The 57,671-nt window shown below is 63.7% G+C and carries 50 protein-coding genes, 1 tRNA gene and 1 pseudogene (2 of these 52 only partly in view); 25 read left to right on the top strand and 27 right to left on the bottom strand.

Translation table 11 applies throughout. The annotated features are described in order from the left end of the window. Positions 1 to 2,106, top strand: partial view of a lysylphosphatidylglycerol synthase domain-containing protein gene (locus ACX12F_RS07090; protein ID WP_459368903.1) — the 3' portion only. 258 nt of this gene lie to the left of the window's left edge; only the last 2,106 of its 2,364 coding nucleotides appear in the window; its start codon lies off the left edge, out of view; it ends in the stop codon at positions 2,104 to 2,106. A 214-nt stretch (positions 2,107 to 2,320) separates the two neighbouring features. On the opposite strand, the gene ACX12F_RS07085 is transcribed toward ACX12F_RS07090, so the two are convergent. After that, complete coding sequence (locus ACX12F_RS07085) at positions 2,321 to 3,022, bottom strand: DUF305 domain-containing protein (protein ID WP_459368902.1); 702 nt, start codon at positions 3,020 to 3,022, stop codon at positions 2,321 to 2,323. A 48-nt stretch (positions 3,023 to 3,070) separates the two neighbouring features. Then, positions 3,071 to 3,466, bottom strand: a complete 396-nt coding sequence (locus ACX12F_RS07080) for a DUF6153 family protein (RefSeq protein ID WP_459368901.1) — start codon at positions 3,464 to 3,466, stop codon at positions 3,071 to 3,073. A gap of 206 nt (positions 3,467 to 3,672) precedes the next feature. Here ACX12F_RS07080 and ACX12F_RS07075 point away from each other — a divergent pair, with 206 nt between their 5' ends. From ACX12F_RS07075 to ACX12F_RS07055, 5 genes are all read left to right on the top strand, one after another. Further along, entirely contained in the window at positions 3,673 to 5,496 is a 1,824-nt protein-coding gene (locus tag ACX12F_RS07075; protein ID WP_459368900.1) for a fatty acyl-AMP ligase, read from the top strand. A 121-nt stretch (positions 5,497 to 5,617) separates the two neighbouring features. Further along, positions 5,618 to 6,034: a low affinity iron permease family protein gene (locus tag ACX12F_RS07070; protein ID WP_459368899.1), complete on the top strand. Its 417-nt coding sequence runs from the start codon at positions 5,618 to 5,620 to the stop codon at positions 6,032 to 6,034. Positions 6,035 to 6,110: 76 nt separating this feature from the next. Then, entirely contained in the window at positions 6,111 to 7,919 is a 1,809-nt protein-coding gene (locus tag ACX12F_RS07065; protein WP_459368898.1) for a sulfatase-like hydrolase/transferase, read from the top strand. Positions 7,920 to 7,988: 69 nt separating this feature from the next. Continuing rightward, entirely contained in the window at positions 7,989 to 9,617 is a 1,629-nt protein-coding gene (locus ACX12F_RS07060) for a peptide chain release factor 3 (protein ID WP_459368897.1), read from the top strand. Positions 9,618 to 9,700: 83 nt separating this feature from the next. Next, entirely contained in the window at positions 9,701 to 11,683 is a 1,983-nt protein-coding gene (locus ACX12F_RS07055) for an OPT family oligopeptide transporter (RefSeq protein WP_459368896.1), read from the top strand. Between the two features lie 149 nt (positions 11,684 to 11,832). On the opposite strand, the gene ACX12F_RS07050 is transcribed toward ACX12F_RS07055, so the two are convergent. Then, positions 11,833 to 12,993, bottom strand: coding sequence for a hypothetical protein (locus ACX12F_RS07050; protein ID WP_459368895.1), 1,161 nt, complete (start codon positions 12,991 to 12,993; stop codon positions 11,833 to 11,835). 202 nt (positions 12,994 to 13,195) lie between these two features. On the opposite strand from ACX12F_RS07050, the gene ACX12F_RS07045 reads away from it, so the two are divergent. Then, positions 13,196 to 13,561, top strand: coding sequence for a GreA/GreB family elongation factor (locus ACX12F_RS07045; RefSeq protein WP_459368894.1), 366 nt, complete (start codon positions 13,196 to 13,198; stop codon positions 13,559 to 13,561). A gap of 38 nt (positions 13,562 to 13,599) precedes the next feature. Here ACX12F_RS07045 and ACX12F_RS07040 read toward each other — a convergent pair whose 3' ends face one another. Then, complete coding sequence (locus ACX12F_RS07040) at positions 13,600 to 14,556, bottom strand: mechanosensitive ion channel family protein (RefSeq protein WP_459368893.1); 957 nt, start codon at positions 14,554 to 14,556, stop codon at positions 13,600 to 13,602. A 266-nt stretch (positions 14,557 to 14,822) separates the two neighbouring features. Between ACX12F_RS07040 and ACX12F_RS07035 the strand changes: the two genes are divergently transcribed. The 10 genes from ACX12F_RS07035 (at position 14,823) to ACX12F_RS06990 (ending at position 22,870) form a co-directional block, all read left to right on the top strand. Further along, entirely contained in the window at positions 14,823 to 15,143 is a 321-nt protein-coding gene (locus tag ACX12F_RS07035) for a WXG100 family type VII secretion target (protein WP_459368892.1), read from the top strand. A gap of 8 nt (positions 15,144 to 15,151) precedes the next feature. Continuing rightward, a complete protein-coding gene (locus ACX12F_RS07030) occupies positions 15,152 to 15,445 on the top strand; it encodes a WXG100 family type VII secretion target (protein WP_459368891.1) in 294 nt (97 codons plus the stop codon). Positions 15,446 to 15,900: 455 nt separating this feature from the next. Next, complete coding sequence (locus ACX12F_RS07025) at positions 15,901 to 17,133, top strand: WXG100-like domain-containing protein (protein ID WP_459368890.1); 1,233 nt, start codon at positions 15,901 to 15,903, stop codon at positions 17,131 to 17,133. Then, positions 17,130 to 17,741 carry a hypothetical protein gene (locus ACX12F_RS07020; protein ID WP_459368889.1) on the top strand — a complete coding sequence of 204 codons (612 nt, stop codon included), beginning with the start codon at positions 17,130 to 17,132 and terminating at the stop codon, positions 17,739 to 17,741. Before ACX12F_RS07025 ends, ACX12F_RS07020 begins: the two co-directional genes overlap by 4 nt. Before the next feature lie 123 nt (positions 17,742 to 17,864). Next, the gene (locus ACX12F_RS07015) at positions 17,865 to 18,422 is read left to right on the top strand and encodes a hypothetical protein (RefSeq protein ID WP_459368888.1); all 558 of its coding nucleotides are present in this window, start codon (positions 17,865 to 17,867) and stop codon (positions 18,420 to 18,422) included. Beyond that, entirely contained in the window at positions 18,419 to 19,243 is an 825-nt protein-coding gene (locus tag ACX12F_RS07010) for a hypothetical protein (protein WP_459368887.1), read from the top strand. Before ACX12F_RS07015 ends, ACX12F_RS07010 begins: the two co-directional genes overlap by 4 nt. A 16-nt stretch (positions 19,244 to 19,259) precedes the next feature. Further along, positions 19,260 to 19,835: a hypothetical protein gene (locus tag ACX12F_RS07005; protein ID WP_459368886.1), complete on the top strand. Its 576-nt coding sequence runs from the start codon at positions 19,260 to 19,262 to the stop codon at positions 19,833 to 19,835. A 124-nt stretch (positions 19,836 to 19,959) separates the two neighbouring features. Then, a complete protein-coding gene (locus ACX12F_RS07000) occupies positions 19,960 to 20,280 on the top strand; it encodes a hypothetical protein (RefSeq protein WP_459368885.1) in 321 nt (106 codons plus the stop codon). A 187-nt stretch (positions 20,281 to 20,467) separates the two neighbouring features. Then, positions 20,468 to 21,166 (top strand): SDR family oxidoreductase, encoded by a 699-nt coding sequence (locus ACX12F_RS06995; RefSeq protein ID WP_459368884.1) that lies wholly within the window; start codon positions 20,468 to 20,470, stop codon positions 21,164 to 21,166. Positions 21,167 to 21,490: 324 nt separating this feature from the next. Then, on the top strand, positions 21,491 to 22,870 hold the full coding sequence (locus ACX12F_RS06990; protein ID WP_459368883.1) for a hypothetical protein: 1,380 nt from the start codon (positions 21,491 to 21,493) through the stop codon (positions 22,868 to 22,870). Between the two features lie 504 nt (positions 22,871 to 23,374). On the opposite strand, the gene ACX12F_RS06985 is transcribed toward ACX12F_RS06990, so the two are convergent. The 7 genes from ACX12F_RS06985 to drmD all read right to left on the bottom strand — a co-directional run bounded on the left by ACX12F_RS06985 (position 23,375) and on the right by drmD (position 38,480). Further along, positions 23,375 to 23,593, bottom strand: coding sequence for a hypothetical protein (locus ACX12F_RS06985; RefSeq protein ID WP_459368882.1), 219 nt, complete (start codon positions 23,591 to 23,593; stop codon positions 23,375 to 23,377). Positions 23,594 to 23,710: 117 nt separating this feature from the next. Next, a complete protein-coding gene (locus ACX12F_RS06980) occupies positions 23,711 to 24,841 on the bottom strand; it encodes a DNA cytosine methyltransferase (RefSeq protein ID WP_459368881.1) in 1,131 nt (376 codons plus the stop codon). A gap of 26 nt (positions 24,842 to 24,867) precedes the next feature. Then, complete coding sequence (gene drmC, locus ACX12F_RS06975; protein WP_459368880.1) at positions 24,868 to 25,581, bottom strand: DISARM system phospholipase D-like protein DrmC; 714 nt, start codon at positions 25,579 to 25,581, stop codon at positions 24,868 to 24,870. Next, a complete protein-coding gene (drmB, locus tag ACX12F_RS06970) occupies positions 25,578 to 27,650 on the bottom strand; it encodes a DrmB family protein (protein WP_459368879.1) in 2,073 nt (690 codons plus the stop codon). The genes drmC and drmB overlap by 4 nt, the downstream gene beginning before the upstream one ends. Beyond that, positions 27,650 to 31,306: a DISARM system helicase DrmA gene (drmA, locus tag ACX12F_RS06965; RefSeq protein ID WP_459368878.1), complete on the bottom strand. Its 3,657-nt coding sequence runs from the start codon at positions 31,304 to 31,306 to the stop codon at positions 27,650 to 27,652. The genes drmB and drmA overlap by 1 nt, the downstream gene beginning before the upstream one ends. Next, on the bottom strand, positions 31,303 to 35,331 hold the full coding sequence (locus ACX12F_RS06960) for an Eco57I restriction-modification methylase domain-containing protein (RefSeq protein ID WP_459368877.1): 4,029 nt from the start codon (positions 35,329 to 35,331) through the stop codon (positions 31,303 to 31,305). The genes drmA and ACX12F_RS06960 overlap by 4 nt, the downstream gene beginning before the upstream one ends. After that, positions 35,328 to 38,480, bottom strand: coding sequence for a DISARM system SNF2-like helicase DrmD (drmD, locus tag ACX12F_RS06955; RefSeq protein WP_459368876.1), 3,153 nt, complete (start codon positions 38,478 to 38,480; stop codon positions 35,328 to 35,330). The genes ACX12F_RS06960 and drmD overlap by 4 nt, the downstream gene beginning before the upstream one ends. A 408-nt stretch (positions 38,481 to 38,888) precedes the next feature. Between drmD and ACX12F_RS06950 the strand changes: the two genes are divergently transcribed. After that, the gene (locus ACX12F_RS06950; protein ID WP_459368875.1) at positions 38,889 to 39,035 is read left to right on the top strand and encodes a hypothetical protein; all 147 of its coding nucleotides are present in this window, start codon (positions 38,889 to 38,891) and stop codon (positions 39,033 to 39,035) included. 63 nt (positions 39,036 to 39,098) lie between these two features. On the opposite strand, the gene ACX12F_RS06945 is transcribed toward ACX12F_RS06950, so the two are convergent. The 3 genes and pseudogenes from ACX12F_RS06945 to ACX12F_RS06935 form a co-directional block, all read right to left on the bottom strand. After that, positions 39,099 to 39,497: a very short patch repair endonuclease gene (locus ACX12F_RS06945; protein WP_459368874.1), complete on the bottom strand. Its 399-nt coding sequence runs from the start codon at positions 39,495 to 39,497 to the stop codon at positions 39,099 to 39,101. Positions 39,498 to 39,616: 119 nt separating this feature from the next. Next, positions 39,617 to 39,829: a hypothetical protein gene (locus ACX12F_RS06940; RefSeq protein ID WP_459368873.1), complete on the bottom strand. Its 213-nt coding sequence runs from the start codon at positions 39,827 to 39,829 to the stop codon at positions 39,617 to 39,619. Between the two features lie 169 nt (positions 39,830 to 39,998). Continuing rightward, positions 39,999 to 40,924: pseudogene (locus ACX12F_RS06935) on the bottom strand (DUF732 domain-containing protein). Positions 40,925 to 41,077: 153 nt separating this feature from the next. On the opposite strand from ACX12F_RS06935, the gene ACX12F_RS06930 reads away from it, so the two are divergent. Beyond that, positions 41,078 to 41,668 (top strand): DUF4352 domain-containing protein, encoded by a 591-nt coding sequence (locus ACX12F_RS06930; protein WP_459368872.1) that lies wholly within the window; start codon positions 41,078 to 41,080, stop codon positions 41,666 to 41,668. A 92-nt stretch (positions 41,669 to 41,760) separates the two neighbouring features. Next, positions 41,761 to 42,483, top strand: a complete 723-nt coding sequence (locus ACX12F_RS06925) for a potassium channel family protein (RefSeq protein ID WP_459368871.1) — start codon at positions 41,761 to 41,763, stop codon at positions 42,481 to 42,483. 23 nt (positions 42,484 to 42,506) lie between these two features. Here the strand turns inward: ACX12F_RS06925 and ACX12F_RS06920 are convergent, their stop codons facing one another. From ACX12F_RS06920 to ACX12F_RS06900, 5 genes are all read right to left on the bottom strand, one after another. Beyond that, positions 42,507 to 43,313 (bottom strand): transglutaminase-like domain-containing protein, encoded by an 807-nt coding sequence (locus tag ACX12F_RS06920; protein WP_459368870.1) that lies wholly within the window; start codon positions 43,311 to 43,313, stop codon positions 42,507 to 42,509. A gap of 31 nt (positions 43,314 to 43,344) precedes the next feature. Beyond that, positions 43,345 to 44,064, bottom strand: a complete 720-nt coding sequence (locus tag ACX12F_RS06915; RefSeq protein ID WP_459368869.1) for an N-formylglutamate amidohydrolase — start codon at positions 44,062 to 44,064, stop codon at positions 43,345 to 43,347. Positions 44,065 to 44,071: 7 nt separating this feature from the next. Continuing rightward, entirely contained in the window at positions 44,072 to 44,800 is a 729-nt protein-coding gene (locus ACX12F_RS06910; RefSeq protein ID WP_459368868.1) for a proteasome-type protease, read from the bottom strand. Between the two features lie 433 nt (positions 44,801 to 45,233). Continuing rightward, positions 45,234 to 46,652: an SDR family NAD(P)-dependent oxidoreductase gene (locus ACX12F_RS06905; RefSeq protein WP_459368867.1), complete on the bottom strand. Its 1,419-nt coding sequence runs from the start codon at positions 46,650 to 46,652 to the stop codon at positions 45,234 to 45,236. A gap of 87 nt (positions 46,653 to 46,739) precedes the next feature. Next, a complete protein-coding gene (locus ACX12F_RS06900) occupies positions 46,740 to 48,134 on the bottom strand; it encodes an IS110 family RNA-guided transposase (protein ID WP_138232793.1) in 1,395 nt (464 codons plus the stop codon). 260 nt (positions 48,135 to 48,394) lie between these two features. Between ACX12F_RS06900 and ACX12F_RS06895 the strand changes: the two genes are divergently transcribed. Beyond that, a complete protein-coding gene (locus ACX12F_RS06895) occupies positions 48,395 to 48,979 on the top strand; it encodes a TIGR03086 family metal-binding protein (RefSeq protein ID WP_459368866.1) in 585 nt (194 codons plus the stop codon). Between the two features lie 54 nt (positions 48,980 to 49,033). Here the strand turns inward: ACX12F_RS06895 and ACX12F_RS06890 are convergent, their stop codons facing one another. Further along, a complete protein-coding gene (locus ACX12F_RS06890) occupies positions 49,034 to 49,231 on the bottom strand; it encodes a hypothetical protein (protein ID WP_459368865.1) in 198 nt (65 codons plus the stop codon). 200 nt (positions 49,232 to 49,431) lie between these two features. On the opposite strand from ACX12F_RS06890, the gene ACX12F_RS06885 reads away from it, so the two are divergent. Then, a complete protein-coding gene (locus ACX12F_RS06885; protein ID WP_459368864.1) occupies positions 49,432 to 50,154 on the top strand; it encodes a potassium channel family protein in 723 nt (240 codons plus the stop codon). A gap of 3 nt (positions 50,155 to 50,157) precedes the next feature. Here ACX12F_RS06885 and ACX12F_RS06880 read toward each other — a convergent pair whose 3' ends face one another. From ACX12F_RS06880 to ACX12F_RS06865, 4 genes are all read right to left on the bottom strand, one after another. Beyond that, on the bottom strand, positions 50,158 to 50,751 hold the full coding sequence (locus tag ACX12F_RS06880; RefSeq protein ID WP_459370266.1) for a DsbA family protein: 594 nt from the start codon (positions 50,749 to 50,751) through the stop codon (positions 50,158 to 50,160). 96 nt (positions 50,752 to 50,847) lie between these two features. Continuing rightward, on the bottom strand, positions 50,848 to 52,332 hold the full coding sequence (locus tag ACX12F_RS06875; protein WP_459368863.1) for a SulP family inorganic anion transporter: 1,485 nt from the start codon (positions 52,330 to 52,332) through the stop codon (positions 50,848 to 50,850). A gap of 29 nt (positions 52,333 to 52,361) precedes the next feature. Beyond that, positions 52,362 to 52,649 carry a hypothetical protein gene (locus tag ACX12F_RS06870; protein WP_459368862.1) on the bottom strand — a complete coding sequence of 96 codons (288 nt, stop codon included), beginning with the start codon at positions 52,647 to 52,649 and terminating at the stop codon, positions 52,362 to 52,364. 107 nt (positions 52,650 to 52,756) lie between these two features. Then, positions 52,757 to 53,632, bottom strand: coding sequence for a formylglycine-generating enzyme family protein (locus ACX12F_RS06865; RefSeq protein WP_459368861.1), 876 nt, complete (start codon positions 53,630 to 53,632; stop codon positions 52,757 to 52,759). Between the two features lie 83 nt (positions 53,633 to 53,715). On the opposite strand from ACX12F_RS06865, the gene ACX12F_RS06860 reads away from it, so the two are divergent. Beyond that, positions 53,716 to 54,570, top strand: coding sequence for an NYN domain-containing protein (locus tag ACX12F_RS06860; RefSeq protein WP_459368860.1), 855 nt, complete (start codon positions 53,716 to 53,718; stop codon positions 54,568 to 54,570). Between the two features lie 28 nt (positions 54,571 to 54,598). Here the strand turns inward: ACX12F_RS06860 and ACX12F_RS06855 are convergent, their stop codons facing one another. From ACX12F_RS06855 to ACX12F_RS06845, 3 genes are all read right to left on the bottom strand, one after another. After that, entirely contained in the window at positions 54,599 to 55,090 is a 492-nt protein-coding gene (locus ACX12F_RS06855) for a DUF732 domain-containing protein (RefSeq protein WP_459368859.1), read from the bottom strand. 246 nt (positions 55,091 to 55,336) lie between these two features. Continuing rightward, a tRNA-Leu gene (locus ACX12F_RS06850) sits at positions 55,337 to 55,420 on the bottom strand. 50 nt (positions 55,421 to 55,470) lie between these two features. Next, positions 55,471 to 56,904 (bottom strand): hypothetical protein, encoded by a 1,434-nt coding sequence (locus ACX12F_RS06845; RefSeq protein WP_459368858.1) that lies wholly within the window; start codon positions 56,902 to 56,904, stop codon positions 55,471 to 55,473. 366 nt (positions 56,905 to 57,270) lie between these two features. Between ACX12F_RS06845 and ACX12F_RS06840 the strand changes: the two genes are divergently transcribed. Beyond that, complete coding sequence (locus ACX12F_RS06840) at positions 57,271 to 57,642, top strand: hypothetical protein (protein ID WP_459368857.1); 372 nt, start codon at positions 57,271 to 57,273, stop codon at positions 57,640 to 57,642. Continuing rightward, positions 57,639 to 57,671: the beginning of a DUF3817 domain-containing protein gene (locus tag ACX12F_RS06835; protein ID WP_459368856.1), read on the top strand. Its footprint extends 309 nt past the window's final position; the window shows 33 of its 342 coding nt (coding positions 1-33); the start codon lies at positions 57,639 to 57,641; the stop codon falls past the right edge of the window. Before ACX12F_RS06840 ends, ACX12F_RS06835 begins: the two co-directional genes overlap by 4 nt.

The raw sequence follows: 57,671 nt of genomic DNA, 5'->3' as shown, positions 1-57,671 counted from the left end.
CTGCTGAGCCTGCTGGTCACCCGGCAGTGGAAGCTGCTCGGTCCGTATGCCGCCGCCGGGCTGCTCGCGGTGCTGTCACTGTCCATCAACTCCAACGGCATCGCGGCCCCGAACTGGCATTTCGACCTGTCCGACAGGCTCAACACCGTCTTCTCCCAGTTCCTCGACGACCCCCGCTGGATCGCGCTGCTGGCTGCAGTGCTGACGGTCTCCGGCCCTTGGCAGCCGGCCCGGTTGCGCCGCTGGTGGTGGACGCTGCTGCTGGCGTTCGTGCCGATTCATCTGGTGGTCAGCGCCATCGTGCCGGCCCGGTCGCTGCTCGGCCTGGCCGTCGGCTGGTTCGTCGGCGCACTGGTGGTTCTGGTCAGCGGCACCCCGGCGCTGGAGGTTCCGCTGCCCGGCGCTGTGCAGGCCCTGGCCCGTCGCAAGTTCGAGGTGTCGGCGCTGACGGTCATCCGGCCGGCCGGCACGGGACCGCTGGTGCTCAGCGCCGATTCGGCCGACGGCGCGCGCGCAGTCGTCGAGCTGTACGGGCCGAACCAACGCGTCGGCGGCGCGATGAGTCAGCTCTGGCGCAAGATCACCCTCCGCAACGACGAGACCGCTCCCTTGCAGACCTCGATGCGCCGCGCCGTCGAACACCGCGCCCTCATGACCATCGCGGTCGGCGACCTCGGGCTGGCGAACACCCGGACCGTCGCGCTGTCCGCGCTCGATCGCGGCTGGACCCTGTACGCGCACACCCCCGCGAGTGGCGCTGCGCTGACCAACGAGACCCCGGTCGAGGCGGTCTGGCATGCCCTCGGGGCACTGCACGCGCACCAGATCTCCCACGGCGACCTCCGTACGTCGCAGATCACCGTCGACGACACCACCGTGTTGCTCGGCGGGTTGGGCAATTCCGAGTACGGCGCGTCTGATGTGCAACTGCAATCCGACGTGGCACAGCTGCTGGTGACGACAACGGATCTGTACGGCGCCGAGCCGGCGGTGGCGGCGGCCATCGAGCAGTTCGGCGAGGGCGCCGTGCTGACCGCGTCCCGCCGGCTGACCAAGTCGGCGATGCCGTTGCGGCTGCGCGAGTCGCTGCCCGATTCGCGTGCCGTGATCACCGCGGCCCGCGACGAGGTGAAGCACCAGACCGGCGCCGACCGCATCCAGACCGAGACCATCACCCGCTTCACCCGCAACCAGGTGATCCAGCTGGTCCTGCTCATCGCGCTGGTGTACGTCGCCTATCCGTTCATCAGCACGGTGCCGACGTTCTTCTCCGAACTGCGGTCCGCCAACTGGTGGTGGGCGCTGCTGGGCCTGGCCGTGTCGGCGCTGACGTACCCCGGCGCGGCCATGGCGCTGTGGGCCAGCACCTCGGAATCGGTGAACTTCCGGAAGTTGACCATCATGCAGGTGGCCAACACCTTCGCCGCGACGACGACGCCCGCCGGCGTCGGCGGCCTGGCCCTGAGTACCCGGTTCCTGCAGAAGGCGGGGCTCGGCGCGCTGCGCGCGACGGCCGCGGTGGCACTGCAGCAGTCAGTGCAGGTGCTCACGCACGTGGCGCTGCTGATCTTCTTCAGCGCGGCCGCGGGTGCCTCGGCCGATCTGTCGCACTTCGTCCCGTCGTCGACGATCCTCTACCTGATCGGCGGCGCGGCGCTCGGCGTGGTGGGCACGTTCATGCTGGTGCCGCGATGGCGGCACTGGCTGGGGACATCGGTACGACCGCGGCTGAAGGAAGTCTGGGCCGACCTCGTCGAACTCGGCCGCGAACCCCGGCGCCTCGGGTTGATCGTGTTGGGCTGCGCCGCAACGACTCTGGGCGCGGCGTTGGCGCTGTGGGCGAGCGTCGAGGCCTTCGGCGGGTCGACGTCGTTCGTGACCGTGTGTGTCGTGACGATGATCGGTGGCACGCTCGCCTCGGCCGCCCCGACGCCCGGTGGTGTCGGCGCTGTAGAGGCCGCGCTCATCGGTGGCCTGGCCGCGTTCGGGCTACCCGCCGCGGTCGCCGTGCCGTCGGTGCTGCTCTACCGGATGCTGACGTGCTGGCTGCCGGTGTTCATCGGCTGGCCCGTCATGCGCTGGCTGACCCAGAACGACATGATCTGAGTAGCGGCTCCGCATCTCGAGGCCCGAAGACGGTGTCACCCGCTTGCTGCGGCGTGTCGTCGTCGGCGTGTCGTTCTGTCTTGTGACACATGCGATCTGGAGCCGTCAACTTTCCCTGACGAGTCAGGGAAAGTTGACGCTTCCCAGCGAGGGTCGCCTACGGAGACCGGTGCCGAAGTTACAGATGTGACCGCCGGTATCGGCGGTCGTCGGCTTACATCTTGGCGAGCATGCCGTTCATCGTGTCGATCTCAGCCTGCTGTGTGGTGACGATCGACTCGGCCATCTTCTTGGCGTCGGCGTTGGTGCCGTTCTTCAGCTCATCGCCCGCCATGGTGATGGCGCCCTGATGATGCGCGACCATCATCTGCAGCCACATCTTGTCGAACGCCGCGCCGGACAGGCCCGTCAGGTCGGTCATCTGCTGCGGGGTCATCAGACCCGGCATCGAGTGGCTCATGGTGGCCGACGGCGCGGGCTTGCCGAAGCCGGCCAGCAGCGTCGTCATCTGCTGCATCTCCGGAGCCTGGGCCTTCTCAATGGCTGCGGCGAGATCCTTGACCTGCTGGTTCTGCGAGCGGGTCGGGACCAGCTTGGCCATCTCGACGGCCTGCGCGTGGTGCGGATACATCATCTGCAGGAAGGTCACGTCGGCATCGTTGAAGTTGGCGCCTGACATCCCGGGCATATTGGTGCCCGACATCCCGGGCATGTTGCCGCCCGACATCCCAGGCATGTTGCCGCCCGACATCCCAGGCATGTTGCCGCCCGACATCCCGGGCATGTTGCTGCCCGACATCGGCATGGACGAACTGGTCGGGGTCTGGGTCGAGTCGTGCTGACTCGGCGGGCTACAGGCGCCCAGTGCGATGACGGCAGCGGTTCCGGCGACAGCGATCGATGCGATTTTGAACATGGTTGAACTCCTTGAGAATTGGATGGGGTTGACGCGGGGCGCGGCCCATCAGATTCGGAGGAGGGACAGTTCCGCGAGGGTCAGCACTGTCCAAGGCGGGGCTCTTTGCCTGCGCCGCAACGCTCGGCGGATCCGGGCTTGCACGTTCTGCTGAGGCGTGACGCCCAGCCAGTACAGCAAAGCCAGACCTGCGATGGCCAGCAGTTCGGTCATGACGAAGACGCAGGCGTGAAAGCCGTTGTGTCCGTTGCAGTTGCAGGCATCCGACATGGACGTTTGCACCGCCGGGGCGCTGGCGTGGTGAAGAACAGCCGCCTGCGCGTGGTGCGACGGGGCGTGCGCCGACGTGACGACCAGCGAATGCATGCCAATGATGCCCGCGATCAAGACCAGCAGACCGACGACCCAGCCGATGGCATGAGGGCGCGTGCTGCCATGCGTCACGTCGGCCTCCGGTTCGGTATTCGTTATCGCCAACCATAGTACCCAAGGGGGGTATGTCTGCGGGAATAAATTTCGTAGCCGATGTCAGCGGGACCGCATCCCACCACCGATCGCCAGTGGCCCGCGTCACATCACCGCTCCCGCAGTGGTGACTTTCATAAGTTTCTGACTCGTCGGTTAGTTAGATCCGCTACTAGTGTCGACATATGGGTCGGGAAGCCTTGAGTCACAGCATTATTGGGGCAGCGGAATCGCTGGAACAATACGTTCAACCGGACGGCAAGATCGTCATACCTGACGGCATCACGCTGACGTCGTTCCTGGAGCGCAACCGCGCGGCGATGGGCGATCAGCCGTCGTATCGCTTCATCGACTACTCGCAGAATCCCGACGGCGAGATCGTCGAACTCAGCTGGAACGGGCTCTGGACTCAGGTCAATGCCGTCGCGGCCCGGCTGCAACAGGTCACTTCTCCCCGCGACCGCGTCGCGATCCTCGCGCCGCAGGGCGTCGACTACGTCGCGGCGTTCTTCGCCGCCGTCCACGCCGGCAACATCGCCGTCCCGCTGTTCGCGCCGGCCCTTGCCGGCCACACCGAACGCCTGGCGGCCGTGTTGTCAGATGCGAAACCGTCCGCGGTCCTCACCACCGCCGCTGCCGCCGAAGCGGTCCGCGCGTTCATCAAGACGCTGCCCGCCGCCGAGCGCCCGCGTGTCATCGCCGTCGACGCCGTGCCCGGCACCCTGGCCGAGATGCATGTCGACCCGGGGTCGCGTACCGACGACGTCGCCTATCTGCAGTACACCTCGGGCTCGACGCGCACCCCGGCCGGCGTGGAGATCACCCATCGCAACGTGTGCACCAACGTCATTCAGATGATCCTGGCCGGCGGGCTGGACACCGACATCCGCAGCGTGAGCTGGCTGCCGCTGTACCACGACATGGGCCTGATCATGATCATGTTCCCCGCACTGTGCGGCGGGCAGATCAGCCTCATGGACCCAATGGCGTTCGTCCGGCGGCCCTACCGCTGGATCAAGCGGCTGGCCGAGGAGGCCGCGCACGGCCGGACTTTTGCCGCGGCACCCAATTTCGCGTTCGAGTTGTGCGCGCAGCGCGGCCTGCCGCCGGCCGGTGAGCCCCTGGACCTGAGCAATGTGGTGACCCTGCTGAACGGGTCCGAGCCGGTGACGCTGCCGTCCATCGAGCAGTTCATGGCAGCGTTCACGCCGTACGGGCTGCCCGAGACGGTGGTCAAGCCGTCGTACGGCATGGCCGAGGCCACGCTATCGGTGGCCAGCATCGCCGCCGACGAAAAGCCGTGCGCCACATATCTGGACCGCGCGGAGCTCGCGGCGGGCCGGGCCGTCGTCGTGGGCCGGCATGCCGAGGGTGCGGTACCGCAGGTGTCGTGTGGGCGGGCCATCCCCGACCAGTGGGTGGCCATCGTGACCCCCGACGGCGACGAAGCGGCCGACGGCGTGGTCGGAGAAATTTGGTTGCATGGCAACAACATCGGCCGGGGCTACTTCGGCCGGCCGGACGAGTCGGAGCGGGTGTTCGGCAACAAGCTGCAAACTCGCCAGGCCGTCAGCCACGCCGACGGTGCCGAGGACAACGCATTGTGGTTGGCCACAGGGGATCTCGGCGTGTATGTGGGCGGCGAGCTGTTCGTGACCGGCCGGATCAAGGATCTGGTGATCGTCGACGGTCGCAATCACTACCCGCAGGACATCGAGGCGACGGTCAGCAGTGCGTCGCCGGCGGTGCGCTCCGGGTACGTGACAGCCTTTGCTGTGCCTGGGGATTCGGGTGAACAACTGGTCGTGGTGGCCGAGCGCGCGGTCGGTGCGGGCCGGGCGGCGTTGGAGCCCGTCGCCGAAGCCGTGCGGGCCGCGGTGTCGCGTCATCACCAGGTGCGCGTCGCCGACGTGCGGCTGGTTGCGGCGGGACGCATCCCGCGCACCACGTCGGGCAAGCTGGCACGCAACGCGTCGCGGACGGAGTACCTGGCCGGGCAGTTCGACTAGCAATTGCTCGCCGCCTCCCCTGCGGCACCGCCGTTTTGGGCTGTCCGGACGCAGTGTTCGGTTTCAGCGCACCGTTTGCCGGGTATGGCTACCGCCTCAGCTCTGTTCCCGGGAGGCCGCCATGACCGATACCGCCAACGCCGCGAATCACGGTGCGGAGTTGCCCAGTGATGTAACCCAAGAAGTGCCGTTCTTCGACCGGTTCGCGACACAGGTGTCGAAGTGGGCTTCCAAGGCGTGGTTCTTTGCCGCCTGCGTTGCCATCGTGGTGATCTGGGCACCGACGTTCCTCTTCGTGAACTTCGATACCTGGCAGCTGATCATCAACACGCTGACCACCATCATCACGTTCCTGCTCGTGGCGCTCCTGCAGAACACCGAGACCCGCTCGACCGACGCCCTACAGCAGAAACTCAACGCCATCGCGGATGGTCTCACCGACCTGATGCGCGAAATTGACGCCTCCGGCAAACTCGAGAAGGACCGGAAAGAATTGCTGGCGGCGGTGGGGCTCGAGGAGCACGAAAGCACCAGCTAATTCAGGAAAAAACCCGGCCGCAGAGGTTGTCTGCAGTTTCACTGCGCAGCCGCGTTCGTTGGTGTTTCATGGCGCTGTGGACCAGCGCCCCGACATCGTCATTCTGATGACCGACGAGGAACGTGCGGTCCCGCCGTACGAGTCCGACGACGTCCTCGCCTGGCGGCAACGCACCCTGACCGGGCGGCGCTGGTTCGACGAGAACGGCGTTCGTTTCACCCGGCACTACACCGGCTCGCTGGCGTGCGCGCCCAGCCGGCCGACGTTGTTCACCGGTCAGTACCCGGATCTGCACGGCGTCACGCAGACCGACGGTCTCGGTAAGCGGTACGACGACTCGCGGCTGCGCTGGCTGCGCCAGGGCGAGGTGCCGACGCTGGGCAACTGGTTGCGCGCCGCCGGCTACGACACGCACTACGACGGCAAGTGGCACATCTCGCACGCCGATCTTGAAGATCCCAAGACCGGCAAGCCGCTGGCCACCAATGACGCCGAGGGCGTCGTCGACCCCGCGGCGGTACAGGCGTATCTCGATGCCGATCCGCTGGGACCGTACGGCTTCTCCGGCTGGGTCGGACCGGAGCCGCACGGAGCGGCCATGTCCAACAGTGGTTTTCGCCGGGACCCGTTGGTCGCCGAACGCGTCGTCGCCTGGCTCGAAGACCGCTACGCACGGCGGCGCGCCGGGGACGCCGACGCGTTGCGGCCGTTCCTGCTGGTGGCCAGCTTCGTCAATCCCCATGACATCGTGCTGTTTCCGGCGTGGGTCCGCCGCAGCCCGCTGCTCGACTACCCCGTGCTCGAACCGCCCCACGTCCCCGCGCCGCCCACGGCCACCGAGGACCTGAGCGACAAGCCGGCCGCGCAGGCCGCCTTCCGCGAGGCGTACTACTCCGGTTACGGCCCGGCCGCGGTGATCGAACGCACCTACCGCCGCAACGCGCAGCAGTACCGCGACCTCTACTACCGGCTGCATGCCGAAGTCGACGGTCCGCTGGACCGGGTCCGCCGGGCCGTCACCGAGAACGGCTCCGAAAACGCCTTGCTGGTAAGGACTTCCGATCACGGCGATCTGCTCGGCGCGCACGGCGGGCTGCATCAGAAGTGGTTCAACCTGTATGACGAGGCGACGCGCGTCCCATTCGTCATCGCCCGGATCGGCGCAGACGCGACCACGTCCCGCGAAGTCGACGCCCCGACCTCGCACGTCGACCTGGTCCCGACGCTGCTCGGCGCCGCCGGGGTCGACGTCGCCGCCACGTCCGAGACGCTCGCCGCCTCGTTCACCGAAGTACATCCCCTGCCCGGCCGCGACCTCATGCCGGTGGTGAATGGCGCTCCGGCCGAGAAGGATCGGCCGATCTACATCATGACGCGGGACAACATCCTCGAGGGCGACACCGGGGCGTCGGGCGCGGCGCAGGCGATCGGCGCCAACACGAATCCGCCTGCGCTGCTGCGGATCAAGGTGCCCGCGAACGTCGCCGCCAACTTCGAGGGACTGGTGTCGCGCGTCACCAACGCAGAGGCCGCCGGGGGCACCGGCCACTTGTGGAAGCTGGTGCGCACGTTCGACGATCCGGCGACGTGGACCGAACCGGGCGTGCGCCATTTGGCGGCGAACAGCCGCGGCGGCGACACCTACCGCACCGACCCGCTCGACGACCAGTGGGAGCTCTACGACCTGACCGCCGACCCCATCGAGGCGTCCAACCGCTGGGCCGATCCCAGCCTGCACGAACTGCGCCGGCATCTGCGGACGCAGCTCAAACTGGTCCGGACCGCGTCCGTCCCGGAGCGCAACGAGCCGTGGCCGTACGTCAGCCGGCGGCCGCCGGAGCCCGGCAGCGCCGTCCGCCGGCTGCTGTGCCGGTTCCGCCCGTAGGCAAAACCTGCTGGTCACGCCCTCGCGATTACAGGTTTTACCTGGTCGGCCCATAGCATGTCTGGTGCCATGACCGACACCGCCCCCGCCACCAGTTCCGCCTCAGCTACCGGCTCGACCAGCCGGGTGGCCACCGAAGCCGCCCGTCGCCGCACGTTTGCCGTCATCAGCCACCCTGACGCCGGTAAATCGACGCTGACCGAGGCGCTGGCGCTGCACGCACGGGTGATCACCGAGGCGGGCGCCATCCACGGCAAGGCGGGCCGCAAGTCCACGGTGTCGGACTGGATGGAGATGGAGAAGGCCCGCGGCATCTCGATCACGTCGACGGCGCTGCAGTTCCCGTACCGCGACTGCGTCATCAACCTGCTGGACACCCCCGGCCACGCCGACTTCTCGGAGGACACCTACCGGGTGCTGACGGCCGTCGACTGCGCCGTGATGCTCATCGATGCCGCGAAAGGCCTTGAGCCGCAGACGCTGAAGCTGTTCCAGGTGTGTAAGCACCGCGGCATCCCGATCATCACGGTGATCAACAAGTGGGACCGCCCCGGCCGGCACGCGCTGGAGCTGATGGATGAGATCCACGAGCGCATCGGGCTGCGGACGACGCCACTGACCTGGCCGGTCGGCATCGCCGGCGACTTCAAGGGTGTGATGGACCGCCGCAAGGGCCACTACATCCGCTTCACCCGCACCGCCGGTGGCGCCACCGCCGCGCCCGAGGAACACATCCCCGCCGACAAGGCGCACGACGCCGCCGAAGGCGACTGGGACACCGCCGTCGAAGAGTCCGAACTGCTGTCGATGGACGGCTCGGACTACGACCGCGAGACCTTCCTGTCCGGCGAGTCCTCGCCGGTGCTGTTCACCTCGGCAGCGCTGAACTTCGGTGTAAACCAGCTGCTCGACGTGCTGGTCGACCTGGCGCCCTCGCCCGGCGCGATCGTCGACGTCACCGGCCAGCCGCGCCCGGTGGATTCGCCGTTCAGCGCGTTCGTGTTCAAGGTTCAGGCCGGCATGGACAGCTCGCACCGCGACCGGATCGCGTACGCGCGGGTGTGCTCGGGCACGTTCGAGCGCGGCGATGTGTTGACGCACGCCGGGACCGGCAAGCCGTTCGTGACCAAGTACGCGCAGTCGGTGTTCGGGCAGCAGCGCTCGACGTTGGACGACGCCTGGCCCGGTGACGTGATCGGTCTGGCCAACGCCGCGGCGCTGCGTCCCGGTGACACGCTGTATCGCGATGTGCCCGTGGAGTTTCCGCCGATTCCGAGCTTCTCGCCCGAGTACTTCTCGGTGGTCCGCGGCAAGGATCCGAGCAAGCACAAGCAGTTCCGCAAGGGCATCGAGCAGCTGGACCAGGAGGGCGTCGTCCAGGTGCTGCGCTCGGACAAGCGTGGCGAACAGGCGCCGGTGTTCGCGGCCGTCGGTCCCATGCAGTTCGAGGTGGCCGCGCACCGGATGGCGACCGAGATCGGTGCGGCCATCACGCTGGAATCGCTGCCATATCAGGTGGCGCGGGTCGTCGACCCCGAAGACGCCGAGTTCATGAGCAAGCAGGTGTCCTGCGAGGTACTGACCCGCACCGACGGCGTCCTGCTGGTGCTGTTCTCGACGCCGTGGCGGCTCGAAGGGTTCCAGCGGGACAACCCGAACGTGAAGTTGCGGTCGCTGGTGGCTGCGGCCGAAAGCTAGTCGGCACGTCCTCCTCGAAGGTGCGCGCACCTTGGCGCTCAGCGCTTACGGTGTAGAGCACCCGCCAGAGAGAGGACGAAGAGTTGGCCGTCGCAACCCCTGCCACCACAACCCTGCGCGAACTGACCGTCCGCGGCATCCTGCTCGGTGGCGCCATCACGCTGGTGTTCACCGCGGCCAACGTCTATCTCGGGCTCAAGGTCGGCCTGACGTTCGCCACCGCCATCCCGGCTGCCGTGATCTCGATGGCGGTGCTGCGCAGCTTCGCCAACCATTCGATCGTCGAGAACAACATCGTGCAGACGGTGGCCTCAGCGGCGGGCACGCTGTCGGCCATCATCTTCGTGCTGCCCGGGTTGATCATGATCGGCTGGTGGACCGGCTTCCCCTACTGGACTACCGTCGCCGTCTGCGCGGTCGGCGGCACGCTCGGCGTCATGTACTCCATCCCCCTGCGTCGAGCACTTGTCACCGGAACGGAACTCCCCTACCCCGAAGGCGTCGCTGCGGCTGAGGTACTGAAGGTCGGTGACGGCACCGAGGGGGCCGAGGCCAACCGCACCGGGCTTCGGGTGATCACGTTCGGCTCGGTCGTGTCGGCCGGGTTCGGGTTGCTGGCCAACCTCAAGGTGCTCGCCAATTCGGTTACCGCATATACCCGTATCGGTGCCGGCGGGACGATGTTCAGTGCCGGTCTGTCGATGGCGATGATCGGCGTCGGGCACCTGATCGGCATGACCGTCGGTATCGCGATGCTGGTCGGGCTCGTCATCTCGTTCGGGGTGCTGCTGCCGATCCGCACCAACGGCGCTCTCACGGGCAGTGAGCCGATCGGCGACATCATCGACGGCATCTTCGTGCACGAAGTGCGGTTCGTCGGAGCCGGAGCCATTGCCGTCGCGGCGATCTGGACGCTGCTCAAGATTCTGCGCCCCATCGTCAAAGGCATGACGGACGCACTGGCGTCAGCTCGTGACCGGCGGCAGGGCCAGGTCGTCGACCTCACCGAGCGCGACATCCCCTTCCCCATGGTCGTCGGCACCGTCGTGGTGATGCTTCTTCCGATCGCCGTACTGCTGTGGGATTTCAGCCGCGGCACTGTGCTGCAAGGGCATTCGGCCGGGATCATCGCGGCCAGTCTGGTGTTCATCTTCGTCATCGGCCTGGTCATTGCGTCGGTGTGCGGGTACATGGCGGGCTTGATCGGTTCGTCGAACAGTCCGATCTCCGGCGTCGGCATCCTGACGGTGCTCATCGCGGCAGTGCTGCTCAAGGTGGTGTTCGGGCGTGCCGACGCCGGCCAGTCCACCGCCCTCGTCGCTTTCACGCTGTTCGCCGCGGCCATCACGTTCGGTGTCGCGACCATCTCCAACGACAATCTGCAGGACCTCAAGACCGGCCAACTGGTTGGCGCCACGCCATGGAAACAGCAGGTGGCGTTGGTGATTGGCGTGGCGTTCGGGTCGGCGATCATTCCGCCGGTACTCAACCTGATGCAGCGGGCGTTCGGATTTCTGGGTGCTCCCGGTGCGGGTGATCATGCCTTGGCCGCTCCGCAGGCCGCACTGATTTCGTCGTTGGCCAAGGGAGTGTTCGGCGGATCACTGAACTGGGGACTGATCGGGCTTGGTGCGGTGATCGGGGTTGTCGCCATCGCGGTCGACGAGACCCTCACCCGCACCTCCCGATTCGCGCTGCCGCCGCTGGCCGTCGGGATGGGCATGTACCTGCCGATGAGCCTGACGCTGATCATTCCGGTGGGCGCGCTGCTGGGCTGGCTCTACAACCGCTGGGCGGACCGGACCGGCGGAGATATCGAGCGCAAGAAGCGGATTGGCGTGCTGTTGGCGACGGGCATGATCGTCGGCGAGAGTTTGTACGGCGTGGTGTTCGCCGGGTTTGTCGCCGGAACAGGGAGTGATGAACCGTTCGCGGTGCTCTCCGGTTTCAACGGGTCAGCTCCCGAAGTGATCGGCGTCGTGGCCTTCGCCGCGGTGCTGGCGTGGATGTACAAGCGGACGCAGACGATTGCGGGGAGTGAGCCGGTCATGGATGCTGAGCACTGATTGCTTGAGCGTTCCGTCCGCGCGCCGGTGATTTCGTGGTGCCTGCGCACGCTGCGGCGACGGGCCGCCTCTCCTGACATGTTCGATTTGGAGCCGTCAAGGATCCTTGACGGCTCCAAATCGTGTGTGCCGCAGGAGAGGAACGATTTCTAGCCGGCCTCGTCGTATCCCCAAAACTCTCGCGCCTCGCTCAGAAGTTCGCGCCTGTAGCTCGGCCGCAACTCGTCGATGACGGCAAGGGTTCGCGAAGTCAGCTCGTCGCCAATCGCACTCTGCGCGTGCGCATATGGGATGAACGCACGTAGCAGGTCGGGCACATTCAGCGCGACCTCCAACGGAATGTCATCGCCGTCGTCGTAAAAGTAAGCCGGGTTGCGCATTACGTCTCGGACGCGTTTTTCACTCCACCGCAGCGGGTCCTCTGTGCCAGTCTCGAAAAGTTCGAGCAGTTGATCCCGATACATGGGTCCTGCGAACGGACCAGACAAGCTGCTGGCAATGAAGGCATCACAAAGCTGTTCGGCAACTTGCCAATCCATAGCAGGGGGCCGATGTTCACCGCCTTCGGGCAGCTGGCCTACCAGCCACCGAACCAAAGGTTCGTAGAGCGGCCAATCATAGCCTTCGTATGCGAACGTCGGTCTGGCGAACGCATCTTCAATCCACCTTCGGGCGTCAGCCGACGACATCGCGACTACCTCGAGCTCGTCATCGGATTCGGCCATCAACGCGACAGCCTCATCGATCGGACCTGGAGCCGCGGCCGCGGCGACAATTCCCCCGAATCTGTTGTGGTCAATCAGCACCACGATGGTCAGCTCATGCCCACCATCGAGTCGCGCACCAAGGAAGAGTTCGTCGGTATCTCCGAACACGTCGGTTCTGCGGACCGCACGGTAGACGTCAATCCGGGATAGCTCGGCAATCCATCGCGGCAGACGCTCGCGGCGCTCTGCCAACTCCTCCCTGCATCGCAGCTGCAGTTCGGGCTCGTCAAGGAGCAGTTCCGCGATCACCGCGATCACCGCCGTCGTCTCCCGATTCCTCACACCGATCAAGGCATTCAGAGTTTGATCCAGAGGCAAGGGATCGCGGCGTTCGGATTTGAGAAACGCCAGCTTGTCGGGCTTCGACAGGTGAATTAAATCGCTGGCCAACCGGAGTAGGCCGAGCGGATGGCCACAGGACATGGCGCGCCGTATGAACTCCGTGGCCCGTCTGGCGGCCGCGCCGCCGGCGTTGCGCTTCTTTGCTCGCCGCACATCGCGTCGAGCCTGTTTGAGGCTCCGTAAACGTCGTTTGTCGGTCATGTCGCGGACGCTACGCCCGGGCTACGACAAGTCCGCCGCAGCCGTTTTTCGCCCTCCCGCTGACACCCGGACGTACATCGCGTGACATCACGGCAAACAAGCCCGCGTGCGTCAGCCACCGTCCGCGTCGCGGCGGATAGTGACAATTGTGGACGCTGTAATTCACCCGAACACCGCGTCAAGGGTTTCACCCCCACACCCGGTGTCATCGAATGCCGCTGAACAACACGGTGCGGTCATCGCAGACCGGCACCCGCGAGAAACCTCATCCACCAACACAATCGATGCGCGCGACGGGCTGATCCTCGACGGTCAGGCCGTGCCGGGCGCATGGGTCACCGTGTCGTTCAACGGCGACCCGGACGACATCGACGTCTTCCGACTCGTCCTGCCCGCCGACGCCAAGCCGCTCGGTGACACCTGCTCCGTGGAGTGCCCGCTGGGAAAGGCGCTCGTCGCCGCTCACGTCGGCGAAACCCGGAGATACATGACAGAATCCGGGCGGAGCATGGCGATCACGGTCCTGGCCGTCGACAGCGTGAATCCGCAGGAGACCGCCGGGCGCTGACCGCTCCCCGACCAATGATGTTCGGGGAGCCCAGGGCACTACTCCGTGGCCCGACCACCCACCACGGCGTGGAAACGCCCCTGCGGGTACGGCAGCGCGATGTCGTGTTCGTCGTAGGCGCGCAGAATCTCGCGGCGGAGCCGGCGCTGCACCGCGCCTTGGGTGTTCGGCTTGGTTTTGACCGTCATCCGCAGGATGAGCAGATCAGGCGAGAGTTCCTGGATGCCAAGCATTTCCGGCTCGCCCAGCACGTTGTCGGAGATCGCCGGATCAGTGATGGCGGACTCGGCCGCCTCGAGGGCCACCTGCTCGGCCCGGTCGAGGTCCGCGGTCAGCGCGACCGGAACCTCAACGTGCGCAACGGCGTAATCCTGGCTCATGTTGCCGACGCGCTTGATCTCGCCGTTGCGGACATACCAGAGGGTGCCGTCGCCGTCGCGCACCGTGGTGATGCGCAGGCCGACGCTCTGTACCTCGCCGGTCACGTCGCCGAGGTCGACGCTGTCGCCGACGCCGTACTGATCCTCGAGCAGCATGAAGATGCCGCTGACGAAGTCGCGCACCAGGTTTTGCGCGCCGAAGCCGATCGCGAGGCCGACCACACCGGCCGACGCGATGAACGGCGCGATGTTCACGCCCAGCACGCTCAGGATCGCGAGGACGAGCCACACCAGCAGCAGGATCGACACCGTCGACTTCAGCACCGACCCGATGGTCTGGGCACGCTGGCGGCGCCGCTCGGCGGCCTTGCGGGCGTTCGACGATGCCGCCCGGTCGCGCAGGTAGCGCAGCAACGGCGGACGGTTGGCCTGCGACTCCTCATCAACGGCCATGGTCTTGCCGGCCCGCCCGGTCGTGGCGCGGTCGATCACGCGGTGCAGGGCCAACCGTGCGATGAGCGCGACCACGCCGTACGACACGATCCGGATCGGCACCTCGATCAGCCAGTGCCGGTTCGTATCCGTCCATTCGAAAGCCAGTTGGTAGACATGCACGGTTTCGACCCTACGAGAGGCCGTGGAATCCCCTGGCCACGGCGATTCCTGGCTGCGTCCTGGACCAGCGGGTTTAAGTCATCGAGAGATCCAGTCGCTGGATGTCACTGCTCGTTGCACAGCTCACATCGGCCGCAGGACAATCCTGTCAGCAATCTGATAGCATCCTGTCTAAAACCTGTGAGCGACAAGGAAATTCGCGTCGCCCACCCACCGCCACCCTCGGTAGGCTTCAACCGTCAGCCAATACGCGTTGGGGGTATCGCATGGCCGCAGGGGGAATTCTGGGCGTCTCCCCAGAAGAGCTACGACGTGTGTCAGGGTCAATCAGTTCCCTCGCAGATGAGCTCGCCGCTCAGCTGCAGGCGATCGACAGCGAGGTTTCCGGATTCGTCGGTTCGGGCTGGACGGGGCTGTCCAGCGGCGCATTCGCCGAATCGTTCTGGAAGTGGCACGAGGGTGCCAAGGACGTTCATACCGGTCTTGCCGAGATGGCGACCCTGCTCGGCACGGCGGCCGGCGCATACGAGAGCCAAGACAATCACTCGGGGGCAGCGCTCAGTACCCAGATGAGAATTGACAGGTAGGGCCGCCGATGTCTGACGAATTCGGTGTTGATACCGACAAGCTGATGGGCATCGTGGAAAAGATGGCCCAGGTAGAAACCAAAATCGAGGCGATGATCGCTGAAGCTGATGCCGACGTTTCAGGGCTCCACGCCACATGGGTGGGCACCGCTGCAGCGACGCAGGCTGACGCTCACCGTCGCTGGGCAGAGGGAGCGCAGGAGATGCGTGAGGCTTTGGTCAAGCTGAGAGAGGCGGCGCACAAGGCGCACGGCAACTACACCGGCGCCGCCAAGAGTAACCAAACGATGTGGTCGCGGTGACTGGGCTGACGGTGCGATAGGCAGGAATCCGCATGGCACCAATCGTTGTGGATCCGCGTGCGCTAGACGGTGCCGGTCAGTCCGTGGACACTCAGGCCGAAGCACTCGGAAAGGCCATCGACGCCTTGCACTCTGCGCTCTCCGGCAGCGGTGGCATGTCTGGTGATGACCCGGCCGGCATCGTCCACGGCCGGGCATACGACAAGTCAGCCAAGGCGATGCTCGAATCCATGGTCGATCTGCGAAACGGCTTGGCCCGCATCGGAGACGGAATACGTGCCAGCGCCACGAGCTACTCCCGAGCCGAAGTCGCATCGAACACACACGGCACCGGCGGAGCGCCGCTGCCGGCCACGGCGCCAACGGCCTTCGTCAGCGCGCAGGTGCCGCCGTCGGCTCAGGGCAGCAACGAGGGGGCACCGCCCGGCTGGTCACTGGTCGAACCCTTCCTAGGCATGATCTGGCCCGACGGCAGTCCCAGCAAGCTGCGTGCGGCGGCCGGGGCGTGGACAGCGGCCGGGTCGGCGTTCCTCGGCGCCGAGGCTCCATTGCTCAACGCACTGGGCGTGGTTACGGCACAACAGATTCCGGAGGGCGCACAGGTCGCGCAAGCTGTAGTCGCGGGCAACACCAATTCAACGGCGCTCTTCGGCCAGTGCGTGCAGGTCGCCTCGAACCTCAACGCGTACGCCGGACACATCGACGCCACTCACGCAGCGATCCTGGACCTGCTGTCGCGAATCGTGAACCCGATGACCGGCGTTCGCGAAGTTTGGGACCTGCTCACCGGCGAAGACAACGACGAGATCAAGAAGATCGCCGCCGACATCCGCGTGGTAGTCAACAACTTCAAGGCCGAAGTTGACGCATTGGCCACGCTACTCGCCCCACTGGTTGCGGCAGCCGAAGCAATCGCCTCGGTTATGGCTCAGTGGGCCAAGATGGAACTCCAACAGTTCGGCGACGCTGCATACAACGTGTTGGCTGACGTGGTCAATTCCTTGGCTACCTACGGCAACGCGGCGCTCCACAACCCCCTCGACACCCTGGGGATGATCGGCGGCGGATTGCTGGTGACTGGTGGTGCTGGACTGGAAGTTCCGGCACTCGTCTTGGATGCGACCGGGATCGGCGCGGCCCTCGGCGTACCGGCCAACATCGTAGGTGCCGGCATGATCGCCGGCGGAGGCACCCTCGCGACCGCCGGAGCCCTCGACTTGTCGCACGACGCGGTGCTGAACCCGGTGACCATCATGCACGCCCACATCGGACGCCCGGGTGAAGGTGTGGACCGAGGGGACGGTCGGGATCCGTACGGGCATATCACTGGACGCAATGGCGGAAGCTACGGCAAAGGCCGTGAAGCCGAAGGCATCGACGAATACAAGGACGATAACCCCGGCCGGTGGGTTACCAACGAGCAGCGCAAAGCGAGCGTCGACGGTGTGCCGAACGGCCGATTTTACGACGGCCTTGCCCGTAAAGCTGACGGCACGTATGAAGGCATTGAGGTCAAGTCCGGCGGTGCTAGCTTGACGCCCGAGCAGAAAGCGTTCGATGCCGCCGTCAATGCGAACAAGACGAACGGCAACACCACTCCTGCCTATGTAACGATTACGACCGAATCCGGCACGGTGGAGACCGTTAAGGTCACATCGACCCGAGTTGTGGAGGTTCCCGGAGAATGAACGAGACGCATGCGGCTTTCGTGCTGGCATCAAACAAGGCCAAGATGCGGATGAGCGAGTTCCCCGAAGAGATACCAGCTCAAATCGCTGCGGGCATCAACCGACTCGGTACGCGCGGCTACACCTACTACTCGATCCACCCAATCGGGCCAGAGGTGCCCTACGACGAGTTCCCCTCGCCCGCAGAGTGGATTCAAACCACCGGAGTGGCACCCGATCGGCTCACCGTCGAGATCAAACAAGCCGATGCCAAAGGCGTGCACCGGCTGTACACAGTCGGCCGACCGGACGGTCCCGGTGACTCCGCAGAAACCGAGCCAATTCAGAACGGCGACAACACCTATATGGTGCGTCCCTCCGAGGTACTCTCAGCCGCCGACGCCATCGAGCTGTTCCAGCACTACTACGAAACCAAAGCCGTCCCGCAAGGCTGGAGTCTCCGCGAGCAGCCAGAGTTCTCTGACGCGGCGGTTGCAGAGCAGAGCTATGGCGCCGGAGCGGACACCGAGCGACCTTCAGCTGGTCGTGCACCAGTAGCCAAAGGCGAAGTCGCACAGCCGAAGAACGGTGCAGCACCGAAGACAGCCAAAGCCAAGCCGAAAGAGTAAGCAGACACACGCGGTTCGCGATCTGAGATCTCGGACTGCACATTCGAGATTCGTGGAGGTCTCGCGAGGATGAGGCTCGATAGGCCCACACATGTCCAGGCGACGAATCGCTCGTCAGGCTGGATGAGCGAGTTCCCTTCGGAGATCCCCGGCCAGATCGCCGCAATCATCAACCGCCTGGGAGACGGCCGGTACACGCACATGTCGATCTATCCGTTGCCGGTCGACGCGGGTATCTACGACGACGTCCGCCCGAAAGAGTGGATTCAGGCCACTGGCGTATCGCCCAATCGGCTCACCGTTGAGATCAAGCAGCGCGACGCTGAAGGTGAACACCGGCTGTACACCATTGGCCGGCCTGCGAATGTCAGCGTATCGGCCGAGACTGAGTCAATTCAGAACGGCGACAACACATATCTGGTGCACCTCTCCGAGGTACTAACAGCCACCGACGCCATCGCACTGTTCCAGCACTACTACGACACCCACGCCGTGCCCGAAGGCTGGAGCCTGCGCGAACAGCCAGAATTCTCAGACTCCGCGGTCGCCGCGCTTTACCGGCAGCGTCGCAACAGGCGACACCACGCCGCCCACCCGTCGCGCTCCCATCGCGAAAAGTCGAGCAACACAGCAGAAGAACAGCGCAGTATCGAAGGCCGCAAAGGGCAAGGCCAACCTTGAGGACTGAACAGTGGGTGCTGCAGAAGCTCCTCGCCACACCGATCTCGCACGCCATCGTGGAATCTGGCCTCGATCAGATCGGCGGATACGTCACCGAGGCGTCGGCGGTAGTCGGTCTGAGGACGCCTGCAGATTTGTTGGCGGCGTATGGCGTCGACGCTGCTCCGGAATTCGCTGACGTCGTCCGACTCGAACAACCGCGACTGGCAACGTTCACCAAGCCGAGTGACTCGGACCGGCCCTGGCTCGACTTCCCCTACGGTTTTCTCTACGGAGACTCATTGGCCCCTGTGTGGCGCATGAGCCGCACCCGGTTCTCCTATGGGGCCGAATACTGGAGAATCCGTTCCGACGGTGAGCAGAAGTGCTTGTCGCGCTACGAGGGGGCCGGCCGCGGCTGGGTGCGCGCCAAGCGCTGGCGGCCGCCAAGCCCGATTGTGGGCACGTTGGCGCGGTGGCAAGGGCAGGAGTTCTTCGCCGACGTCATTGCCGAGACCGTGTTGTTGACCGCGATCGCCCAGAATGGCCCAACGGGTTTCGAGCCGGTTCGCCCACATGCATGGTCCAAGACCGTCCCGTTGTCGGAATGCGAATTGTTCGAACGGGTTTTCACGGCTCAGGTCGACGGTGTCCCCGTGCGCATACTGCGTCGCGCAGGCGAAACCGCCGAGGTGCTGCTGCTCACTGATGACCCCGCTGATGCCGAGCGCGTCGGAGCTGCACGAGTCGAGGCTGGAGTGTTCGAGGCTGTGGTTGCCGCCGATCGCTTGGCCGACGTCCACGGGGTGGAGAACCAGTGGATTCCGGGCGCGAAAAAGTAGGCCCAGAGTGAACATGATGGCGGAACTGATCACGCGGGACGAGATTGTCGCTGCATTGCGCAAACGCATGCGAGTCGGGGCTGGGCTGACGGTGCCGTACGCACGCAAGTGGTCCCTCGGCGGGTGCGAACCATCGCACTCGCTGTGGACGTTCCCGCACGATGACATCTCGACAATGGCCGCAGGGCTCCTGCAGCTCGACGCCTCGATCACGGCAACCAACGACGCCGTGTTGGTCGGCCTCGCAGACAGTATGGTCTGGGTCGCAGTGAATGGACATACACGCGACGCACAACGTGCTTCCGATTTTCTGATCGGACGACAGGGTGAAAGCCGTGCTGTGCACGTCGGTAACGCACCGGAAGTCGCACTTGAGATCATCAGAGGCCTTTCCGCGCCACCAGCACCCATCCCCGCCCCGTGCGAAATCCTCCAGGTAGGTTTTCCCGGCATTCACGCCAGCGACCCTACGTACGTGGGTAGTTGGCAGTGGTACATCCATGGCGAAGCGCGTGACGACGAGTACGTGCGGCGCGCGGCAAACGCCACGCTAAACGCCATCCAGGCGAAGGAGAGCAAAGATACCGGCTGATATCGCCGCAACCCTTGCCAAATCGCCTGCGACGCCGGACATTACTTGTCGGGTCCTGTCCGGCGCTCTAACGACATCGGCGATCACCTTGTCCCAGGTGATGCCAACGTCAGCTGACCCGCGCGTGGCCACCGAGAATTTCACCGCGGAACGCGTCGTCGCCATCGTGACCATCACCGGACGATTCATCGGGCCGCTGTCGCGGTATCCCGATCAAATGGAAGTCGCGTTGCTCCCCGCCACGCTCCTGCTCCCCGTCGGTTCTGTCGCGGTGCCAGGGATTGCCAATGACGTCGTCCTCCTCGCCGAGACGGGAAGCGCCCCAGGCCTACCCGCAGACTTGCCGGAGCTCCAGCGAGACGTCAGCGCACAAGTATCGGCCGCACTCCAGCGACCGCCAGCGACGATCCACTCCCCTGGCCGATTCTCGACGCCGCGCGTTTAACGACGCTTGGCGCGCCACCGCGCCGTACTCCCCCACCGCAAGCGGCACCGCCCAAACACCGCACGCCACGCCCCCATTCCCAAGTTCCCCTGTCACGAACGCCACAGACGACTAGCGGTCACATTCGGCAATGCGAGTGGTTCTATCTCAGTAACGAGATCGTTAGTCAGATTGGAAAGGATGGGACATGACCGATGTAGCTGGCAAGGTGGTTCTGGTAACGGGCGGCCGACGGGGCCTGGGCGCAGCCCTGGTCAACGAGGTGTTGGCCCGGGGCGCACGCAAGGTCTACTCGACTGCACGAACCGCCTTCGCCGACGAGCGCCCTGAGGTGGTCACGTATGGCCTTGAGGTCGGTTCGGCGGATTCGGTTGCTGCACTGGCGGATATCGCCAGTGATGTCGACATCGTGATCAACAATGCCGGAGTCTCCCACCTGGATGATCTGCTGACCGGCAGCTGGGATGACATCACCGACACCTTCGACACCAACGTGTTCGGGCCACTCCGAGTGACGCGCGTCTTCGCGCCGATCCTGGCCGCCAATGGCGGTGGCGCGCTGGTCAATGTGCACTCGGTGTTGTCCTGGCTCGGGGGTGCCGGCGCCTACGGCGCCTCGAAGGCCGCGATCTGGTCGATCACCAACTCGCTGCGCCAAGAGTTACAGCCTCAGCAGACCCAGGTGGTCGGGGTGCATGTCGGGTACATCGACACCGATATGACCGAGGGCATCAATGCACCCAAGCTCGCTCCGGCGGAGGTCGCCCGCCGCATCATCGACGGATTGGAAGCCGGCGCTTCTGAGGTGCTGGTCGATGAGTTATCGACTCAGGTCAAGGCTGCGCTGTCCGGGCCGGTCGAGAACCTGGCCTTCACCCGATCGTAGCGAACGGCTTTGATACGTCGACGCTTCTCGTGACGGGGGCGACCGGAACCACCGGCGCGCCGACGGTCCACAACCTGCTCCGCACCGGAAATCGAGTAGATGCGTTCGCACACCGCACAGACAGGCGTTCCGATGCCCCACTCGAATAGCGCACTGTTATAGTGCCGCAACTCCACGGCAGAAGGTCCACCTGAGCCATTTGCGGTAGGCTAATTCGACACTTTAGTTCGGGCTACCATACGCGCGTAGGCTCTGAGGTCGTGAGCGGACTACAAGTATCCCATTACAGACGGCAGCTATGGTCGAATAGAGAGGTCTCAGGTGATGCCTTCAACCGGCGATGAATTTTTTCTTCTTGTCGGAGGCGCGAGCAGCGAATCAACAACTAGCCGAATAACAACCGAGGGCCATCGATACAGGCGTAAATTGTTAGATTCTCGAGCCGAAAATTGGCGGGTAATCACTGAATTAATCAGGGACCCGCAGCTGAAGGCTGTGATTATGGTCTTAAACCGTAATGATTATGAACGCTTCCTTTTGGATGATTACCTGACTGCAGGAAACGATATGTTAGACGCGTTGCAGAACGTACCTCACGTGATCTTCGTGCACGAACAGGTTTTCTTCGCGGAGCACGAGCGGTCGCGGGAATCCTCGCAGAACACCGTAGATGCACCACTCACCTCCACGGAGCCCGTTCGCTGGTACGACATCATGACGCCCGAGGAGTTTTTTGGTGAGGTATCAGACGAAACTCGATCTGCCATCAACAGCAGCCTTACTTCACGCCAATTGAATGTGTTACCGTACCGAACGAATGCCGAGCGGTCTATTATGGCCGGAAAGTTCCTTGCAGATCTCGACCGCCATATGCTCTTTCGCGTGTATATACCAGCCGGAAGATTATATGCCGAAGAAGCTTCTACTCTTATCGGATTATTTCGTGATTGGCTTAATCAAACCGGTCGCGATTCTATACGTCAGGATGGTTATACAACGCCATCAGGGCATGTGTATGAATTCTTCGGGGAGAAGCCGCAACAAGCAGCCGAACTTAGTCGGCAGTTCAGCGATTTCTCGGACTTTTTAGATTCCTGTAGTTCTGCGCCGGAGACCGCAGCGGACGGATTGGTCGCCGCTGGCGTCGAGCCAATGATTGCCGACCAAATGGTTGCGAAGTATGCGAAGGCCGGGCGCCGGCTGCAGCTCGATCTCCGTCAGACTCGGGAGCAGCGCCTGCTAAGTCTCAGACACCAGATGGAGTCCGAGCTACTATGCGATGACCTCGCGACGGAACGTGTTGGCAGCTGGCTATCTCAAGTCGTTCCCGACGCGGCCAGCGCCCGAGTTGCTGTACTGGGCTCGCCAGCCTTTGGGCTCAGTCCAGAGCCAGCTACACAGATCACAGTGAATCAACAGTTCATAAGCTCGGTTCAAGGCAACGTGATTCAGAACCTGCAGGGCACCGCCCACCTTGGAACCGAAGCCCGAGAAATCCTGGCACTGATCCACGACTACGGTAACGCTCAGCAGGCATCTCTCGAATCGAGTCTTCACGAACTGGAAGATCCAGAAGCCCGGAAGCCAGACCGTTTGGTTGCTAGGCAGAAGCTTCGTGGCTTTTTGTCTTCTCTCGGCAATCAGTTGACGACCGCGACTATGTCGACATTGCAGAAATACCTTGAGCATCGCATCGGTTTATGAGGAGGCCCAGTCACCGCGGAACTGAGATATGGCGATCCAGGGCCTGTCTAGTTGGTTGAAATCCTGGCTGGGTAATCGCTGTGCCGCTGCAGACATATATGCAGGGATCGAATATGCAGGATTCAATTGCACTGATGGTGGAAGTGGAAGGCCCGATGCTGCGGCACAGGCTCCAAGACATGCGCGGACGATCGCTGCCACTACCCAGACAGCGGAAGATCGGCCCGACAAAGCGCGTCTTGCCAAGCGGTTCAGCGAGTTCCGAGCGGCAGGTTAGTCGGCAACACAGCACCTGACGTTCACAGTTCGCGTGGCACACCTGTCACCGTGCCTTCAGGAGCAGCCGGCATCGCGTACGTGGAGTGAAAGCGAGTGAACGCAGTGACCTTGTCAATTGCCTGGAATTCAAACTTGTGGATATCAGCGAGGCTTTCAACTGAATGCCCCTTTTCGGGTACGCACGAACTACGCGCTAGCCCGAAGTGGTGAACCGCCCAGTCCGGGTCATGACTTTCCGGCGCTCTCGGCTGTCTCTTCGAGAACCGCCGCGCCAGCGTCCTTGGCCGCCTCTACACCCGGGACAGTTTGCAGCTTGCTGAACACAGACGCGTACTTTGCTCGAACCGCCGCCGGCACGAAGCGGCGCGGCGGCCAGCTGAGACTGCGCTCCTTGTGCTGCTTAACCATGTTCAGCCGTTCTTGCTCACACTCGGACAACCCCATGGTGGTATTCCGCCCAGCCCAGCCTCACGACCATCACGGCGCATAACCCTGACAAAACCGACGACACTTCCAATCTTTGCAGTGCAGGGCCGTGGTGCAGGGCCGACCTCAGGCCGCTCAGGAGGTTTCGAGCACATGGATGTGGTCGTCAAGCGCGTCAACGAAGTCAGGGCGGCTGCGCAGGTTGCTCGCCTTCAGTCGACCCGCGAATCCTCGCGTTGCGGCGAGACTGAGAGGCACTGCGCCGTGTCGCCCCAGAAGCGATGCCAGCGAAGCACGAGGCGGAATCGCTAGCGGACGCTCGCTCAAATTCCACGTCTCTCGAATGCCGCCGACGGAAGCAGCAGCAGACGGCCATCGACGGCATCCGTTGAGATCACGTCTCTCCACGTCCGCCGGTGTGCCCGGTGAAATAAGCCGCTCCCCGAGCCATTTGGCCACAGGAACCGTTACGGCGTTCCCCACGAGCTTCCACCGGACGCCTTCTCGCCCCGCTTCTCTGGTCCAGCCGGTAGAAAAACCCTGCAACCTTTCCCCGGCCTCTATACTGGGTCGCACGATCGCTGAGCCTGGCTCGTGCGCACAAATCCACACTCCCGGCGGCGATGCAATGCCAAGCTTCGAGCCACCCTTGAGCGTCGGCGTAACACCCGGCCCCCAACCAATGCCCCGATTGCCCTCAGTCCAGGAGAAGCCATAGGCGCGGTGGCTGTCACGGGCGAGGCGCGGCGACGCCTCGTCTGCGAACAACACATGGCGCGGGTCCTCCGTTCGAGAGGCAACCAAGATGACGCGGCGCCGTCGCTGACGGACTCCGAAGTGCTGAGAATCGACTGTTCGATACGCCCAGTTCCACCGCTGATCGTCGAACCATTCGGTGATCTGGCGGATCGGAGCGCCGCCGTGCAAGCTGAGCATGTTCGGCACGTTCTCCAAGACAACCCAAGTTGGTCGTTTCTTGGCAATCAGCCGGAAAACCTCACGCACTAAACCAGATTCGTTGCCACCGATACCTGCGGTGCGCCCGACTTGACTGAGGTCCGTACACGGAAAACCAGCAGTCACGACGTCGCATGCCGGCAGACCGCGGAGATCGCGAATGTCACCGACGATGTCTGCATCGAAGTTGTGCCGCAGTGTTTGTACAGCCGGTTGCCAGTACTCACATAGCAGCTGAGTTTCGATGCCCACCCTCGCGAGCCCACTTTCGAAACCACCGATTCCCGAAAACAGTCCGACTGCACGCATGCGACGCTCCGTCGTCTCCTTCACCACTACGGCTCGTAATCGATCAAAAAGCCGTGGGCGTGGAGATTCTCCAAGTGCTCACGAACACTCGCTGCAACAGCCGAATCCCTAGTCATCATCCCGCACTCAAGGCTGCGCTTCGCCGCCGCAGTCGAGAAGTTTGCGCTTGTCACAAATGCCGCGCTGTCGTCGACGGTGATCAGCTTCGAATGTTGGATCGCCTGTGGCCCGTTCTCTGGTTCCGCAAGCTTCCAGATGCGGGCGCCTTTGAGTTCCTTCGCAATGAGGGCGGCGATCTCCGCCATGTTCTTCACGTCGACGACGACAGTCACCGCGACCCCGCGGTCGAGTGCGTTTCGCAGCGCGATGAGATGAGGAGAGTCCTTACCTGCCGAGTAGGTCGCCGCGTACACGAACGCGCACGCGTTGTTGATCATATCCAGCGCCGCGAGCGTCGTGTGGCCTCCAGAGCCTGGCACCGAGGGCGAGGTCCATACCGCGACTGGACGCTCCATCTGCGGCACCGCAGCAATTCCGTCGAGCACTGCTGCAACACGCAACACGCCGTCATCCCCGTCGAGCAGTTTCTTCAGTAGGCCCTGAACCTCGGACCGATGTGTAGAGTAGGCGCGCTTGGCCGCCACGTGCGCCAATCTGACTTGACGAAGAGACGCAGCGATCGACCGGGCTTCCTCGGCGCTGAGGAGCGCGCCCAGCCGCGCTATCTCTGCAGCACTCATCCGAGGATCGACAATCCCTCAAACAAACCGGGCGTCTGCACATCCGGGTCTGTCAGGAGCCCTAGTAGCAGGCGCCGATCAAGGAAGCGGTTGGTCCGCTCACAGCTGGTCTCGCTGAGGAAGAGACAGAAATGGCATGCCGCGCCGTGCAGGAACTCTTCCTTCCCTCTGGGCGCCCGATGCGAACAGATTGGATCCGACGAACACCGTTGCCCTCGACGTATCGCGTCTCTGAATAGCCGTTCCAGCTTCGCCGGGCGTGCAAGTTCCACAAGACCACCAAGAGTGCCTTCACCATCGGAGGCGGTCGTGCTGATCAGCAATCCCGCCGCAGGCTCATAGTCTCCACCAGCCGGCCAGGCATAGATCCTCTCGGTCAGACTGGCGCTTCCGTAACCACTAGACATCGCGGCTTCACGGATGAGCAGGTGCGATAACGAATGGATCGCCCAATATCGCGGGGCAGGGAATCGCGAATCAGGGTCGATGGCATCTGCAGTCTTGCTCGTGCGGCGCCGAAAGTTCAGCCGATGGGCTTGACGGAAGGCCTCCCACACCGGTAATCCGAGGACGCGCTGTTCCCATGCCGCAACGATAGATTCATCGAACTGCAGGAAGACTCCCTCTCCCCTGTCTTCGGCCGCCGGCACCCATGTCGGTCTTCCATTAGCACACAGCGGAGCAACGCGTGATGCCGCATCGTCAATCCGGTCAAGCGCGTCGATTCTCGTGAAGCCAAGAAACGCATTGACCTTCTTCAGCCTCTCGACAGCCACGACAGCCGATAAGGTCGGTTGCAGCGGCATCGGCACATCGCGGCGCAAAGCTCGAAAATCTCGCGATCCGCTAAGTCGTGTGTACTTGGCTTCGTCAGTCAAGACGGCCCACTCGGGCGCCAGAATCGCGCGGGGATCCGACGGCGGTTCTGGTGCACCGTCAGCTTTTGCAGCGACTGATCCGCGCGCGATCTGCACTGCTTCCCAAACGATTTCGTCCGCAACCTCGTCGAAGGCTTCCGATTTTGTAGCCATGGCGGCGTACTTTCGCCACATCTTTACATCGGCGACACTCTGCGGATCATCGAGGTCACTCTTCGACAAGATACGGAGCAATGGAACTAAATCCGCCGCCGTAGCGATCTCTTCACGTGGCAACGCGAGGAGTCCGAGCGTGGACGCGAACCACTGATTGGCTGCACCCAGCATCATCAGCCGGCCGCGCTGTCCGCACTTGTAGAACGCGTCGAGGTGCGGATGTCGACCGCGACACATCGGGAGCTTTTCTGCCGCCTTCGGCCCCACCGCCTCGAGCATGCCGCGACTCTGTTGACAAGCTAGGCAATGGATCTGAACATCCGGACCGATATTGCTCTTCCACTCCCTCATCCGAAGCGGGGGAAACGCACTCCCTGAAGAGCATGACGTCCCCCGGTGAACCCAAGCGTCGTAAGGGAATTCATCGAGGTGCCCGTTGACGCAAGCAATCAGGTAGCGCGCAGGAAGCGCCACTGCCTTAAACGCCTTCTTTTTCCCTTCGAACCCCTTGCACTTGTCGTGGATGAACTCAGCGCGATCGGGTCGATACTTAACGACATTGCGATAGACAAAACGTTCATGCGAAACCGGCGCCAAGAGACCGCATCCCGTGCACCTCAGCCACTGCGGAAAGATCCTGGACGGAATTCCGAGGTCGATTGCCGACCCGGCTGACCATCCCTTCTCTTCTGGTGCCCAGGGCGGTTTGCGAAGCTCGACGACCTGGGCACCTAGGTGGCCCTGAGTCAGCTCCAGAAGCCGGGGTTCTGCGATCATGTCAGCACCACCTGGTCGACGTGCGTACACCCGCTCCCATGCATCCAAACCGGAAGGCATCACGGCAAAGTGAGGTAGGTCGACCGTCGCACCAATCCCGTTGGTGTACAGCATTGCCGACGGCCTTATCGACCCCACGCGCGCATAGTTTTTCGATGTTTTTGCCTCAGCATCGGCGATAGGGTCGAGCGTTTCTGCACCCACGGCGACGGGCTGTGCGTCATCGACTACACCGCCGGCAGCGATCTGCTCAGTCATTACTTACTCTCCACCGGAACGTCCCACTGGGGGAAGCTTGGTTTCTCCTTGAAAGCGAGATTTTCAGCAGTGGGACTAACCAACAAGTTGAGTTCCGGCTGCACCTCCCGCATCGAATTCGCGACGACGAAGACTTGGTCTGCCGGCTTGATCAGCGTGGACTCCGGGCTGATCAGCAACGACCAGGCGGTGGTGTTAGGTGGAATCCGCTCGTAGTACAGCGCCCCCTTGGTCTCGTCCGCCTTGCCGTACCACCGGTCTTGTCGCTGAATCAGTTTGAGTCGCAACTTCTCCGCGGCGTCCGCGTCTTCAACGGCTGGCATTGCACGAGCAGTGATCTGCTCGATGAGTTCAGCTACCTTCGTCATGGCACCTAATATCTTCCCGGCGCCCATCTCGGGCGAGAGCCCAGTACCCAAACGCGCTTGTGCTACACGGGCGACGCTGACAAGCACGCCCATGAGTCCGCGTTCCATCGCGGTATCGGAGTACGGAGTGACGCTAAGCGCCTCGACCTGGGCATAAAAGGTCTCGTGATAGTGCCGAAACTGCTCGAAGTGAGCCATGTCCCGCGGCCTAGACCAGTTTGAAAGTGCCACAACCAGTCCGGGTTTCGAAGCATCACGTCCTACGCGGGAGGAGGCCTGGATGTACTCGGCAGTGTTCTTCGGTTGACCGACTACGAGCATGAGGCCGAGTCGAGGAACGTCGACACCCACTTGGAGCATCGATGTAGCGAGGACGAAGTCGTAGGGCTTGATTCCCCACTCTGGTTCCGGCTTGCCCGCTTCACGCGCTGCGTTGCGCTCATCCAAGAACTTCTTGCGCCCCGCAGTACTCCAACGATCCGTAAACGGCAACGAGAGCTTGTCAAGAGTCGCCGAGATGTCTTCTGACGAGATCCGCGAGGTGAGTTCACCGATGTTGAGACGCTCGAAGTCGTTCGTTCGACGAGGGAAAGGCTCCGTGTTGCCGGTAACACGCGTAGTGACGTCATCGTCGAGGTAGCGGCGCATACCAGCGAGCTCCCGGGTCGCCGAGAAATACGCAACCGTGGTCATGTACGGGTCCGCGGCCTCGCCCGCCTCGTCGAGGAGTTTCTGACCTGCAAGGAGCAAGACTTCCGAGATGCGAATCTCCGCGAGTGTCAACCGTATTCCGTGAGCACACACCCCGAGATACTTCCGGCCGGGCGCGTGGTCACTGACCGTAACCTCCTTCGAGAAATAGGTGTCCCGAACATCGAGTACTTGCGGCGGGAACATGTCAACGCCACGCCCGTACAGCGCCTGTATCTGGTGCTCTGCGTTGCGCACCGTGGCAGTCGAGGCGATGATCAAGGGGCGAATGACTTCGCCGTTTCGCCGATACGAACAAAGCAGATCGATGGCATTCTCAAAAAGACCCACCGCTGTGCCCAATGAGCCAGTGATGAGGTGCAGCTCGTCTTGAATGATCAGATCGGGCGGTCGTAGTCGGTCGACCGGCTGAATTGCCACCTTTGGGTAGTCTCGCCGGCCGCCCTTGATCGCGTTGTGCGATGCGCCCTTACACGAACCGACGCTATCCACGTGCCGGTATCCGTGCCGGGGGCACCACTCGCTGACGTAACCGAAGAGACTTGCGGCGGGCCCTTCGCGTGCGAGCCGCGCGAATTTGTCAACTGTGGCTAGAAGGAAAGTTGGTGGATTGCGATAGATTTCGTCGTCGATGGTCAGGATCGGCAGCGCGCCGGAGGAATCGCCTTGGCTGCTGAACGGACACTCTCCGCGGCGATCTCCGCACCAAACATCAATGCGTTCGGTCGGACCGACGACTTCGAGGTCGCGCTTCGGGTCGATCTTCGTGCCACACCACGGGCATCGTTGTAGTTGCAGGACCGTCAAGCCGAAGGTCTTGCTGGTGTCAGATCGTGCCTCCTCCACTTGCGACTTGGCATCGGCGAAACGCTTGGGGCTAACAGCAGCCCCGACCCACAACCCGATAGTGAACGGCTTCTCGCCCCATGTCGACGAATCTTCCTGTCGGATGAGCTCGGCAGCGCAGATCAGCGCAGCTGCGCGCTGGAACTGTTGAGAGGTAAGAAGGCGAAGCGTGTAGCGCATGAGGACGGCGACCCCGTCGCCGCCGTCCAGCGCACCCTCGTCGGTGTCAAGCTTGCCTTGGAGTCGGCGGATGGCAAACGTGTAGGCAGCCAGTCCAAGATAAGCCTCGGTCTTGCCGCCGCCAGTCGGGAAGAACAGCAGTTCGACATTGGCCGCGTCACCACTGCGGAATGCGTGCGCGGGATCGGTGAGTGCCGGGATCTGAAGCAGGATGAAGGCCAGCTGAAATGGTCTCCAGGAGGCGGCACCATCGCCTTTGGCTTCGACTGCGTCCAGCGCATCGGCGATACTTTCGGAATCGTCGGCAGCACGTCGAATAGCGACCTGGCTGCGGATGCGTTGGTCACGCATCGCCCGATTCATGAATCGGAAGGCCTGCAGGGCTCGGGGATGGGAGCTTAGGTAGTCCAGGCCCTCTCGTAATCGTGCAGCTGCGAGATCCGCCTCGGCAATGGCTTCCTCAGCCGGTTCTTGAAGATGCGTGGGAAGCTGCTTGGCGATCTCACGTTGGCCATCTAGCCACTTGAGGTATCCGTTGACCAGCGGCGCAAAGGCTTCATCGACGTCCTCCGAGGACAGTTCCGAGAGCTCACGCATCGACGTAACTGCCTTGCCGGCGGAGCCGGGCTTTGTTTGCGGAATGTCTGCTGTTGGTAGCCAGTCGGTCTCGACACTAACGGCGCGACGGATCCCGTTCCCGTCCTCATCGTTGGGCTCATTCCACGTCACGGAAGTCGTTCGCCCGATGGCGAATTCGAGTCGGTGTCGGTACTGCAAATCGAGGCGTTGTCGCTCTTCGTCTTGCTCGTCGTAGCCAGCGCCGAGCACGTCCCGCGCCGGAAGGAAGACTGCCTCACCGCTATTCGCTTCAACCCGCAGCTTGGTCTGGAACAACCAGTCACCGGGTGGCGCGTTCATATCGGTCACTTTGTCGTTGGACAGTGCCAGCTCGACGATGACGCGATCTTCGCGAGGAAACAGTTCGACTCGAAGGGTTACGGAGTCTTCCAGCGGGATCGGCTCCAGCGCGGTGTGGCTCGTGTAACCGCGAACATCGACCTCCACGGCCTTCTCGAAGGGGACGCGGCGAGACCACTGCACTTTACGGCCATCTTTGTCTTCACGTCGGTAAGTTTCGTATCGCCCCCAAGATGCCTTGACAGCCAACAGACCGCAGTCAAGCGGAACCTGAAACCGCAACCCCATTGAAGACGGATGTGTCAGAGCGCCCTTCGGGCCCTCGTCACGATCTTCGTCCTCCTCGGCGGCGCCAGGTTCCTCGTCGGTGTTCACGGGCACACCGCGTTGTTCAGAGTGCTCAGGATCCGAGTCCGTAATTGCGATACCTGTCTCGTTCGGATCGCCGAACTCCGAGCCTGTCGCGGTCGATAGCGAAGAGTCAACGGTAACCGGCGCAAGCGCACCGACTACATAGGCTGAACGTGGCGTTCCTTTGATCTCCTCTTCAGAACCATTTCGTGGTCCAAGGAGCTCGCGCTCGACGAGTGTCAATAGGTCAGCACGGACGATCGCCGACGGACTGACGGTCATGTGAACAATTCTCCCTGCTGGGTTGACGGTTCCGTACGGGAAAGCCCTGCGCGTCGATGATTTTCCTCAAGCAACCTGTCCAAAATTTCGATGCGCGTGGCCGGCGACACGGTGAACCGCTCCATTTGGCGATAAGTAAAGAAGCCATGGTCGAGCGGGAGATTGTCCCAGCCGTACGCGGCTGATACTGCTTGATCTATCTCAACGTGTATCTCTCGCATATAGACGATATCGGCGTCGCTAGTTACTTCGGGGTCGTTGACAAGATTGTATAAAGCGGTCAAGCCGAGACGTCGACGGGCCATGATCTCCCGCCGGACGTCATCAAGAGTCTTACCGATGGCGGCCAATCGACCGGTGTTGGCACAGCGTGGAAATGTCAGGAATACGTCGGACGGGGTGTATACGAAGTCGGTCCTCATGGAGGATCCGTACTTCATTGCCCAAACCTGATGGAAGTTCGAGGATAAGATGGCGAGATCATCAAACCTATCGGTAGCGAATACGACTAGCTTGTGGCCATAGACTTGCCTCGGCACCCGGGCCGGCATGAGTGTCTTGCTCGTTTGCGTAAGAACTATGACGGTATCCAGGTCGGCAATTGCTTTACGCAGAGCAGGACGCTTATCTGCGTACTGCCACCACCGCTCTGGTAGAGGCTTGCGCAGGACATACGATCCATCTCGGTTTCGCCGTTGACGTTCGGGGCGTACAGCTTCGGTAACTCGCGTATACGGAAGATCGTAGAACCGCGCTTCCGATTCCGTCCGATCGTTGAAGTCGATCACCCAGCGTGACGCGCTGAAGTCGGGACGAGAGTTCAGATCCTCACCATTTAAGTATGGGAACAACACGTCCGCGTTTGCCAGGTCGGCCTTTATCCATTCCCTGGCCTCGTCTGGCTCCAGAACGAAACCCATACCAAGAACAATGCAGCCTTGGAACGCCAACGCAGCGTTCTCCTCAAGCCGACAAGGGCGTCCATCTACCCGCCCCACCGGCTCAAGTAGCGCCGAGATCCGTGGGACTTCGACTTCATCGCTCACACGCGACACGCCCGTTGGGACCTCAGCACGGGTGCCCCACACCGCAGCGAATTCCAAGTTCGCCGTGGCCGATGGCCATGTGCGGCTCTGAATTGCCCGGGTTATCGTGAATCCCGCTTCGACGAGTCTATCGAGACCTACCTCCCGCGTATCGCCTTGCGCAATGGTGTTGGTAGCGATCAACCCTAAGTTTCCTTCGCGACGCAGCAGCGCGAAGGCGCGCAGGAAGAAGTAAGCAGCCAAATCCGCGCTCCCGCGAGTGCCACCTGCGAGAACGTGGATGAACCAATCACGCATGTTCGTGCCCATCGCGCCCGTTAGCTTGCGCCCACCCAAGAAAGGTGGGTTGCCCACAATAGCGTCAAACCCACCATTCGCCATGACATCTGGTATCTCGATAACCCAGTGCAGCGGTTGCCAACGCTTGTAGTCCGTGTAGGTCGCAGGCGTCAGACCGTTGACTAGGATCGCATCGAGTTTCTGCCGGTTACCGACTGACCCATCGCTTGGAAAAGCTTGTGCCAATGCCCATTCCAACGATTTGTACGCATCCTCAAGCTGTGGGCCCGGTATTCCGCCCATGCCAAGGCCGGCGGCAATGATCCCGTCCGCCATGAGTTGTAGTTGTGCGGTGACGTCATCAGCCCGGCGCCACAGCCGGATCTTCCCACCGGTCGAACGTTGCGGATCATTCTCGTCAACCGGTGAGGCGAGTTCGCGCCGGAGCCGCGTAGCTTCCGCTATCACGGCATCAACATCGACGAACGGCTGCAAGAACTTTCGCTTCTTGTCTGGATCTATGTGAAGATGGCGCATCTGGTCAATTGACGTCACGCCGAGCAGCGAGTTGCCGCAGAAGACCTTGTCGTCGACGAACGAGAACGGCTTTGACTTGTCCAGCGACACGAGCCACAGCGAGAGTTTGCACATCTCCACAGCCATGGGGTTGATGTCCGCGCCGTAGAGACAACGCGCCACCACCTCACGGGTCGCGCGTTCTTCGGCGAGCGACGGGTTCGCAAGCTCTGCCTGGCCGAGCATTTCTTCCTCTGTCCATGCTTCCACGACTCGCCGGGCGAGAAAGCGCGCTGCAGCGACAAGGAACGCTCCGGAGCCTGCGGCGATATCGGCGACCTTGAGTCCCAGAATCGCTGTGCTGGACTTCAACTTCCACGAATCACCATCGTTGGTTTGCAACGGCCCCGGTTCGTATACGATTGGCTCCAACGCGTATTTCACGACTTCCTCAGCCAGCGATCGCGGGGTGTAGTGCGCTCCGGCATTTCGTCGCGATGGGGTCTCGACGACTATCAATCCTCCCTGGGGAACGACCAGGGGAATACCGCGGAGATCGCGGCGAATGACGTTGCCCCACCGAATCAAGTCCGCGAGCAAGTCTGGATCCTTTCCGGCGACAGGCATGAGAAGTCGCCGGAGTTCCGCTTCATCGACCTTGCCGTCCATCAGCTTGATCATTTGAGCAGCTGTCTTCGTCGCTGCCGCCGATTGATTCTTCTTAACCCACTCAATCAACTTTTCCACGAACGACTTCGTGCTGGTGGTGTTCTCACGAAGCTCGTCAAGCTGGGACAGCGTGATCTCGGGCTCTTCGCCGTCCTTCCCCACCAAGCCGACTACGACATCGCCGGTCACCCTGGCACAGGAGTACCCGAGCAGGCCTTCGTAGATGTATCCAATCTGTTCAACATCGATCTCGCGGAATGAAATTCGTCTTGATTCCCCATGAACGGCGGCTTCCTGAACCGACTGCAATACGTGCAGCATGACGCGGTCAGAGACCTGCACTCTTAGTCCATGTTGATCCGTCGCACTTAGCCACGGAAAGCGCGCAGGGTCAAGCAGAGAACCGCCGTAGGCAGGCATCCGCATTTCGTCGTAGTTCACACCCGAGTACAGAGCGTCGCTGACTGCCAAGAGCCGATGCCACACGTCGTGGGAGTCGTCCAATTGCTCTTCGCCATCAACGGCCCGCAGTTTGAGATCGTCGAGCAAGCCGCGGATGGCGTAGGAGTCCCAGTACAGTTGCTCGGTTGGCAGCATGCCGCGCTCTTCGGCAAAGAGCAGGAATACCACTCGCATCATCACGGTGACCGCTGCTTGGTAGACCTCGTCGGGGTCGTCGGCAAGCGGGTCAGGCTCGTCGTTTGCAGCCGACGCCAAACGAGTTTCCGAAAATGCCTGTACCAGAAGCTCAACCGAGCGCCGCACCTGTGTCCCAAGGGCTTCGGTGATCTCCTCGGCTTCGAGCTCACTGCGCTCCAGCAACCGGGACAGTCGATGGTCGGGGTTCTTCGCGCGAAGACGCTGCTGATCGATCAAGGCTAGGAATGCGTCACGTAGTAGCGGCTCCTCACCCCAAGTGATGGCGTCGACGACGCCCGACCCGGTGGTCTTTCCTTCCTCCGCCCAAACGATCGCCCACCACCTGCCGTCGGTCACGATGCCTATCGAAACGCCGCTCTTCCGCAAAAGCGCTGCCATTCGGTCGATCTCAGTGGCCGCCCACCCATCTAAGCCAGGCCCGCGCAGATCCTCTCTTGGGGCAACGACGCGCAACAGCGCTGCGATCTGATCACTTTCGCGGCCGCGTAGCGCGCCGTCAGCCCGGACGCTGACGTGCTCACCCGGTGAATGGATCTCGAACTCCTGAGGCAAATCAGCGGCGCTGATTCGCAGGCCATCCCAGCCGGCGAGCTCGTCGAGAACAGTGTCGATCCAGGCTCTCGAAATCTCCGCGTACTGGTCTCGCTTCTCCAAGCTCTGTTGGTCATAGGCACGCAACCACGCCGTGAAGCCCTGCTTGAACGTCACCAGCCGGTCATTGGCGTCACCCAAACGGTCAATGCCGCTGGGCCAGAACGCCTTTACGACCGGCAAGGACAAAAATGGTCCGTCGACGTCGAACTGCCGCAACCAGCCGTAGTCCGGCGAAATCCCACCGCGACGCGATCTAGTCATCGAATACTCACCTGACCCCGCTCAACGTCTTCGGGTGACAATGCGAACAGAACCGCCGCGTGGAAGGTACGAGCCTCCACGTTCGTATAGCGCGCATCCACAGCCATCAACTCCTCGTCGCGCTCATCTGCCAACGCGTCCACGCGTGCGCGAATCTGTTTCAGGTCACGCTCGCTCTGTCGGCGCTCATCGTCGAAGAGCGCGAGTTCAGACTCGATCACCTCGGCTTCCGCCAAGGCGGAGGCGAGCGTCGCGCCAAAGCGCTCGAAGATCGCAACGACACGCTCACGATCCGCAGCCCGACGAGTTTCAAGCTGTGATTCGACGGCGCTCTGACGACGCTCGACCCGCGCAGAGATCGCCTGTGCTACTCGTGCTCGCAGGCCATCTTCCTTGGCGTCGTTCCATGCCTCCGCGAGTTGATCGCTAATTGAGAATGGCACTGGCTCAAAGATTTGCAGATCGAGAGCCTTGTCAAGCAGATCCTCCGCCCGCTGCTCACCAACTGCCTGACGGCGGCTCAACCGCGTGCCTGCTAGAAACACCTCTTCGTGGAGACGTAGCCCCGCCTGTCCGACGAGAACCAGGCGGGTGACTGCAGCGGCGAAGGACTCTTCTAGGCCGGGCACAACGACGGCCGTAACTCGTTCCAACGAGCGCTCTCCACCCCACAGTGCCGATCGCAATCGGCGGGTGGCGCGCTGGAGCAACGGACTGCCCAGGTGCATGTAAACGACGTCGGGATCCTCGGAAAGTACCTGGGGGTCGAACGCAACCGGTCGGAGGTTATTGCGATCAAGCGTCGTGGTCAGCCCACGCGTGACTTGCTCCCAAGAGCTACCAAGCGCGGGGAGTCGAAATACGGGAATGTCGGTACGGTCTGAGCCGACCTCTTCGATCGGCGGCAAGCGGTCGAGTTCGAAGGCGATGTCGACCACACGCTGAAGATTCGCAGGCCTCAGATGCAAAGTTTCACGGCTCGCGGCGATGTCTTGGGCAAGCTTGGTCAGCTCTGCACCGGCATCTCGCCCGCCTGCCAACATCTCGCCGATCGGACTCTTCTCGGCCTTAACTTTCTGGGCTGGCGCATTGATACCGGCTAGTTGCCGTTGTAGGTCCGGCGCGATGATCTCGTTGGCTGAGCCGAGGTCCGCCATGATCTGTGCAATCTTCTTCGCCACGCGTGAGAGTAGTTCGACATCTTGCGCCAGTTCGGTTTTCGTGCCGTCTGGCGCAAAGTGACGGATCTCCGGGTCGCAAGTCTGACCGTAGCGATCGATACGCCCGATGCGTTGTTCGAGCCGGTTCGGGTTGAACGGGATGTCATAGTTGACGAGCCGATGGCAATAGTCCTGGAGGTCGATGCCTTCACCGGCGGCATCGGTGGCCAGCAGAATCCTCAACTTCTCACGACTGGGGTCGGCGTTGAACCGCGCTCGGATGAGCTCGCGTTGGTCCGAGTCCGTCGATCCATCGATGACGGCCACGCGATCGGCGTCGTACCCCTTTTGTCGCAGGATGCCGAGAATCCACTCAAGGGTGTCCACGTACTCGGTGAAGACGACGATGCGCTCGTTCAGCCAGTCGTCGTTGGCCTGGGTGTTCGCCTCGATGTAATCGATTAGTGCGTTGAGTTTCGAGTCCGGGCGAGCCTCGTAACTGTGACCCCAGTTCCGCAGGTGCTCAAGGTCGGTCCGGTCCTGATCGGTTAGTGGAGGGAGCGCGCTCTTGGTCAGCTGTAGCGCTTGTGTTTCGGGCTGTTCGACGCGCCCCTCTTCGAGTTCGTCCGCGTCCAAGCCGAGGATTTCGTCGTACTCCGCGTTGAAGTCGACCGCGAGACCCTGCATTCGGGTGTCGCTGTAGACGTCGATGGTTCGCGCAAATGCTACCGGCGAAGAAAAGAATCGCTTTTTCAGCAATAGCGTTGCCATGTCCTTGGCGGCGTGCTCGTCGCCTTTCGCTGCCTTGTCGCGCCGTTTTGTGAATGCGATCAATCGGTCGTATGCCTCGGCTTCATCTGCTGATGGGCTGAAAAGAAGTTCTTTCACTTCGCGATTTCGGAACTGCCCAGCCAGGTCATTCTTGAGGCGGCGAACTGCGACGGCCTTCAGCGCTTGCTCGTCCAGAACTTTGCCTCGAACGAACCGCTGTGGGTCGATCATTTCAAGTAGCGCGGTGAATGACTCGGTGTATCCGTTGTGCGGAGTCGCTGACAGGAACAGCCGGTGTTCAGACCGTTCGGCAAGGTCGCGGACAGCCCGAGTGCGCTGCGAATCGACGGCGTAGCCTTTGCGTAGCCCTGCCTTGTCGGTCCTCGTAGGTGTACTCGGCGCGACATGATGAGCTTCGTCAACGACCAGGATGTCGAACGCAAACCGCGACGCGGCCCCGCGCGATTTTGTGATAAGTGCATCGCGAAGCTGCCGCTGCGCACGAGGTCCCGGCAGCCAAGCCATCGACACGATGATGCGGGGAAACAAGGTGAAGGGGTTGGCGTGGATACCCTGAGTACGCCTGGCGTCCTTCATGGTTTCCGAGTTGACAATTTTGAAATCGAGGCCGAACTTCTCGCGCATCTCGTCCTGCCACTTCACGCAGAGGCCGGCGGGGCAGACGATGATCACGGTCCTGGCGCGGTGACGAAGCAGCAGCTCCTGGATCACCATTCCGGCTTCGATCGTCTTACCGAGACCGACGTCGTCGGCCAGTAGGAGGTTGGCGCGCGGCGCACTCAACGCCCGCATGAGGGGCTCTAGCTGATATGGCTCTACCTTGGCGCCCGAACGGAATGGTGCCTGAACAGTTTTCACATCGGCAGTCGTCACTGCACCCCATCGGAGTGCGTCGACGAATGCAGCGAGGCGTTCCGGCGGATCAAACTTGTTGGCGTCGATGTGAGTTGGCAAGTCTTGAGGGGGCCGGAGACTACGACCGGGCTCAAGTTCCCATACAACGCGTAGTTCGTCACCGAGCCGATCGTCTTCGACTGACTGGAGCGTCACCGCATGTTGTAGTTGTTTGATTGCGTCGTCGTGCGCAGTCCTCGGGAGACTCTGCTGATGTACGTCGGTCACCGTCCAGTTGGCGCCGCGGACGCCGACGATCTGACCGACCTCGGGAACCTCCACGGCACCGTTCGCAGCGTTCATAGGTCGCGCGTCGACGCCTGGGGCAGGTAGGGAACTATCGGTAGTCACTTGGCCTACTTTCGCTGCGATCTGGAGCTAACGTCCGATGGATTCGCGGATGTCGCGGCCGCACTTTGATCGCTTTCTCCGCACCTGACGAGTTGCCCAAGCACTATCCGCCGCAGCGCAGGGATGCTCCAAAGCGACTGCAGGTGCTCCACCTGCAACCCGAGGCTGGCGCCATTGGCAGCGCGCCGCTGGCGTTCGCGAACAAGCGCGGTTGTGGCTCTCGCGAGATCTCGTCTCGTGCGAGCCATGCCTCTTCCCGACACCTTGCCCCCATCCCCGGTTCTGTGAGGAAACTGTAAGCCAGGCCACCGACGCCTCGTCTCAATCGGTGGCGATTCATAGCAATTATTGACGTATGCAATGGTCAGCACCTTGGAACTCGCAGCCGTGCTACTAGCACCCAATGATCCGTCACTGGGCGACGGGCACTTCTCCGTATCCCGCACCATCCCAAACGTGATCATGCGCCTTGTCGTGATCATCACCCCGCCGCCGGTGTTGACGTAAACCGGCCAGTTGCGACTGATGATCTGTATCCGCCGCGCCGTGCCCAACGTCGTGTCGGTACACCTAGTTCCGGTCATCAACCGCCCGCCGTTGCAACTGCACTAGCGCCACACAGATCGCATCAGCTACAGCGCTCGGCTCCTCATGCTCCCAAAATCGCAGCACGGTCCAGCCGCGAGCGGCCAACTCCGCATCCGTTCTGCGGTCCCGCGCCACGTTGCCATCGAGTTTCTGCGCCCACCATTCTTCGTTGGCTTTGGGCCTCGTCGCGTGGTCGGGACATCCGTGCCAGAAACAGCCGTCGATAAATACTGCGAGATGCAAACCGCGCCAAACGATATCGGCCTTGCATCTCAGATCACGTTCTGGAGCGGAATCCACGCGGTAGCGGACTCCGCGGGCGTGCAGCAACCGCCTCACGAGTAGCTCGGGCTTTGTGGCGCTACGCCGCTGCCGGCTCATGCGTGCACGAACCAGCTCCGACGATGCAGGCGGCCTTGCCGACATTTGCCCCAACTCTCAAGCGACCTTCTCCTCGAATGCTATTCGCGAAGAGGCGCTCACTGTGCACGAGACCGCACTCACGGACACTTCTCCGTATCCCGCACCACTCCGAACCTGATCGATGTCGTCGTCGTGATCGTCGCCCCCGCCGCCGGCGTTGACGTGCACACCTGCCAGTTCCGGTCGATGATCTGCGCCCGCCCCTTACCGGTCAGGTCCGTCGACCCGCTGAACCACACCGCACCCCGGGTCAGCGACTGGATCGCGTCCTGCGCACCCTGCAGGTCCATTCCGATAGTTCGGCATCGTCCACGACGGCTCGGCTGCCACCGTCGGGCTCAACGCCACAGCCGCCCCGACGGCCATCGCTACTACCAACAGCTTCTTCATGTCTTCCTCCCAATTTGAGTGAGCCGCACATCGTCGCATCGCCGACCGACAAGTCCGGCCGCGCCCGCCTCACTCCAGCTGCAGAGCCACCCCTTTGGCTTTGAGGTCGTTGAACGAATAGCCCATGTCACCGCGCCGGCTCACCGACACCACGTACCGATCCTCACCTTCGGTGATCTGGAACGAGAACGGAAAGGTGCACACGTAGCGTCCGCCCGAACCGGCGCCGAGGGTCGTGGTCGTGGTCGTCAGCACGTCGCCCTTGCCGTTCTTCACCGTCACCTGCGTGCCTTGGTCGATGTCGCTGTACCCACCCGACCCCGAACATGACGAGCCCGACACCGTGATCGGGGTCGAGTACTCGCTGGGCGACTTGTCCAGCAAGCTGAAGCTGCCCTTGACCGTCACCTTTTCGAGGACATGGAAGCCCTCGGCGAACTGCGGACAGTAATACCTCACGGCGGCCCGGTCGATCGGTAAGCCTTGCTGCGCTCCGCCGCCCTCCAGCTGCCGGCACACCTGCTTGCCGTGCGCGACCGCATTGGCGTCCGAGTTGAACTCTGCCACCAACCCGGACTGCCGCAGATCGGCGAGGTACTTGTCGTCAACGGTCTGCCGGGCCCGGGTGAGGAACAGCGTCAGCCCTACGCCACCGCCGACAAGAGCCACCACCGCGACGACGGCGACCACCCACCAGAGTCGTCGTTTGCCTCGTCCTGCCTCCGTGGGTGAAAAACCAAAGGCTCCATTCTGTTCCAACTGCTGCTTGCCCACCGGGTCGAGGGCTTCGACGCCGCCGTCGCGGACCAGGTCCGTCGGCTGCCCGCGACAAAATAGCGGCCTTCATGCCGCCCGGTCGGATCAGACCGCCACCCCGCGTCCACGACCGCCGGTCCACCCGCCGGATACCAGTCGGCGCCGTCTTTATGCGCACCGCACGCAGCGCACTGGGCAGAATCACCAAGGGCGGCACCACAATACACACAAACGCTCATGATCATCTCCTCTGTTTGAGCAACAGAGGATCGTCGCACCGCCCACCGACAAGTTCGGCTGCGAGGCGTCCGAGCGCGTTTGTCGGAGGCTCCCTATACGTTCTCCTGTTCGCCCGACACCAGATCGGGCTTCCGTCACGAAGGAATGATCAGATGGCTACTCCCCTCCCGCCGCAGGCTCCCCACGGCCAGTACCCACCACCGGCCAAGAAGCGCAAGTGGCCGTGGCTCATTGCCGGCGTCGTCGTGTTCCTGGTCGCGGTGTCGGCGATGTCGAACAGCGACAAGAAAACCGACGCCGGCGCGCCATCAACGGCCGCTGCCGGCCAGGCACAAGCGACCGCGCACCTGAACACTCCGGTGCGCGACGGCAAGTTCGAGTTCGTCGTCAAGACCGTCCAGCCGGGCCTGACCGAGGTCGGCGACAACCCGTACCTCGCCAAGAAAGCCCAAGGACAGTTCGTCGTCGTCACGCTCAGCGTGCAGAACATCGGCGATCGGGCGCAGGGATTCAGCCCCTCGGACCAGAAGCTGATCGACACCCAGGGCCGCAGCTTCGACAGTGACGCCGAAGCGCAGATCGCGTTGGGCGGCTCGGATATCCCCGTGTGGGACAACATCAATCCCGGTAACGCCGTCGACGTCAAGGTCATCTATGACATGCCTCGCGATGCGATCCCGGCAAGCATCACGGTGCACGACTCGATGTTCTCCGGCGGGGCCAAGGTGGCCCTGACGCCGTAGCGCACGGGGCCGCCCCGTCGCCGACGGGGCGGCCCCGACCAGAACGTGCGAGTTGCCCGCACACCACCCACCCGTCCCGCACACTTTGAGTCGTGACAACCCAAGACCGTCTCGCAAAGTGGGACCACCGGGCCGAGTGGGCGCTGGCTGCCGTGGCACTGGTTTTCCTGGCCGCGTACAGCATCGAAGTGCTCGTGCAACCCCGCGGGTTCGCCCAGCACCTACTCGACATCGTCACGTTCCTGACCTGGGCCGTGTTCGTCGTCGATTACTTCGCCCGGCTGTATTTGGCGACGGATCGGCGAAAGTGGTTCCTGCATCACCTGATTGACCTCGCCGTGGTGCTGCTGCCGCTGCTACGACCACTGCGCCTTCTCCGGCTGGTGGTGCTCGTCAGCGCACTGCAGGAGGCCATCGGCAACGCGATCCGCGGCCGGGTGGTGATCTACACCGTCTCCGGCGCGATCCTCCTGATCTACGTCGGTGCGTTGGCCGAGCTGGAATCGGAGCGCTTCGCGGCAGGATCCCACATCACCAACTTCGGCGACGCGGTCTGGTGGGCGATCACCACCATCACCACCGTCGGGTACGGCGACATCTACCCGGTGACGACCACCGGACGCGTCATCGCCGTCCTGATGATGATCGGCGGCATCAGCCTGGTCGGTTCCATCACCGCGACCATCGCGTCCTGGATCATCCACACCGTGTCGGTCGAGGACAAGGCGCACAACGCCGTGACCGCGGCGCAGATCGACGGACTTCACAGTGAAATCGCCCAACTACGAGAGTTGTTGCAGCAGCGCGCCGATTGACTGCCTGGTGAAGGTCCAGGTCGCTACGCCACCTCGTCTGCCCAGACCCGGAAGCTCGTCAACGTGTTGGCGCCGAACGCGTTGCTCAGGGCGACATCGGCGGCGTCACGGCCACGCGCGATCAGCACCCGACCGATGCGCGGTGTGTTGTTGCGCGCGTCAAACGTGTGCCAGTGCCCGTCGAGAAACACCTCGAACCAGGCGGCGAAATCCATTGGCCCATAAGGCGGCGGCGTTCCCGTATCAGGGAGGTACCCGGTGCAGTAGCGCGTCGGGATGTTCATGCAACGGCAGAAGGCCACCGCCAGGTGCGTGAAATCGCGGCAGACGCCGACCCGACCCTCGTACGCCTCCAGCGCCGTGCGGGTGTTGTCCGCCTGCAGATAATCGAACGTGATGTGTCGGTGCACGTAGTCACAGATAGCCTGCACGCGGTCCCAGCCCGGCGGCGTCTGCTCGAATAGGTCCCACGCCGTCTGCGAAAGCCGGTCGGTATCGCAGTACCGGCTACCCAGCAGGAAGATGAGCGTTTCGTCGGGCAGATCCTGCACCGGCGTCTGGCGCGCCTCGGGGACCAGGACATCGGGAAGCCCGCTGTCTGTGACGATCGCGTCTCCCGAGATCCGGGTGTACCCCTTCGGCGCGACGATGCGGGTGCACCAGTTGCCGAAGTCGTCACGGTAGGCCGTCATCGGCACGGGTGGGTCGGCCAGTAGCACGTCGCGCCCGATGAGGTCGGAGACCCGGGTGTAGTGGACGTTGAGATTGAAGATCATCGGGGTGGGTTTGGGGCAGTCGAAGACCATCTCGAAGCCGACATTGAGTTTCATGGTGTCTCCGTTTTCGCTGTGGCGCTTTGGTTTACACGGTCGGGTCGGGCTGGGGTGCACAAGCCGCGTACAGGGAATCGATCAGCACGCCGCGCAGCGCCGCCCAGGGCTGTCCGGCGGCGGCGACGATGCGCTGATTGATCTCCAGTTCGATTCCGACGTACTCACCGGGCCCGAAGCGCTTGCGCAGGTGTGACGTCAGGCCGTCCGCCTTGCCCGCGTAGGGATAGTTGCGCCGCACGCGCAGTTCCGGATGAAGCGCCGCGAGCGAGGCCTGCCAGCGGGTGCTCAGCAGCACCTCGGGGCGGCGACGCGGGTCGTAGAGCAACCCGACGTCGGCGTGGCGCACCACCCCGTCCAGTTCGGGGGTGAAGCTGTGGGAGGCGATGTGAATCACCCGATGTCCGGACGAGACTGACTGTCTGACAATATCTTCGACTGCATCACGATGTGGCCGGTAGTGCTGCGCGACGATCTGCGATCTGACGTCACTCGGCGCGGTCCGCGTCATCGGCGAGAACAGCTGCGGGTGACCGATCGACCGGTTGAGGTCGACGAGGAGGCGGCTGGTGGTCGATGCGACCAGCGGTGCCCGGGTCGCCGCGGAGAGCGCCTCGGCCATCACCAACGCACCGGGGTCCCATCCCCGATGGGAGTTCAGCAGCGCCCGGTGTTCGGCGAAGAGCGGACCAAACGGCGCGGGTATGCCGTTGCCGCCGTGTTCGCAGGTGATGAGCTGGACGTCCGGCACGACGCGGTCACCAACGGAGGTCGGGTAGCTTGCTGAATACCGCCCGCGTGCCTTCGCTCCACGCCTCCCGGACAGCTGTGAAGTAGGGGTCACCGTCGTCGAATCGCCGCCGCCACGGCATCTTGAGGGTGTCCCGTTCGTAGCTGATCAGGTCGATGGGCATGCCGACCGACAGGTTGCTCCGCATGGTCGAATCGAAAGACACCAGAACGCATTTCGTGGCGTCGGCGAGCGATGTTTGGGGCGTGAGTACCCGGTCGAGGATCGGCTTGCCGTACTTCGTCTCACCGGTCTGCAGGAACATCGTGTCGGTTCCTGCTTCGATGAAGTTTCCCTCCGCGTAGATGCGGAAGAGTCTCATCGGCTCCCCGGCGAGCTGCCCACCGACGATGAATGAGGCGTTGAAGCCGGCCGGGTTGCTGTCCAGGTAGCCCGCGTCGCGCTGGTCGACCTCACGCATCGCGTCCGAGACCAATCGGACGACGTCGAACATCGTCGTCGCTCCGAGCAGATTGGTTGTCGCGGGGCCGTCGGCACACCGCTGCCGCAGCACGCTGATGATGGCCTGGGTGCCGGCCAGGTTTCCCGAACTCAACAACGCGATCACGCGATCGCCGGGCGTCTCGAACACCGTCACCTTGCAGAACTTGGCGAAGTTGTCGACGCCTGCGTTGGTGCGGGAATCAGCCGCGAAGATGATTCCGTCCTCGAGCAACACGCCGATGCAATACGTCACGGTAAGTGCCTGCCACACATGTGAATTCCCCGATCCTAGGACGGGTGAATCTGACTCGTGGCAGACGCGGGGCGTATCGGTCCACGTCGGGTGTTGGGCCCGGCTGAACGCCGCCGATGCCTCAACCCTACGCTGCGTGGCGCCAGGGCGCGCGTCGGCTCAGCTCGCCGCCCGCACGCAGTCGACCGCGCTCCAATACGGGGCCTATCGTCGAATTGGACGTCCCAGTCAAAAAGGGCAAGACGATGACGATCGACAAATCGGCTCTGATGACGATCCCGGGAACCACACCCGAGGACCGTGAATCGTCCACACGACAAAAGCCGCTCGCCGACAAGGCATTCCAGACCGCCGACTGCCATCGGTCCCCCGCGCCGTCCTCACTTTCGCCGGCACCTGGGCTGCCCCCGGCACCGGCTACGGCGTAGCGTCCCTACCAATCACTGCGTGAGTAGTCCTTCAAGAAACACCCGTAGAGATCCTCGCCCAATTCACCCCGCACAATCGGGTCATACACGCGCGCAGCACCATCCACCAGATCCAGGGGTGCGTGGAAACCTTCTTCGGCCAGCCGCAGCTTGGTCGGATGCGGGCGTTCGTCGGTGATCCAGCCGGTGTCGACGGCAGTCATGAGAATGCCGTCCTGCTCCAGCATCTCCCCCGCGCTCGTGCGGGTCAGCATATTCAGCGCGGCCTTGGCCATGTTCGTGTGCGGATGCCCGGGCCCCTTGTAGGCGCGGCCGAACTGGCCTTCCATCGCTGACACGTTCACCACGTACTTGCGCCGTGCGGGCGAGGCGGCCAGAGCCGGACGCAGCCGGCTCACCAGAATGAACGGCGCCGTCTGGTTACACAGCTGCACCTCGAGCAGCTCCATCGCATCGACCTCGTGCACCCGCTGGGTCCAGCTGTTGACCGACGCGGTATCCGGCAGCAACCCGCCCGCGTCGATCGCGAGGCCGGCGGCAATCCGCTCCGGCGACGCGCTACGGGCCTGCAGCGCCAGCGACGTCAGGGCGTGCGCCGTGGGGTGCTCGCCGAGACTGCCGGCCAGGGCATGTGGATGCGCGTCGCTGACGTGGTCGAAAGTGATCACTTCCACCAGCTCCGGCGGCGGGGTCCGCTCGGCCTCCACCAGCGCGGCGTACGAGCCCGGCGGGCGGCGCACCGTCTGGGCAGCATTGTTGATCAGAATGTCCAGTGGTCCTTGCGCGGCCACCTCGTCGGCCAACGCAACCACCTGGGCCGGGTCACGCAGGTCGATCCCCACCACCCGCAGCCGGTGCAACCACTCTGCACTGTCCTCCATCGCGGCGAAGCGCCTCACCGCGTCATTGGGAAACCGGGTGGTGATCGTGGTGTGCGCGCCGTCGCGCAACAACCGCAGGGCGATGTACATGCCGATCTTGGCGCGCCCACCGGTGAGCAGCGCGGTGCGCCCAGTCAGGTCGGTGCGGGCGTCCCGCTTGGCCCGGTTGAAGGCGGCGCAGTCCGGACAAAGCTGGTGGTAGAACGCGTCGACCACGGTGTGGTGGCTCTTGCAGATGTAGCAGGCCCGCGAGCGCAGCAGCGTGCCCGCAGTCGCCCCGACCGCGGTGGACACCAGCGGCAGACCCTGCGTCTCATCGTCGATCCGTCCCGGGGCGCCCGTCGCGGTCGCGGCGATGACTGCGCGGTCAGCGGCCGCAACCGCGTCGCGCTTGGCGGTTCGGCGCTCCTTCTTCAACGCCTTGAACATCTTCGCGGTGGCCTGGCGCACAGCAATGGCGTCGGGATGCTCGGGCGGCAGCGCGCTCACCTCGGCCAGCACCTTCAGGCAGGTGCTGAGCTGGTCAGGATCGATCGCGGTCACCGTGGAAGGGTACGGGGACTGGGCCTCAGCAGGCCAATTAGCGAACCCTCGCCCTCGATCCTTCGGCCGATGAGTTCCTAACGGATGTCAAGCGATGTGTTGGCTCGTAGGGTGATTGGTGGCGGGCCTGGATGTTGGAGCGCTTGGCGACTCCTGTGACTCCTGGCCCGCCCCTTGGTTGCGGCGGTCGCGCATACGTTGGTGCCGGATGTTGTCTCGGCGGCGCGGCTCAATCTGGTAGCGCTCTTTAACGAGCACGCGGCCCTGAGCTTCGGTGATCGGGGTGCCGTCGATATCGCGCAGGGCGTAGGGCTGGCCGGTGCGCATGCACGTGGTGATCCTGGTGACCAGCAGGGTGGCCAGGTGGCATATCGCGGAGTCGTGGTGGCGGTCGCCGGCCATCAGTCGCTGGTATTTCGCCGCGATTTGCGGGTCGATCTTGCGGGCTTGATCGGCTGCGGTGCAGAGCATTTCGCGCAGCAGCGGGTCGCCGGCCTTGGTGATCGAGGATTCGACCTTGCTCACCCCGGACTGGCTGACCTTGGGGACCAGTCCGGTATAGGCGCGGACCGCCGCTAGTGAGGTGAATCGGTGCGGATCACCGATCCGCCCAGCGATCACGGCGCTGATGACCGGTCCGACGCCGGGAGCAGAGGCAACGATGCCATCGGGGTCGGCCTCGGCGTAAAGGTTCGCGACTCGTTCGTCGATCTGCTTGATTTGCCGAGTTAAAAACAGCGCCTGTTCGGCTTCATGTGCGATGTCTTCGGACAATTCCGCGAAGTTCATCCCGTCCGAACCCCACAGCACGAGGGTTTCCTTGGCCGCGGCGATAAGGCCGGCGGCGTGGTCGCTGCGCCACGCGCCACGGGACCGGGCGATCAAGAACCTGCTCAGACGTCCGCGACCCAGCCGGAGCACCGCATGCGGATCGGCGTAACGGGCCAGGAACTCCAACGCCGCGATGCCGTAATTCGAACCGAGCACCGCATACCAATCCGGCCCGAGGAGCTCGACGAGTGCATCGAGTCGGGCGTAGACGGCGACTCGGCGTTTGACCATGGTGGAGCGCTGTTTGACCAAGCGCCGCAACGGGTCTGCTGGTCCCTGGCCGGAATACTCACGCAGGCCTTCGGGATGTAAAAGTGGCAGCCGGGCCAGCAACTCGGAGTCGATCCGATCGTTCTTGGTGTGCTTGGAGTAGTACTTGCGCAGATCCGCTGATTGGGTGGTGGGAACCATCACCACTCGGGCCCCGCGGCGGCGGAACCACTCCGCCACCACGATCCACGCGTTGCGGGTCGGCTCAACCACGACCGTCAGATCACCCGGATCAGCGAGGTTCAGGTCATCCCACAACCGTTCCAGCTCCGCCGGTCGGGTTGAGAACTTGCGGCCACGCCACACCGTGATTCCGTCGCGGGCCAGCGTCCCTTGGTGCGCCGCCCGCACTGCCACGTCGATACCCAACGTCAATGCCATCGTCGTTTTGCTCCTGTCAGCCCGATCCTGTCTTCCCAGGTGACTGACCACCGCGGCCACGGCCCAGACATTCTCTAAGCAGGAGTCCCACCCTCAGGCTGGCTCCAAGTTCCCGAACAAGGACACCGCTCGACCAGGCACCGAGCCCGCGGGCGGCCACTCAGACGTCAGGGATCACCGGGTGTCCCGGTCGGTGCCTCGACCTGCCCACGGACTCACTCAAAGGCTAAATGTCGGTGCCCGCTCGTACCGTGTCCCTCATGAGCGAAGACACGACTCCCGAGCTTGGCGGGTTGGCCACCGAAGCCCTCGACCTGTTCACCGCTTCAGTGCGTCAAATTCCCTCGGAGCGCTGGGACGATCCGTCGATCCTGCAGGACTGGACTGTGCGCGAATTGGTGGCACACGCCACCGGCAGCGCCACCAGAATCGTCGTGCTGGCCGAGGATGGCGAACTCTGGGACGGACCGTCCCAACCGTCGGACTGGACCTATGACAGCCCTGCCGACCAGCTGAGCGCGTTGGGGATTCGACTTCGGGACGCCCTCCCCACGGCGGACCTCGATGCCCCACGTAAGTCCCCGCAAGGCGAAGTCCCACTGCGCCGAGCCTTGATGTTCCCGGTGGCGGATTTGGCCCTGCACAGCTGGGATCTGCACCAGTCTCTGGGCGAGTCGATCGAGTTGCCCGACGACCTGCTCACCCTGAGCGAGGGGCTGGTCACGTCGGTGCCGGAACAGATGCTGCGGCGCCCAGGCGCCTTCGGGCCGGAGCAACCCGCCCCGGCGGGTTGCTCGCGCACCACGAAGCTGATGGCGTTCCTCGGCAGAGCCGTCAGTCCGTAAACGCGTAAGGCCGCCCCGTCGATGACAGGGGCGGCCTCAGCGGTGACAGAAGTCTCAGCGGTTGCGCTGGTGGTGGTGATGGATCGGGGTCCCCGGCTGCGGGTTGTTGTGCTGGTGCGGGAACGCCTGGTGCGTGCCGACCGGGCTGCTGGCGGTCGTGACATCAGCGTGCGCGGTGGCGGCGCCCAGGAAGATGACGGCCGGCGCGGCGGCGAGGGCGAAACCGGCGGCGAGGCGGTGGGCGAGGTTCATGTCGACTCCTTTGTGCGAGAAGGCTTTTCAAGTTCTGGTCCGGTGTGTTCCGGTGTTGAACTAAGAATGCCGTCGGCAGCCGTCGATCTGTATCCGCCAACCAGCCCATCCGCCGGTTGAAACCCGTGTCCCCCAATCGGGGGAACGAGCGCACCTGGACTTCCCTCGAAACCCGCCGCCGGTGCCGCACACTCGGAGGCGTGACAACCCAAGACAGCCTCGACAAGTGGGACCACCGCGCCGAATGGGCGCTGGCCGCCGTGGCACTCGTTTTCCTCGGCGCCTACAGCGTCGAGGTACTCGTCCAACCGCGCGGGCCCGCCCAGCACGCGGTCAACCTGGTGACGTTCGTGACCTGGGCCGTCTTCGCCGTCGACTATGTCGCCCGGCTGTACCTGGCCCCGGACCGGCGAACGTGGTTCTTCCGGCATCTGGTCGACCTCGCCGTCGTCCTGCTGCCGCTGCTGCGTCCGTTGCGGTTGCTGCGGTTGGTGGTACTCGTGACGGCGTTGCAGAAGGCGGTCGGCGCGGCGATTCGCGGCAGGGTGGTGCTCTACACCGTCGCCGGCGCGGTGCTCCTGGTGTATGTGTCGTCGCTGGCCGAATTGCAGTCCGAACGCGGAGTGCCTGGGGCCCATATCAATTCGTTCGGCGATGCCCTGTGGTGGGCGATGAGCACGATCACCACCGTCGGCTACGGCGACGTCTACCCGGTGACCGCGACTGGCCGATTCATCGCCGCCATGCTGATGATCGGCGGCATCAGTCTGGTCGGGTCCATCACGGCGACCATCGCGTCGTGGGTCATCCAGAGCGTGTCCACCGAGGACAAAGCGCACGCCGCCGTGACCGCGACGCAGATCGAGGATCTACGTGGCGAGATCACCCGCCTGCACGAGTTGTTGAAGCAGAAGAGCGAATGAGGCTCAGGACGGCAGCCGGCTCAGCCAGTCGTCATCGTTGACGATCTGTCCACCGACGACCACCAGCGGCACCCCCGGCTCCGGAAACTCGTGCAGCAGCGCGAGGTTGTTGGTGGCGATGGCCCGGGAGTCGTAGCCGACGGGCAAGCCGACCCGGATCAGGTCCTGCGCCGACGGCGGCGCACCTGCCCTGCCGGCGAGCTCCGCCAACTGGTCGTTGCTCAGGTCCGTGTCGCCGCCTTCGCGCGGCTGGTGCTCTTTGGAGAAGATCTGCTGGATGAAGCGCCACGCGACGTCACTCGACTTCGACTCACCGGCGACAACGAACGCCGCGTAGATCGCCCGGCGATCGTATGCGCCACTGGCCGAATACTTTTCGAGGAAGTTCACGAAACGCACATTCACCCGCAGCGCGCCGTTGTCGATGCGGCGCCCCAGTTCGTCGCCGTCTTTGCGAATCAGTTTGCCGCTGTACGGGCACAGCGGGTCGACGTAGAGGTCGATCTGCCCGAGCGCGTTGGGGTCACCGATGGAGATGACATCCCCAGCGGGCGCGGCCGCGGCGGCGTGCGCCTGGCCGGCGATCGGGCCGCCCATGAGCAGCCCGATGAGCAGCCCCACGACGACCCCGAGGACACCCCGCCAGTTCACGTTCACGCCTCCATCATGGCGCACCACCGCAAACTCAGACCACTAAACCCCGAGACGTCCCGACAACCGGTCCAGCCGGTCCGCGCTCGCGTCATCCAAACCGATGAACCGCACCGTCTTCCCTCGTGACGCGTACTTCATCCGGATCGCATCCAGCGTCGCGACGGACGAGGCATCCCATACCGCGGTGCCCGACAAGTCGACGACGACTTCGGCGGGGTCACCCGCGTAGTCGAACTGGTGCACCAGGTCATTGCTGGACACGAAGAACAGGTCGCCACACACTCGGTAGTTCCCCGGTTCCAGCACCGATACCGACGTGAAGTGCGCGACGCGGCGCGCGAACGCCACCATCGCGGCCAGCACGCCGAGTGCGACGCCGATCGCCAGGTTCCCGGTGGCGACCGTCGCGCAGACAGTGATGACCATGACCAGAGTTTCGCTGCGCGGCAACACTTTCAGCGTGCGCGGCGCGACGCTGTGCCAGTCGAAGGTGGCCGCCGAGACCACGACCATGACCGCCACCAACGCGGCCATGGGGATGCGCCCGACCAGGTCGCCGAGCGCCAGCACCAGGATCAGCACGAACACGCCGGTGAGCAAGGTCGAGAGCCGGGTCCGGGCGCCGGCGATCTTGACGTTCATCATCGTCTGCCCCACCACCGCGCACCCGCCCATGCCGCCGAACAGCGCGGTCACCACGTTGGCGATGCCCTGCCCGCAGGCCTCCCGGGTCTTGTTCGACGGGGTGTCGGTGATGTCGTCGACCAGCTTGGCCGTCATCAGCGATTCCAGCAGCCCGACCAGCGCCGCCCCCAACGCGTACGGTGCGATGACCTGCAGCGTGTGCAGGTTGAACGGCACGTGCGGGATACCGGGAATCGGCAGCGAATCCGGCAGGGCCCCTTGGTCTCCCACGTTCGGCACGTGCCAGCCGAAGGCCACGACGGCCGCGGTCAGCACCAGCACCACGACCAGCGGCGGCGGCACCGCGGTGGTCAGTTTGGGCAGCAGCACCATCAACGCGATGCCGGCCGCGGTGAGCGGATACACCAGCCAGGGCACGTCGATCAAGTGCCGAAGCTGGGCGACGAACACCAGGATCGCAAGCGCGTTGACGAAGCCGACCATCACGCTGCGCGGAATGAAGCGCATCAGCTTGGCCACCCCGAGGAACGCCAGCAGCATCTGGATCACCCCGGCCAGCGCGATGGTGGCAACCAGGTACCCGACGCCGTGTTCGTGGGCCACCGGCGCCACGACCAGGGCCACCGCCGCCGTCGCCGCCGACACCATGGCCGGGCGTCCCCCGGCGAACGCGATGGTGATGGCCATGGTCACCGACGAGAACAGCCCGACGCGAGGATCGACACCCGCGATGACGGAGAAGGCGATGGCCTCCGGGATCAGCGCCAGCCCGACCACCAGGCCCGCCAGCACCTCGGTGCGCAGCACGGCGGGTGAGCGCAGGGACGGCCGATCGGGACGGGATGCGGGCGCGCGGAACCCAGGCAGGGTAATGCTCATCAAATCTCCTTGGCGGGAAGCCAGTTTGGTCAGGCGGCCGGGCGGTGGCCGATGAAGTCCAAGATGGCGCGGCGGCGCCGCTGGTAGGACTCCTCGAATTGCGCCTCGGGGGTGCGGGGTTGCTCGATGGTGATGACGTCGGCGACGGTGGCGGGCCGGTGGCTGAGCAGTACGACCCAGTCGGCCAGCAGCAGCGCCTCGTCGACGTCATGGGTAACGAACAGCAGCGTCATCTTATGCGCCTCCCACACCGACATCAGCAGCTGCTGCATCTCCAGGCGCGTCTGCGCATCCAGGGCGCCGAACGGCTCGTCCATCAGCATCACCCGCGGCTTGCAGGCCAGCCACGCGGTACCTAACGTCCGTGGTCAGTACGCCTAGGCCAGCGACTATGCAGCGGCGTTTGCGCGCCGCTTTCGCCACCTCAGCCGGCGATGCACCGGAAGCCGATGTGCGTCGTCGCGCTGTCCTGTGACTGCGACGACCGCGCCGCCGGCCGGTACCGGTGGCAGTACTCCGGCGCGCACAGGTGCGAACCGCCCTTGAGGGTCTGCATCACCGACGGGTCACCGCCCGGCGGCGGGCAGCAGCCGGACACCTCGGCGTGGGCCTGGTGCCGCGGCGTATAGCGGGTGCGGGTCCATTCCCACACGTTTCCGATCATGTCGACCAGACCAAAACCGTTGGGCGGGAATGTGCCAACCGGCGAGGTGCCGGTCCAGCCGAGGGCGCCGTCGTTGCGATACGGGAACTTGCCTTGCCAGGTATTGGCCATCAGCTGCCCATCCGGCCGGACCTCGTCACCCCACGCATAGACCGTGGTCGCACCGGCGCGGGCCGCGTACTCCCACTGCTCCTCGGTCGGCAGCCGCCTGCCCGCCCAGGCCGCGTAGGCCGCGGCGTCCGGGTACGCGACCTGAACTACCGGATGGTCGAGGCGGTCCTCGATGGTGGAGCCGGGCCCCTTCGGGTGCTTCCAGCACGCCCCCGGGACCCACGTCCACCATGCCCGCCAGTTCCGCAGGTCCACCGGGCCGGCCGTCGGCTGGAACACCAGCGCACCGGGGACGAGTTCCTCTGCCGGGACCCCGGGAAACAGCGCCGGATCGAGTTGTTGCTCGGCGACCGTCACATGCCCCGTCTCGGCCACGAATTCCGCGAACTGGGCGTTGGTGACCGGGTGCCGTTCAATCGAGAACGGCGCGACCGTCACCTCATGCACCGGCGCTTCCTCCGGGTAGAAGTGCTGCGCGCCCATGCGGTACGACCCGCCGGGGAGCGCGATCAGTTCGGTGAGCATCCCGACAGGTTAAGCATGTCGATGCAGGATGCGCCCGGCGAGTTTCGCGCCACGATGCTCCCCCGATGCACCAGACTGGGCCCATGACGGACACCACCGCGACCCGCGTCGCGGTCTACCTCGACTTCGACAACATCGTGATCTCCCGCTACGACCAGGTCCACGGCCGCAACTCGTTTCAGAAGGACAAGGCCAAGGGACTCGAACCGGACAAGCTCACCCAGGCCACCGTCGACGTCGGCGCAGTCCTCGACTTCGCGTCATCTTTCGGCACGCTGGTGCTCACCCGTGCGTATGCCGACTGGTCCGCCGAGGTGAACTCGGGCTACCGGCAGCAGCTCGTCGGACGGGCTGTCGACCTCGTGCAGCTGTTCCCGGCCGCCGCCTACGGCAAGAACGGCGCCGACATCCGGCTCGCGGTCGACGCCGTCGAAGACATGTTCCGGCTGCCCGACCTCACCCACGTCGTCATCGCCGCGGGTGATTCCGACTACATTCCGCTGGCCCAGCGCTGCAAACGGCTCGGCCGGTACGTCGTGGGCATCGGTGTGGCCGGGTCGTCGAGCCGAGCACTCGCGGCGGCGTGCGACGAGTTCGTCACCTACGACGCCCTGCCTGGCGTGCCCGTCCTCGAGCCCTCTCCGGAGCCGGCCAAGCGCACCCGCCGCAACACCAACTCCGAGGCCGAGCAGCCGGACCCGCAGGCCGCCGCCACTGCCCTACTGACCCGCGCGCTGAATATCGGGCTGGAGAAGGACGACGTCGACTGGCTGCACAACTCGGCGGTCAAGGCGCAGATGAAGCGCATGGACCCGTCGTTCAGCGAAAAGGCCTTGGGATTCAAGTCTTTCAGTGATTTCCTGCGCTCCCGCACCGACGTCGTCGAGTTGGACGAGAGCTCGACGACGCGGATGGTTCGGCTGAAGGGGGCGCAGTAGGTCGGCTCTGCGCTGCCTCACCGCTGGACTATGAGGTGGACCCGAAAGTCGATGACAACCTATCCATCCCGGGTATTCCTGGCATCCCGGGCATTCCCGGCATGCCCGCCATCGCTGGGATGCCCGTCATGGCGGGGATGCCCGACATCGCTGGCGCCGCAGGGGCTGCTGGTGCATCCCCGTCCGGGGTTGCAGCTGGTGCCGGCGGTGCCGGTGGTGGGCAGTACGTAGCGCGCGCAGTGTCGATGAACGGACCGATCTGCCCAATATTCAGGCGCAGTGAAGACAGCACATAGCCCATCGGCATCATCTGCCCGAGACCCGCAGGCACCATAGAAGCCTGCGTGCTCGCGGTGCACACAGTGCGTGCGGTGGAGACCAGCTTGCCCGGATCTCCGATGATCCCCTGTCCGGCAAGGTTGTTCACGAAGTCGTCGTCACGTGCGTCGGCATGCGCGATCGCGGGACCTGCCAGCGCGATCACCGCCATCGCACACAGCACAGATACCCGGGCCCGCATACTGACCTCCTCGCAAAATCGCAGCGCCAGAAGGCCTCCGACTGGTCTCGAGGCTGCCGATGAATTTTGACGCTATCCCAGGGCAGCACGACCTGCCGTGCTCGTAACGGTTCTTTTACATGGCCGGGTAGTCAGCACCGAACGAACAGAGTCGCTGCAACTGTCTCCGGCGGCTCTATGAAGACACCTGGGGAATCTCCCGAGAAGCCGCGAATCGGCGCAATGGGTCCAAGGAGCCATTGATAGTGCGGGCGGTGGGACTCGAACCCACACGTTCTTTCGAACACGGGCACCTAAAACCCGCGCGTCAACCAATTGCGCCACGCCCGCGACGCGCTCATCGTACCTGGCGCCATACTTCACGGGCCCTGCGGAGGCTGCTACAAGGCCGGAGCCGGCTGATGTCGCGGCCCCGGGCGATACTGGCTACCAAATACGGTCTCGACGTAGATGCGTGACAGGAACGGGTACTGACGATTGCGCAGAACCCACGCCCGTGCCGCAGCAGAGTCCGGCAACACGATTTCAACCGTACGCCGCCGTCCTGCCCCGCCGGATGCGTCGTTGGTCTCCGTGAGCTCCATTGTGGTTACCGTGGAGGCGATTTCACCCGCCTTCGCCGCGCGCCACACGGCGTCTCTCTCTTTGTAGTGGGTGCCGTCCAACTGACGCTGAAACTCGCCCAGCGCATTCGCGACAGAGTCCGGCGTGGCACGTGGGTGTTGAGTCGCCACCTCGTTGACAGCGTCCATGGTTTCCACGTCGAGAAAATCACTTTGTCGCCCTGCGGTTTTCGGACCGTGGGTGATGGCGTCCTGCAGTTGGCGCGTGAACTCGTCGCAGATCTGTTCGACGGCATCCCCCCGCAGCGGCGAAGTCGGCTGCACCGTCTGCCCAATCGTCGGAGTCACGGCGAGCCGGCGCCCCTTGACCGTGGCTGCCTCGCCGGGTGGGCGAGACGCGGTCGTTCCAACAACATTGCCGGTGCGTTCCTGTTCCTGGGCCTCGGCTTGGTACGCCCCCCGCACCTTGGCGGCGCGGTCCTTGACCGCCGCAGATACAACACGCGACTGCTGTACGCGGTCGATGTAGTCGTTTGTCCGATCAGACAACGGCGTATGTGGATTGATTTCGAGCTGCCGAGCAATGTCGTCGATGACAGTAAGCTGAAAACGGCTGATGACATGTTGAAGATTGCTGTCATTGAACCGCTCGGCTCGTTCCGCCAGAGAGAGCAGGATATTTCCCCTGTCAGCTGGCACGAAGAACTCGTAGCGAGGCTTGTCGATAATCCAGGTAAACCGCTCCCAGATGTCAGCCAGCTGATCATCGACCCATTTGCCTCTGACTGTCCGAAACACGCCAAAGAGGGCAAGAAGGGCGACCAAGATGCTGACTCCGGCAGCCGCGGCGGCGACCTGAGGTGCCGTCGGCCCGGTGTCATGTTGGGGCCCCAGCCGGTCGAAAACAGCACCGGGGACGTCCACGGTGACCAGCTTGTGTGGTGGTGGCTCACTCGTCGCGGGGGCAGCTGGCTGTCCGGCCGCCGGAGTCGGTTCGGTTGGCTGCCCCGAATGCTGATCTTTCGATGGCGCAGCCGGTGGCGGGGGATCCTTCGAAGTCGTCGCGGTCGAAGTCGGTGAAGTGGTGCGCGGGGACTGGCCAACATCGTCGGGAATGGTGACGTCGATCGCCTGAGACGGCATCGGCGTAGGACCCACCGACTGCTCGTGAAACGGCCCTAGCTGGAGCCCAAAAGCGATGAGCAGCCCGGCAACGATCAACCCGACGATGAAGATGATCGGACCGAGCACTCGCGGGCCAAATGCATCTCGGTTCCCGAGTGCCCACTGCCATCGCGACCGCGTCGCTTTCATTGGCCGGGCATCGCCGTTTTCGCGCGAGACCGCCTCGGGCGGTGGGCTCGATGCCAGCTTTCTTGACGAGGTTGATCTGGGGCCAGACACGTCGTCCCCCTCCACCCGCCGATGCGCCGGAGGATCAGTCGCGCCGCGAACATGCTGACGGTGTCAAACCGATGAACCTCCCCGCGTCGCAGCGTAGGCCGATTCGGAACCGTTCATCCGGATTCCACAATCTGCGGGTTCGCATCGTCTCTGGCCAGCTCAATAGCCTCGCCGAGTTCGTCGGCGCGAACCGGCGCGCGGTACCGTTGCCATATGTCCACTACACGGCGTAGGAGGCCGGCGCTCATCGTGCTGGTGACCGTCGCTGCCCTGGGCTGCATGGCCCTGGCCTGGTGGCAGTGGTCTCGCTTCCAGTCGAGCGCGGGCAGCTTCCAGAACCTGGGCTATGCCCTGCAGTGGCCGATGTTCGGCGCGTTCTGCTTCTACGGCTACTACAAGTTCGTCCGCTACGAGGACGAGGGCCCCGTAGCGCCGGCGACTGACGGGCCCACCCAAATCCCCGAGGGTCTGCTCCCCGAGCGCCCCAAGGCCGCCAAGGACACCGCGGACCCGACCCTCAACGAATACAACGCCTACCTCGCCGAACTGGCCGAGAACGACAAACAGGACAGGACCACCACATGACCGAGTCGCAGCCGACCGCCGTGTCGAAG

This window comes from Mycolicibacterium sp. HS_4_1 (genome assembly GCF_054515875.1).
The sequence above is the reverse complement of the archived record's forward strand: the minus strand, read 5'-3'. Positions and strand labels throughout refer to the sequence as shown.

What these genes read in the sequence shown, in the direction of transcription:
- ACX12F_RS07085 (WP_459368902.1), bottom strand. Translation starts at nt 3,022, where the DNA reads ATGTTCAAAATCGCATCGATCGCTGTCGCCGGAACCGCTGCCGTCATC.
- ACX12F_RS07075 (WP_459368900.1), top strand. Translation starts at nt 3,673, where the DNA reads ATGGGTCGGGAAGCCTTGAGTCACAGCATTATTGGGGCAGCGGAATCG.
- ACX12F_RS07070 (WP_459368899.1), top strand. Translation starts at nt 5,618, where the DNA reads ATGACCGATACCGCCAACGCCGCGAATCACGGTGCGGAGTTGCCCAGT.
- ACX12F_RS07060 (WP_459368897.1), top strand. Translation starts at nt 7,989, where the DNA reads ATGACCGACACCGCCCCCGCCACCAGTTCCGCCTCAGCTACCGGCTCG.
- ACX12F_RS07050 (WP_459368895.1), bottom strand. Translation starts at nt 12,993, where the DNA reads ATGACCGACAAACGACGTTTACGGAGCCTCAAACAGGCTCGACGCGAT.
- ACX12F_RS07035 (WP_459368892.1), top strand. Translation starts at nt 14,823, where the DNA reads ATGGCCGCAGGGGGAATTCTGGGCGTCTCCCCAGAAGAGCTACGACGT.
- ACX12F_RS07030 (WP_459368891.1), top strand. Translation starts at nt 15,152, where the DNA reads ATGTCTGACGAATTCGGTGTTGATACCGACAAGCTGATGGGCATCGTG.
- ACX12F_RS07025 (WP_459368890.1), top strand. Translation starts at nt 15,901, where the DNA reads ATGATCTGGCCCGACGGCAGTCCCAGCAAGCTGCGTGCGGCGGCCGGG.
- ACX12F_RS07020 (WP_459368889.1), top strand. Translation starts at nt 17,130, where the DNA reads ATGAACGAGACGCATGCGGCTTTCGTGCTGGCATCAAACAAGGCCAAG.
- ACX12F_RS07015 (WP_459368888.1), top strand. Translation starts at nt 17,865, where the DNA reads ATGAGCGAGTTCCCTTCGGAGATCCCCGGCCAGATCGCCGCAATCATC.
- ACX12F_RS07005 (WP_459368886.1), top strand. Translation starts at nt 19,260, where the DNA reads ATGGCGGAACTGATCACGCGGGACGAGATTGTCGCTGCATTGCGCAAA.
- ACX12F_RS06995 (WP_459368884.1), top strand. Translation starts at nt 20,468, where the DNA reads ATGACCGATGTAGCTGGCAAGGTGGTTCTGGTAACGGGCGGCCGACGG.
- ACX12F_RS06990 (WP_459368883.1), top strand. Translation starts at nt 21,491, where the DNA reads ATGCCTTCAACCGGCGATGAATTTTTTCTTCTTGTCGGAGGCGCGAGC.
- ACX12F_RS06985 (WP_459368882.1), bottom strand. Translation starts at nt 23,593, where the DNA reads ATGGGGTTGTCCGAGTGTGAGCAAGAACGGCTGAACATGGTTAAGCAG.
- ACX12F_RS06980 (WP_459368881.1), bottom strand. Translation starts at nt 24,841, where the DNA reads ATGCGTGCAGTCGGACTGTTTTCGGGAATCGGTGGTTTCGAAAGTGGG.
- drmC (WP_459368880.1), bottom strand. Translation starts at nt 25,581, where the DNA reads ATGAGTGCTGCAGAGATAGCGCGGCTGGGCGCGCTCCTCAGCGCCGAG.
- drmB (WP_459368879.1), bottom strand. Translation starts at nt 27,650, where the DNA reads ATGACTGAGCAGATCGCTGCCGGCGGTGTAGTCGATGACGCACAGCCC.
- drmA (WP_459368878.1), bottom strand. Translation starts at nt 31,306, where the DNA reads ATGACCGTCAGTCCGTCGGCGATCGTCCGTGCTGACCTATTGACACTC.
- ACX12F_RS06960 (WP_459368877.1), bottom strand. Translation starts at nt 35,331, where the DNA reads ATGACTAGATCGCGTCGCGGTGGGATTTCGCCGGACTACGGCTGGTTG.
- drmD (WP_459368876.1), bottom strand. Translation starts at nt 38,480, where the DNA reads ATGAACGCTGCGAACGGTGCCGTGGAGGTTCCCGAGGTCGGTCAGATC.
- ACX12F_RS06950 (WP_459368875.1), top strand. Translation starts at nt 38,889, where the DNA reads ATGGTCAGCACCTTGGAACTCGCAGCCGTGCTACTAGCACCCAATGAT.
- ACX12F_RS06945 (WP_459368874.1), bottom strand. Translation starts at nt 39,497, where the DNA reads ATGAGCCGGCAGCGGCGTAGCGCCACAAAGCCCGAGCTACTCGTGAGG.
- ACX12F_RS06940 (WP_459368873.1), bottom strand. Translation starts at nt 39,829, where the DNA reads ATGGACCTGCAGGGTGCGCAGGACGCGATCCAGTCGCTGACCCGGGGT.
- ACX12F_RS06930 (WP_459368872.1), top strand. Translation starts at nt 41,078, where the DNA reads ATGGCTACTCCCCTCCCGCCGCAGGCTCCCCACGGCCAGTACCCACCA.
- ACX12F_RS06920 (WP_459368870.1), bottom strand. Translation starts at nt 43,313, where the DNA reads ATGAAACTCAATGTCGGCTTCGAGATGGTCTTCGACTGCCCCAAACCC.
- ACX12F_RS06900 (WP_138232793.1), bottom strand. Translation starts at nt 48,134, where the DNA reads ATGGCATTGACGTTGGGTATCGACGTGGCAGTGCGGGCGGCGCACCAA.
- ACX12F_RS06895 (WP_459368866.1), top strand. Translation starts at nt 48,395, where the DNA reads ATGAGCGAAGACACGACTCCCGAGCTTGGCGGGTTGGCCACCGAAGCC.
- ACX12F_RS06890 (WP_459368865.1), bottom strand. Translation starts at nt 49,231, where the DNA reads ATGAACCTCGCCCACCGCCTCGCCGCCGGTTTCGCCCTCGCCGCCGCG.
- ACX12F_RS06880 (WP_459370266.1), bottom strand. Translation starts at nt 50,751, where the DNA reads ATGGGCGGCCCGATCGCCGGCCAGGCGCACGCCGCCGCGGCCGCGCCC.
- ACX12F_RS06875 (WP_459368863.1), bottom strand. Translation starts at nt 52,332, where the DNA reads ATGAGCATTACCCTGCCTGGGTTCCGCGCGCCCGCATCCCGTCCCGAT.
- ACX12F_RS06870 (WP_459368862.1), bottom strand. Translation starts at nt 52,649, where the DNA reads ATGGACGAGCCGTTCGGCGCCCTGGATGCGCAGACGCGCCTGGAGATG.
- ACX12F_RS06865 (WP_459368861.1), bottom strand. Translation starts at nt 53,632, where the DNA reads ATGCTCACCGAACTGATCGCGCTCCCCGGCGGGTCGTACCGCATGGGC.
- ACX12F_RS06860 (WP_459368860.1), top strand. Translation starts at nt 53,716, where the DNA reads ATGACGGACACCACCGCGACCCGCGTCGCGGTCTACCTCGACTTCGAC.
- ACX12F_RS06855 (WP_459368859.1), bottom strand. Translation starts at nt 55,090, where the DNA reads ATGCGGGCCCGGGTATCTGTGCTGTGTGCGATGGCGGTGATCGCGCTG.
- ACX12F_RS06840 (WP_459368857.1), top strand. Translation starts at nt 57,271, where the DNA reads ATGTCCACTACACGGCGTAGGAGGCCGGCGCTCATCGTGCTGGTGACC.